The sequence below is a fragment of the Winogradskyella echinorum genome (assembly GCF_014297365.1).
GTDB lineage: Bacteria > Bacteroidota > Bacteroidia > Flavobacteriales > Flavobacteriaceae > Winogradskyella > Winogradskyella echinorum.
Map to the genome: position 1 here is coordinate 1 of NZ_JACOQD010000008.1, position 57,671 is coordinate 57,671.

The window sequence follows — 57,671 nt, forward strand, 5'->3', positions numbered from 1 at the left end:
ACCACTGAAAATATGTTGCATCCACCAGAGTGTACCACATTAAGTAATCCCTTAGCTGGTGCAATTAATGTACCTATTGATACAGATTTTAATTGGAATGCTGTTCCGAATGCAACTGGATATAGAATAAATATAGGGACTAATTCAATATTTTTCGGTGAGTTTGATGTTGGTAATGCTTTAACTTACGATCTGGCTTTTGATTTACCAGAAAACACGGAAATTTATGTTAGAATTATTCCATATAATATTGATGGAGATGCATTAGGAGGCTGTACCTATGAAATTTTTACAACTGGAGATGATTTAGTGCTACCTCCTTGTACCACATTAAGCTCACCCATTTCAGGAGCAACAAATGTATCAGTGAGTACGGATTTAACATGGAATACCATTACAGAAGCAACAGGTTATTTACTAAATGTAGGTACAACTTCTGGCGGTTCAGAAATTTTAAATGCATTTGATGTTGGTAACGTTTTTTCTTTTAATTTAACATCAGATTTACCAGAAAACACATTGATTTATGTATCCATAATTCCATATAATGCCGATGGAAATGCAATAGGCTGTACCGAAGAAATTTTTACGACTGAAGATATTTTGTTTCCACCAGACTGTACAACATTAAATGCTCCGATTTCAGGATCTATAAATGTACTAGTTGGCACAGATTTAACGTGGAATTCAATTGCTGATGCTACAGGTTATATCCTAACAATTGGAACAACATCGGGAGGTTCAGATATCTTAAACACATTTGATGTAGGTAATGTAACAACATATAATTTAGACACTGACTTACCAGACAATACAGTAATTTATGTTTCTGTAATACCTTATAATTTAGATGGAGAGGCAACAAGTTGTACCGAAGAAAGCTTTTCTACTGAAGACCTTTTATTTCCTCCAAATTGTACGTCGCTTTTCTCACCAACCTCTGGATCAACCGATGTTTTGATAGACACAGATTTAATATGGGAATTTGTACCTGAAGCCACAGGTTATGTTTTAACAGTAGGAACAACATCAGGAGGTACTGATATATTAAACGGTTTAGATGTTGGCAGTAATTTATCTTATGATTTAGCTAATAACTTACCAGAAGACACACTTATTTATGTTACTCTAATTCCATATAATGAAGATGGTGAAGCAACAGGTTGTAACGAAGAAAGTTTTGCTACACAATCTTCTTCTGATCGTATACCCAAGTTTTTCACACCAAATAATGACGATGTAAATGATAATTGGGTCGTCCCAAACGAGTTAAATGTCATTTCAGAAATTATTATTTTTAATCGCTACGGTAAAATTCTAAATAAAATTTCAAATTCATCAACAGGATGGAGTTGGGATGGCACATATAACGGAATCGCACTACCAAGTAGTGATTACTGGTATTCTATACTCTATAAGAATGGTAAAATTCTAAAAGGACATTTCAGTTTGAAGCGATAATATTTTTTTTGTCAATAATTAGGCTTTTTAAATTTGATATTAGAAATCAAAAATATCAGTTTAAAGCATTCGTAAATCCGCATTCTAAATTGTATTTTTGTTTACGTTTTATAATCAGACAAAATTAAATTTATGAATTCATACGATGTAGCAGTAATAGGATCAGGTCCTGGCGGATATGTAGCAGCCATTCGTTGCGCACAATTAGGCATGAAAACTGCAATTATTGAAAAATATTCAACACTAGGAGGTACATGTTTAAATGTAGGTTGTATTCCAAGTAAAGCACTTTTAGATTCGTCTCACCATTACGAAGATGCCATTAAGCATTTTGAAGAGCATGGCATTGATATACCTGGAGAAATAAAGGTGAATTTAAAACAAATGATAGCACGTAAGCAATCTGTTGTTGATCAAACCACAGGTGGTATTGATTTCTTAATGAAGAAAAATAAAATAGATGTTTATGTTGGTACTGGTAGCTTTAAAGATGCAACTCATATTACAATTGTAGGAGAAGAAACTACAGAGATTGAAGCAAAAAACACCATTATTGCAACAGGAAGTAAGCCTTCTACTCTACCTTTTATTGAAATTGATAAAGAAAGAATTATAACTTCTACTGAAGCCTTAAAATTAACAGAAATCCCAAAACATTTAATTGTTATTGGTGGTGGTGTTATTGGACTAGAGCTTGGACAAGTATATAAAAGACTTGGTGCAGAAGTTTCTGTTGTAGAATACATGGATAGAATTGTACCTACGATGGATGCTGGTGTTTCTAAAGAACTAAACAAAGTTTTAAAGAAACAGAAATTTAAAATGAATACATCTCACAAGGTAAAATCTGTGGAGCGAAAAGGAGATGAAGTTATTGTTAAAGCTGACAATAAAAAAGGGGAAGAAGTAACCTTTACTGGTGATTACTGTTTAGTATCTGTTGGTCGTCGTCCGTATACAGATGGTTTAAATGCTGAGGCTGCCGGAGTAAAACTTAACGAAAGAGGTCAGGTAGAAGTAAATGAACATTTACAAACAAGCGCGTCTAACATCTATGCTATTGGTGACGTAATTAAAGGAGCAATGTTAGCACACAAAGCTGAAGAAGAAGGTGTTTTTGTTGCCGAAACTATAGCAGGACAAAAACCACATATAGATTACAAACTTATTCCAGGTGTTGTTTATACATGGCCTGAAGTTGCTGCAGTCGGCAAAACTGAAGAACAACTTAAAGAAGCTGGCATAGATTATAAGGTTGGTCAATTTCCAATGCGTGCTTTAGGAAGAAGTCGTGCGAGTATGGATTTAGATGGATTTGTAAAAATTCTTGCAGATAAAACAACTGACGAAATTTTAGGAGTACACATGGTTGGTGCACGTGCTGCAGATATGATTGCAGAAGCTGTAGTCGCTATGGAATATAGAGCATCTGCTGAAGATGTATCTCGTATGTCTCATGCACACCCAACATTTACAGAAGCTATTAAAGAAGCAGCTTTAGCTGCAACAGATGATAGAGCACTACACGTTTAGAAAACAAAAAATATGATAATAGAACCTAAAACTAGAGGATTTATATGTTTAACCGCACACCCAACTGGTTGCGAGCAAAACGTATTAAGTCAAATTGAATATATTAAGTCTAAACCAACAACAGAACAACCCAAAAAGGTATTGGTTATTGGAGCCTCAACAGGTTTTGGCTTAGCATCTAGAATAACTAGTGCATATGGTTCTAATGCATCTACAATTGGAGTGTATTTTGAAAAACCACCATCAGAAGGTCGTCCAGCCTCTCCAGGATGGTACAATACCGCAGCATTCGAAAAACAAGCTCATAAAGACGGTTTGTATGCTAAGAGTATAAATGGAGATGCATTTTCAAACGAAATTAAGGAGCAAACCCTAAAGCTAATTAAAGAAGATTTAGGTGAAATAGATTTACTGATTTACAGTTTGGCTTCACCAGTTAGAACACATCCTAATACTGGAGAACGTTTTAAATCTGTTTTAAAACCTATTGGAGGTACTTTTAAAGACAATACTGTAGATTTTCATACAGGTGAGGTTAAAGAAATATCAATAGAGCCTAGTTCAGGTGACGATATAAAAAATACAGTAACTGTGATGGGTGGCGAAGATTGGCAGATGTGGATTGACTTGCTTAAATCTGCAAATGTTTTAACTAAAGATTTTAAAACGGTTGCCTACTCTTACATTGGTCCTTCTCTTACAGAAGCAGTGTATAGAAAAGGAACTATTGGAAGAGCCAAAGATCATTTAGAAGCAACAGCATTTAAAATAACAGATACGCTAAAAGATATCGATGGAAAAGCATATGTTTCGGTGAACAAGGCTTTAGTAACGCAGGCAAGTTCTGCTATTCCTGTAATTCCATTATACATTTCATTATTGTATAAAGTAATGAAAGAAGAAGGGATTCATGAAGGCTGCATAGAACAAATTGAACGCCTATTTAGTGAACGTTTGTATGCCAATGAAGTTCCTTTAGATACAGAAGGAAGAATACGTATTGACGATTGGGAAATGCGAGACGATGTACAAGCAAAAGTGCTTGAACTTTGGAAAGAAGCAACAACAGAAACCTTACCAAGTATAGGCGATTTAGATGGTTATAAAACTGACTTCTTTAATCTTTTTGGTTTTAATGTTGAAGGAGTTGATTATGATAAAGATGTTAATGAAATGGTAGATATTCCTGGGTTACAGGGATAATTTATTGTTTTAAAGCGAATCAAATGGTTCGCTTTTTTTATGTTTCTAAATGATTAATCAATCTAATTAAGAAATTTTTTGAAAATTATTAAATCAATCTTTCCAATTTATTTTTGGTTTTTTTTAACTATTGGTTTTGTATGCTTATTTGGCATTAATACTAGAGTATTTGGATATATTCTTTTAAATTTAGTTGCAACACTATTTTTTATAAAATTAGGTGTTGTTTTACATGAAATAGGTCATCTATTATTTGGAAAATTAGCAGGTGGGAACCCAAAACGTATTGTTTTAGGAAAAAGTCATGAGATTACAAGGTTTGATTTCTGTAATATAAAAATAATATTAAATAAAGATTTTAATGGAGGTTTTGCCTTTGTTAATTTTCCACAAGGCAAGAATTCAAAATTTAGTCAATTTATACTAACAGCTGGAGGTGTTATTACCAATTTTATTTTTGCTTATATTTTTTATTTAATCTTTGGGTTTAGTATTTCCTTTATGTCTGGAAGAGATGGACTAGATTTAGCGTCTGCGTTTATTTCAGCTAATATTCTTTTAGCTTTAACAAACTTAATACCTTTTAGAGTAGATTATTTAGGTGTAAAAATACCTAATGATGGGCTAACACTTTTAAAAATACCGTTTAGAAAAAAAAATGAAACTAATATCGATTTTAATGATTTTTTTGAAGCACATGAAAAATTTGAAATAAAAGAATTTGATGAAGCGATAGAACTTTATAGTAGATACATTGATATAAAAGAAACAGAATTATTAGCCAGATATAACATTGGTTTAATGCTTACGAAAAAGGGTAAAATAGATGAGGCATTAAATTGGACAAAACCCTGTTTAGATATAGTAGATAAAGAAAAAAACAAAATGATGTATGCTCATATTAATAATGGGTTAGCTTGGTTTAAGTTAGTAAAAGGTGATAAAGATGATATAGATATACTTTCTAAAACAGCATATTCAATAAAATCTGATTTTTCATACTTTATTGGTACTAGAGGATCTGTTTTAATAGAACTTGGAAAGATTGAGGTTGGAATAAAAATGCTTAAGCCATTAGTAGATTTTAATTTTCCAAACAATCAAACTCTAAGCGCAGCCATATATTTATATTATGGAATGAACCTTTTAAAAGAAAATAAAAAGGCACAGAAGTATTCAGATTTTATTATCAAAAATATAGATAAACTTGACGCAGATGATTTGTTACTCTGGAATAGAATTCAAGAAAAAAGTAAATAATTACAATTCTTGTATCAAGTCATTAATACGCAGCCGCTTACTATAGTCATCTTCATTAATATCTCTCACAAAACAATAGGCACTAATTTCTTCTCGCTTTACTTTTTCTGTAAGTTCTTCAGCAGTAAAGGGTCCAAATTCTTCAGACTCTGAAATATAATAGAATTGATGCTCGCATATTAGACTACTAGCCTTTTGTTTATATTTAAACTTTAAATAGGCCTGTACATCGTCTAACGAATTTAATTCATCAGCGTAATTACTTGTATTAATAAAAAGTGCAAACTCATCCTTAGATTGGTCATTGAGGACTAAAATATCATCATCTTTAAGATAAGCTTTTACAGTAGCTCTTCCATCTTCTGTCTGTATAGTAAATATGTTTTGAAAATGTATATTCCAAGAGGTTTCAATAATGTTATCTTTTCTATAAATCTCTAAAACATTATCTTTTTTAAATACATATGTCGATTTCTTTTCCGCAATGCCATTTACTAATACCCACTGCTGATCTAAAAAATTAGAATCGTGATGAATTGAATAATCAAAAGGTTTTAAGTTTGGAATAGTCTTATGTAGGTCCTGTATCATAACGGAAGTTTAATCCACATCTATTGCATTAATAACGCTAAATTTGGGGTTAATATTGAATAAAGCTAATAATTTTCTAATAGTTTCAGCACTTCTTTCCTATAACTTCGACTAAATGGCAAAGTGCGTCGGTTAAGTGTAACACCCTCGCTGTTAAACGATTGAATCTTCGATAAAGCGATAATGTAAGATCTATGAATACGTATAAAATTTTGCTTTGGTAATTTGGCTTCCATAGCACTAATGGTCTCTCTAGTTACTATGGTTTCACCTTCAAGATGAATTTTAATATAATCACTATAACTTTCAATATATAAAATTGAATCAAAATCTATTTTAATCATTCTACGGTCTGAACGTACAAAAATAAAATCGTTAGATTCTGACGGTTCTAAAGCATATTCATTTATAGAAGATGTAACTTCAAAATAACGATTTACAGCTTGTAATAAACGTTCAAAAGAAATTGGCTTTAATAAATAATCTACAGCTTGTAAATCGAATCCTTCTACTGCATAATCTCTGTAAGCAGTTGTGAAAATAATTTTTATGTCCTTGTTTATTGATTTTGCAAAAGCAATCCCTGAAATTTCTGGCATATTAATATCTAGAAACACTAAATCAACTTTATTATTACTAATAAAATTAAAAGCTTCAATGGCATTTTTACATTGCATAGCAATTTCTATATTATCAATTTTTGAAATATGAGACGCAATAATATCTCTAGCTACGGCTTCATCATCAACAATAATACAAGTTACATGCTTAGTCATACTATAATTTAGATTTTGTGCTTAACTTAAGTGAAACCATAAATTCACTTTTACTCTTATTAATTTCAAGATTATAACGATTTGGATACAGCAATTCTAATCGTTTTTTTATATTCTCTAATCCTAGGCCATCATTATAATTTAAATCTTTTGAACATGTATTTTTAATATTGAATAAAATCTCTTCTGAATCAGCTTTTATAGATATTGCAATATCCAAAACACCATCTCTAATTGCACCATGTTTAAAGCTGTTTTCTATAAAAGGAATAAACAACATAGGTGCAATTTCTATGGTTTCAGATGCTATCTCTTTATTAAAAGTAACATTTAAAGTCTCATTAAACCGCATTTTCTCTAGACTTATATAATCTTCGATATGATTCATTTCATCATTTAAACCAACAAAAGGTTTATCAACCTGATATAGTAAATAATCTAATAAATTAGATAGTTTTAATATCATTTCTGGAGTTTCCTCTGCTTTTTTTAAAGCAAAACCATACAAAGTATTTAGCGTATTAAACAAAAAATGAGGATGAATCTGCATCTTTAAATAATTCAATTCTTGCTCTTTAAGTTTTAGTTGCGTTTCTAATATTTTAGCCTCTAATTCTGCACTATATTTAGATTGTTTTAAGTTCAGTTTTAATAATTTAAAAGCGCTTACAATAATTACTACTAGATATACACATGTAATAATAAATAAAGTATTACGAGATAATGATTCTACTCTCGTAAACATAAAATTGGTCAAAAAAGCAATCGCAAAAAAGACCGAAAACATAATACTAAAAATGGAAATTATAATAGTGTATAAACTATAAAGCCCAAATAAAATGTAGCGTTTTGTAATTAGGTAATTTGGAATGAGTTTATAAATGGAAACGTAAGTAGTACCAATGGTTATTGGCATTAAAAATAGAGAAAAATTAAAGATATTACTGTCAATAGTATTATCTGCACTAAATGTGAGCGTAAAAATGAAAAGTATAGCCATCCAAAAGAGGACATGCAAAAGTACTTGTCGTAATATTTTGGGTATTATTTTTATTTTTTTCACAATAGTATATCCTAATCACAATAATAGCTCATTTTTATAAACTGAGATTATTTTGTAGACGAATGACAAGTTTTATGATGGTTTTGACATATTTGTTAAATCCCTAAAGAAAATGGTCATTGGTCGCATTGTCTATTTTTTAGTCTAACTTCCGCTTAAGTTTGCTGTAAGTTTAATCAAAAAACGCAAATTATGTTTTCAAAATTAGTATTAGTAGGTCGATTACAAGATGGTGGACCAGGTATGTATTTTATTTTAGTAGCTTTCTTAATGTCATTAGTATTCGTTGTAATGGCCTTTGTAAAAAAGAAAGAGAACCTTAAAACATCTAATAAGATGATTGGGTTAGCTGCAGAATCTAGTTTATTAGCTCTAGTTATGGGATGCTTGGCTTCCGTTATGGGAATTATTGAATTATTTGATATGCTAGAAGCGATTGGTGAAGCAAGACCAGATTTGTTTGCCGCTGGTATTAAAGTGTCATTGTTAACTATAACTTTTGGTCTGTTTGCATTTGTAATAGCAAGAATTGGAATATTAGCCTATAAATGGTCGCTAAAAACTGAAATAGAAGCTTAATAACTATTAAAATGAAAAAATATAGACTAATAATCGTTTTAATAGTTTCTTGCTTTTCTGCCAAAAGTTATGCGCAATACATACAAAATGATATAAAAGAAATTGTAATTGGTAAAGTTGATAGCCTATATTCTGAAATCTTAAAAGAGTATAGAGAAATTTGGGTACATGTGCCAAATGATATAGATATTACTAATACAAACAAGTATCCTGTAATTTATGTTTTAGATGCCTCTAAAAATTTCTATTCTATCACAGCGATGCTAAAACAACTAACACCTTGGACAATTCCTAATTCTATTATTGTAGGTATTACCAATACAGATAGAACCAGAGATTTTACACCAACCAATGTCCCATTTCAGCGTGGTCATAAATCAGAAACCTCTGGAGGTGCTAATAATTTTGTACAATTTCTTGAACAAGAATTAAAACCTTTTATAAATAATAAATATCCAGCAGAGAACAATAACACAATCATTGGTCACTCAACTGGTGGTTTATTTGTACTCTACACTTTTTTAAACCATGATAATGTTTTTGACAATTATTTAGCAATAGATCCTAGCCTTTGGTGGGATAAAGAACATCTTGTAAAAGAAGCTAAAGAAAAAATTAATAAAAGAAGTCTTAAAGAGAAATCATTATATATAGCAGTAGCAAACAGCATTGGCAAAGCTATGGATACTGTAAAAGTTAGAAAAGATAAAACTGAGCCAACAGAACAGATTAGAGCCAATCTAAAGTTTCATGATTTGTTAGTAAATAACAATGATAAGCTTAATTTCTCTTGGGAATATTTTAAAAATGAAGACCATGGCAGTATTGTAGTGCCAGCCCAATACAATGGATTACGTTCTGTTTTTTCATGGTTTCCATTTCCTGAAATGTGGAGATTTAATACTCCGAAAGCATATTCTGCTAAACAATTAACAGAACCATATCTTTCTCATTACGCTAAACTAAGTCAGAGATTGAAGCGCGAAATAAAACCAGAATGGCAATTACTAAATGATGTCGGTTTCTATATGTTAGATGGTCATAATCTTCCAAATAAAGCTTTGGCGTATTTAGAGTTGAATGTTCATTATTATCCAAATGAATCTAGAACTTATGTGGCTATAGGTAATTATTATGTATCTCAAAAAGACAAGTCAAAAGCTATTGAATATTATAATAAAGCTGTTGAAATAGATGGCAACCAAGAAGCTAAAGAACAACTAAAAAAACTAAAAAGTTAAAAAAGAACAACACAATGAAAACTACAATAGCACGTACAGTCTTATTATTTATATTATCACTAGTTCTTTCATGTGGTGAAAAATCATCATCAAATACATCCGAAAGTGAATTGATAATGAAAATCAATGCGGTTCAAGAACAAATTATGGCACAAGGAAATATGACTGATATAGAGGAACAGGCGATATTAAGTTTGTGTAATATTATTTCGCATAATGACGGTTTAGCAAATTTTAGTCCTGAAAATAGGATGATTCTAAAAGATGTAGACATAGTACCTATCTATGATGGCTGTGAGAACCTAACGATCGAAGAAACTAGGGAATGCTTTAAAAATAAAATTTCTGCATTTATAAAACGCGAATTTAACTTGAGTATATCTAAAAGCTTAAACCTTTCGGAATCAAAACAAGTAGATGCTTTCTTTATTATTGACAAAAAAGGGAACATTACTGGTTTGAAAGTTAGAGATTCTGAAGTAACTATTCAAGCTGAAATCTTAAGAGTGCTTCGTAAAATACCTATTATGAAACCTGCTAATCATCAGGGTAAAAGTGTTTCGGTATTATGTTCAGCTGTTATAAAATATGGTAACGACATCAAAGTCGATGTTATTTATATTCCTGAAAGACCAAATGATTAATTATTGAATCACTGCAGGGAATTAATTTAATGAAAATAGTAATTTTAACTAAGCGAACTTTTACGGTTCGCTTTTTTTTATGAATAACATTTTTATTCTTTATTTTTGTAGAAATACATTATGGAATCACTAACCCTCACTACTCCAGCACTATTATTCTCAGCAATATCCCTAATAATGCTAGCTTATACCAATCGGTTTTTAGCTTATGCAGCTGTAATAAGAAACCTGAGTGATAAATATCTTGAAAAAAAAGAAGATGCTTTAATACGTCAAATAAATAATCTAAAATTTAGATTAAACTTAACACGCTGGATGCAGATCTTTGGAATATCAAGTCTTCTATTATGTGTACTAACAATGTTTTTAATATATATACATCAACATATTTTAGCAGTTTGGATATTTGGAATAGCTTTAATCTTACTAATAATATCATTAGCATTATTAATAAAAGAAATTCAAATTTCAGCACAAGCACTAAAGCATCATTTGGGTGATATAGAAGAATATTTAAAAAAGTAGGAATTTTTTTAAATTAATTGTGACCATTATAAAAGTTTAGTGTCTTAATAACAACTAACAAATTTAAAACGAACTAACAATACAATTGACAACTGACGCTGTTCATACCCTAACCGATGAAGCGCTCGTAGAAGCTATCGTTAAGACCAATGACACTCTTTTATTTGAGGTGTTATATGATAGGTATGCGAGTATGGTATATAACAAATGTTATGGCTTTGCTAATGGTGTTGATGAAGCAAAAGATTTAACTCAAGATGTTTTTTTGAGAGTCTTTGTTAAACTTGCTAGTTTTAAAGGTAAATCAAAATTTTCAACATGGTTATATGCGTTTACTTATAATCATTGTGTAAATTATGTAACTAGAAACACCGCAAAGAAGTTCGAAAAAAAATCTGTAAGTTCTGAAAATGTTGATATTGAAAATATAGGTGAAGAAGTGGATTCTACTCGTGATTTTGATAATATGCGCGTAGAAAAGTTAAAGAAAGTTATGGAACTTATTTCACCAGATGAAAAAATGTTATTACTATTGAAGTATCAAGATAATTTATCAATTAAAGAATTATCTGAAGCTTTAGATCTAGGTGAAAGCGCAGTAAAAATGCGCTTGAAAAGAGCAAAAGAAAAACTTGTACAGAAGTACGATAATTATACGAAAGATGGAAAATCCATTTAAGCAAATAAACCAGCCTTTAAAAGAAGTTCCGGCAGAACTTAAAGGAAAAGTCATGCACGACATTGCAATGGCCAAGCTATTTATGGAGTTAGCTGAACTGTTTTCGTATAATATTGGTCATATTATAGATAGTGTAACCAGTAAAAGAAAATAATAGAATACTTAATAACCCCTAACATAAAAATTAATAAGTATGGAAAAAGTGAGTGAATTTTCTGATGTAGCAATGAAATCCTTAACCAATATTTGGTTAGAGATTACTAAGATATTCCCCAACATAATTGGTGCTCTTATAGTACTAATTATTGGATGGTTAATTACTAAACTAGTTGTTAAAATAATAAAGAAAGTTTTAAAATTAGCTAAAGCAAACAAACTCGATGATAAGATTAATGAAATAGAAATAGTAGAAGGAAAGAAACTTAATTTCGATACGATAAAAGTTGTTTCTAAAGTTGTAAAATATTTGATGTACATCATACTGCTAGTTACAGCTTCAGATATAATGGGATTAGATATTATTACAAAACAGATTAGTGACTTAATATCTTATTTACCAAAGTTATTTGCAGCTTTAGTTGTATTTATAGTTGGCCTTTTATTTGCAAACTTTGTAAAGAATGGCTTAAAATCTCTGTTTGAATCTATGGATTTATCTGGTGGTAAAATGATTAGCCAAGTGGTCTTTTTCTTAATGCTCACTTTTATATCTATTACTGCATTAAATCAGGCTGGTATAGATACCGAGATTATTACCAATAACATAAACATGATTATTGCAGCATTTCTTTTAGCATTTGCTATTGCTTTTGGATTTGGCGCTAGAGAAGTTGTAGGTAAACTGTTAAATACGTTTTACGCTCGCAAGACCTTTGAAGTTGGACAAAGTATAAAATTTAATAATGTTAACTATACCATAGAGGAAGTAAAAAGTATCTCTGTAGTATTAAAAAGCAATGATGGTAAACTAATAGTACCAATAAATGAATTAACAGAAAATCAAGTACAACTGCAGGATTAACTATAAGGTTAGGGTTATAGATTTTATGAAAACATAAAATACGATCCTGCAAGTACTTGACATCTAAAACCTCTTCAAAAGAAGAGGTTTTTTTTATTTAAAAAATGTAAATAACAAAAAAGTGACCTATTACTAGGTCACAATTTTACAAATTTTATTTTTAAGCTTTGGCTTATTTTAAATCAAAACGATCTAAATTCATCACTTTAGTCCAAGCTTTCACAAAATCGTGTACAAAACGTTCTTCTCCATCATTAGCTCCATAAACTTCACATACAGCTCGTAATTCAGTATTAGAACCAAAAATTAAATCTGCTCTAGTAGCCGAAAACTTCATAGCTCCTGTATGACGATCACGACCAATAAACTCTTTGTCTTCAGAGTTTACCGCTTTCCACGTAATAGATAAGTCTAATAGATTAGTAAAGAAATCATTTGATAAACTACCTACTCTATCAGTAAATACTCCGTGTTTAGAACCGTCATAGTTTGCTCCTAACACACGCATTCCGCCTACAAGAACTGTCATTTCTGGAATAGATAAGGCCATTAAATTTGCTTTATCTACTAATAAATCTTCTGCAGCGATATCTAAATTTGGATTCTGATAATTTCTAAACCCATCGCCAACTGGCTTTAAATAGTTGAATTGCTCAATATCGGTTTGCTCTTGAGTTGCATCTCCTCTACCTTGACTAAAAGGTACTTCTATCTTATAACCAGCCTTGTCTGCTGCCTCTTCAATAGCTACTGAACCAGCTAAGACGATTAAATCAGCTATAGAAACAGTGCCACTAAATTCATTTTGAATATCTTCTAAGACTTTCAGCACTTTATTTAATTCTTCTGGATTATTCACTTTCCAGCTTCGTTGTGGTTCTAAACGAATACGAGAACCATTTGCCCCACCTCTTTTATCGGAATCTCTGTATGTAGATGCAGAAGCCCAAGCTGTCCTTACCATTTCAGAAATTGATAGACCAGAAGCTAAAATCATTTTCTTTAATGAAACAATATCTGCATCACTCAATTTATAATCTACTTTCGGAATTGGATCTTGCCAAATTAACTCTTCTTTTGGCACTTCTGGTCCTAAATAGCGATCTATTGGTCCCATATCTCTATGTGTTAACTTATACCAAGCTCTAGCAAATGCATCTTCAAATGCTTTATGGTCTTTATGAAAACGTTTAGAGATTTCTAAATATGCAGGATCAGTTTTTAAAGCAATATCTGCAGTTGTCATCATCAAGGCTTGTTTGCCATTAGCATCTCCTGCTTTAGGAGCCATTCTTGCATTAGAATCTGCAGTTGGCGTCCATTGATGTGCTCCAGCCGGACTTTTTGTTAATTCCCAATCATAATTTAATAAAACATCAAAATAATCTGCATCCCATTGTGTTGGGTTTGGTGTCCAAGCACCTTCAATACCACTAGTAATAACGTCATCTAACACGCCACTTTTGTATGAGTTTTTCCATCCCATACTCATATCTTCAATTGGTGCTCCATGTGGCTCAACTCCTACATATTTATTTGGGTCTGCTGCTCCATGTGCTTTTCCAAAAGTATGTCCACCAGCAACTAATGCTACTGTTTCTTCATCATTCATAGCCATACGACCAAAAGTTTCTCTTACATCTTTTGCTGAACCCATTGGATCTGGATTTCCGTTTGGTCCTTCAGGGTTTACATATATCCAACCCATCATTACCGCAGCTAAAGGATCTTCTAAATCTCTGTTGGCGTCGTATCGTTCTTCATTTGCTCCCCATTCTGTCTCACTTCCCCAATAAACATCTTGCTCTGGTTCCCAAATATCTTCTCGACCTCCAGCAAATCCAAATGTTGGAAATCCCATAGATTCTAAAGCACAATTACCTGCTAAAATCATTAAATCTGCCCAAGACACTTTTCTACCGTATTTCTTTTTAATTGGCCATAGCAATAATCTTGCTTTATCTAAGTTTCCATTATCTGGCCAACTATTAATAGGTGCAAAACGCTGGTTACCTGTACCTGCACCACCACGTCCATCTCCCACTCTATAAGTACCTGCACTGTGCCATGCCATACGAATCATGAAACCACCATAATGACCATAATCAGCAGGCCACCAATCTTGTGATTCTGTCATAAGATTAAGAACGTCTTGTTTTAACTCCGAAAAATTAACGCTCTTAAATGCCTCTGCATAATTAAATTCTTCCCCTAAAGGATCGTTTTTTGCAGCGTGCTGTCTTAAGATATTTAATTTTAGTTCATTTGGCCACCAGTCTCTATTTCTTACACCTCCACCTCCAACAGTTTTTTGCTTACCACTAAGAAATGGGCACTTGCTTGCATCACTATTGTTGATTTCAAAAGAATCTGTGTTCTTATTCTCCATGTTACATTAGTTTTGTTTAGTTATTAATTTTATTCTTTAAAGTTAAAAAATATTGACTTAGTAATAAAAGTTCAACATCTTTTTAACTTATATTTTAATAGCTAAAATTTATACTATATTTTTTTTGAATAGTATTATTTAATAATAGTAAACTTTCGGTATAGTAAATCTTATCAAAATTTTGTATATTAAGGTAATTTAATACTAATAATATGAGCACTTCAGAATATACAAAAGTTTATTACGGCAATTTTATTTTAGTAACTCGTGTTAAAGATGAGTTAGAACGTTTTGGAATCATTCCTATAATAAAAGACGAAGGAGAATCGCAGCGTTTGGCTGGTTACGCATCTATGAATCAAGGCTACCAAGAGGTATTTGTTCATAATGATGAGCTAGATAAGGCTACTGCTATTATTGAGCAAGTTAAGAGTGAGATGGAAGCCACAGAATAATATTATTAAAAAAAAAATGCTGATACTTTAAAATATCAGCATTTTTATTTTAATATAATTTTCTTCTATACCGTAACCGAATACATCTTCTCACGCTGCTCTTTAATTTTCTTATCACTCATATACTCATCAAACGTCATGTAACGATCTATTACACCGTTTGGTGTTAATTCAATAATCCTGTTACCAACGGTTTGTGCAAACTCATGATCGTGGGTCGTTAAAAGTACTGTTCCTTTGAAATTCTTTAAAGAGTTATTAAACGCGGTAATACTTTCTAAATCCAAATGATTCGTTGGCTCATCTAACATTAACACATTGGCTCTCATCATCATCATACGGCTTAACATACAACGAACTTTTTCACCTCCTGATAAAACATTAGAAGTTTTTAATGCTTCTTCTCCACTAAAAATCATCTTACCTAAGAAACCTCTAATATAAACTTCTTCACGTTCTTCTTCGGTTGTTGCCCACTGACGTAACCAATCTACTAAGGTCAATTTATTATTAAAAAACTCACTATTATCTAATGGTAAATAAGATTGCGTAGTTGTTACACCCCAAGCAAATTTACCTGAGTCTGCTTTTTCGTTTCCATTAATAATTTGGTAAAATGCCGTTGTAGCTCTAGAATCTTTTGAGTACACAACCACTTTATCTCCTTTAGCCAAATTAATGTCTACACCTTTAAACAAAATCTCTCCATCTAGACTTGCAGATAAACCTTCTATATTTAAGATTTGATCTCCAGCTTCGCGTTCGCGCTCAAAAATAATTGCAGGATAACGACGACTAGAACGTTTTATATCAGCGATATTTAATTTTTCTATCATCTTTTTTCTACTCGTTGCTTGTTTAGATTTTGCAACGTTTGCAGAGAAACGGCGAATAAACTCTTCTAATTCTTTTTTCTTCTCTTCTGCTTTTTTGTTTTGTTGCGCATGCTGTTTTGCTGCTAATTGAGATGACTCATACCAAAACGTGTAGTTACCAGAGAAGTGATTAATTTTTCCGAAATCAATATCAGAAATATGTGTACAAACCGCATCTAAAAAGTGTCTATCGTGAGATACAACAATAACACAGTTATCATAATTAGCTAAAAAGTTTTCTAACCAAGAAATGGTTTCGTAATCTAAGTCATTGGTTGGCTCATCCATAATTAACAAATCTGGATTACCAAATAAAGCTTGCGCCAATAATACACGTACCTTTTGCTTTCCATCTAAATCTTTCATTAGCATATAATGCAAATCTTCCTTAATACCTAAATTAGATAACATTGCAGCAGCATCACTGTCTGCATTCCATCCATTCATTTCTTCAAACTGAACCTGTAGTTCTCCAATTTTTTCAGCATTTTCATCTGTATAATCTGCATAAAGTGCATCGATTTCGGTCTTTAACTTATACAATGGTTTATTACCCATTATAATAGTCTCTAAAACCGTATACTCATCATATAAATTATGATTTTGCTCCAAAACAGACATACGTTTTCCTGGTTCTAAATGTACGTGTCCAGATGTAGGATCCATTTTTCCGGCAATAATCTTTAAAAATGTCGATTTACCTGCGCCATTAGCACCAATGATTCCGTAGCAATTACCATTATTAAAAGTGGTATTTACTTCGTCAAAGAGTACGCGTTTTCCGAATTGAACTGACAGATTAGAAACTGTTAACATATTATATATTTTTTGAGAGTGCAAAAGTAGAAAATTAAACTCAAACTCTATGATATAACAGTGTTATGAATACTAAAAATTTGAAAAAGTATTATTTATTATGAATTTTGAGAATGATTTATGTTATTTAGACGGAATAATAAGCACTACAACAAGTTTTAACGAGGTATTAACAAGAGTTGAGCATTCCAAGCTATATTTTTGTTTATTAATTATTAGAAATAACCCTTTGTTTTATAAATATTTACTTTGTTGCTCGATGATTGCCTCTATCACCTTAGGTTGCAATTCTAATGGTGAGAATTCTGATTTTGCTTACATTGGAGGCGAGATTATTAATCCAAAAAACAAGAGTATTATCCTATATAATACTGAGGGTAAAGTAGCAGATACTTTTCAATTAGACGCCAATAATAGATTTATACATAAAATAACAAAACTACAACCTGGATTGTATTCTATTAGACATGGTGGTGAATATCAAATGGTATTGTTAGAACCTAATGATAGCATTATGTTTCGATTAAATACATACGATTTTGATGAGTCCTTGGTATTTACAGGTAATGGTGCTAAAAAGAACAATTATCTTATAAAAACCTATTTATCTAACGAAAAGGAAGCAAAAAAGCTCGTTAAGTATTCTAAAATGGAGCCAGAGGCTTTTAATACATTTGTTGAAGAGCGACGCCTACGTAGACTTGGAGAATTTCATGAGTTTTTAACTCATAATGAAGAGTCTGAGTTTTTTAAATCTATTATAGAGGCAAATATTAATTATAACTCGTATGCGGATAAAGAAATTTACCCTTTTGCATATTTTGGTAATAATAAACTAATTCATATAAAAGATTTACCAGATGATTTTTTTAATCACAGAAAAAGCATCGATTATAATGCAAGTCACTTAAGTCACTTTTATTCTTATAATCGTTTTCTTTCTTTTCATATAGATAATTTAGCCACTCACAATTATTATAAACACAACGCACATCATAGTAAGTTTGATAGGCATGATATTGGTTACAACAAATCTAAGCTCGATTTAATAGATAGTATAATCCATGATGAAACTATAAAAAATAAGCTTTTAAAATATACAGCAATTGATTATATAAGCTATAACCATACTGAAGCAGAAGCTAATTCATTACTAGATTATTATCTAACTAAAAGCACAAATGAAGAAGATGAAGCTTACATGAAAGATTTGGTATCTAACTTAAAGTCATTGAGACAAGGTAACCCTTTACCAAATCTGTCTATAGTTAATTATAACGACTCAGAGCATTTTTTAAACTCAATAATTAGTAAACCAACAATAATATATTTTTGGTCTTCTAACTCTAAAATGCAATATAGAAATAGCCATTTTATGGTGAATAAGCTAAAATCTAAATTTCCTCAAATGGATTTTGTTTCTATTAATGTTAATGATAATGATGATAAATTTTGGAAAAAAATTATCAATAATTATGATTTCCCAAACACTAATGAGTTTAAGTTTAAAAATTCACGAAAAGCTAGAAAAACATTAGCGGTAAACTATTTGAACAAGTCTATTATTGTTGATGAGAATGGAATTATTCTTCATCCAAATGCTAACATTTTTAGTTCGGATTTTGAAGAAATTCTTGAAGAGCTTTTAATAAAAAAGCATCTTATTGTAAAACAAGATGCTCTTTAAATTATTTTAGTAAATTATTTTTTAATTCCCTTTTTTGTAATCCGCTAAGAATTTTTCTAAACCAATATCTGTTAAAGGATGTTTAAGTAATCCTGTGATAGAACTTAAAGGTCCTGTCATTACATCTGCACCTAATTTTGCACAATCTATAACGTGCATGGTATGACGAACAGAAGCTGCTAATATTTCAGTTTCAAAAGCGTAATTATCGTAGATATGTCTAATCTCTGCAATAAGGTTTAAGCCATCTGTAGAAATATCATCTAAACGACCAATAAATGGAGATACATAAGTTGCACCTGCTTTTGCCGCTAATAATGCTTGACCTGGAGAAAACACTAAAGTTACGTTAGTTTTAATACCTCTATCCGAAAAATATTTACAAGCTTTTACACCATCTTTAATCATTGGTAACTTTACAACGATTTGCTCGTGTAATTCTGCCAAGGCTTCACCTTCTCTAACCATACCTTCAAAATCAGTTGCAATAACTTCAGCTGAAACGTCACCTTCTACAATATTACAGATGTCTACATAATGCTTTAAGATATTATTAGTACCAGTAATACCTTCTTTGGCCATTAACGATGGGTTTGTAGTAACTCCATCTAAAATACCCATATCTTGAGCTTCTTTAATCTGCTCTAAATTAGCAGTATCGATAAAAAATTTCATGTAATTTAATTTTGATTTGTTGTGTTTTTTGTTGTCGCAAATTTACGACTTTAAGCATCCTGTAAAAGGAATTGTTTTTAAAATATATTAACAATATCTATAATAAAAGCGTTCTACAACTTATAATGATTCATTAACAGTTTCTCATAAACTGTATCTGGTAAAATGCGCTTCAAAACAATTGAAAATTTCTGCATAAATGCACCAACTTTATAATGGATCTTAGGCTTATTCGTCTCAATGATTCTAAAAATGGCATTAGCCATTTGTTGAGGATCATTCCCTTCATCCACATGCTCATCCATAGTTCTTAGTGTGTTGCCATATTTCTCTTGGTATGGCGAGTCATCTAGTATTGGCGCATGGTAGCGACCAGCTGCTATATTAGTTGCAAAATCGCCAGGTGCAACATTTGTCATCTCTATATTAAATTCCTTTAGCTCCATTCTAAAGGCTTCAGTAATTAATTCTAAAGCGCCTTTACTAGCACTATAAATGCCTCTATATGGTAAACCCATATAACCGGCAATTGAGGTTATATTAATTATTAAACCAGAGTTTTGAGAACGCATGGTTGGCAAAACAGCCTTTATAACATTAATTGGTCCAAAGAGATTGGTTTCAAAATTGCGTTTAATTTCTGAATCTGGAATTTCTTCGATAGGACCCGTAATGCCAGCACCAGCATTATTGATGAGTACATCAATCTTAGATTCTTTATTTAACACTGCATTGACACAAGTAGCAATAGTTTCAGGTTTTGTAACATCTAAAGCAACAATAGGAAATTTACTATCTGGATAATTATCTGGATTACGGCTAGTGCCATAAACCTTATAGCCTTTAACTTGAAGATATTCGCCAACAGATTTTCCAATTCCAGAAGATCCACCTGTTATTAAAACTACTTTAGACATAATGCTGAGAAATTATAAGCACAAAATACAAATTTATAGGAGACTTTAGGGTACAAAAAAAGGCAAGCTACCTACATCACACCGCTACGACCATCTACCTTTGCTGCGTTCCCGCCCTGGAGGATTCAACAGGAGCTGGTTGTGTAGGACTTGCCAGGCGCAAAGATACAATCTTTTAATACTTTTACAATCATTTAGTAATGATTTTTAAACTGAATTTTATTTAATAACTTGCTGAAAAATCTTTTAGTACTTATGCGATTATCTAAATATATCATTCTCTTGTGTTTAAGCTTCATTTTAACTAATTGTGGAGATACAAACTCAACAAAACAAAATGGTTTATCTATAAATACTGGTGTAAAATCTGCTATGTTAGGTGACACAATTAACCTATCTATAAATAACCCTAAAAAAATAGATATAGACAATGTTAGCTTTCAACTCGATGGGCAACCCATTTCTGAAAATAAAATATTAAATGATATAACGCTTGGTGAAAAAACGATAACAGCTATTGTAAAATATGGTGATGAAACGCAAACACTTACAAAAACTCTTAAAGTCTTTAATAATGTAATCCCTACCTATTATAAATATGAAGTGGTAAACACGTATCCTCACGATATTACATCTTATACACAAGGCCTAGAATTTTTTAATGGTGAATTATATGAAAGCACTGGACAAAAAGGTGAATCTAAACTTAGAAAAGTAAATTTTGAAACTGGTGAAGTACTAAAAAACATCAATTTAGAAGACAAGTATTTTGGTGAAGGACTCACCATTTTAAACGACAAAATCTATCAATTAACATGGCAAGCTGAAAGAGGTTTTGTTTATAATGTCAATACTTTTGAAAAACTAAGCACTTTCAATTACGGAAAAAGCAAAGAAGGTTGGGGACTTTGTAATGATGGCAAACAACTTTACAAATCTGATGGTACAGATAAAATTTGGACGTTAAATCCTGATAATTTAACTGAAGAAAAATTTATTCAAGTCTATACTGAAAAAGGTAAAATACCAAGCCTTAATGAATTGGAATGGATAGATGGAAAGATTTACGCCAACATTTACCAACGTAATGGTGTGGTTATCATTAATCCTAAAACTGGTGGTGTTGAAGGCGTAATAGATTTTAAACCTTTAAGAAAACTAGTAAAGCAGCATGACGAGTTAGATGTTTTAAATGGTATTGCCTATCACCCAGAACGTCAAACTATTTTTGTAACAGGGAAAAACTGGGACAAACTGTTTGAAGTTAAAATAACTAAATAATAAACTTCACTCACCAAAAAGGTCAGTTCACTCATTCTTCATTTTAATTTAGCATTAGCTTTTGGTCCTTTGATATATAAATCAAACAACCATGAGAAAAGCCATTACTATTAATATTCCAGAACCTTGCCATGAGGATTGGAATAAAATGACTCCAAAAGAACAAGGTCGTCATTGCGATGCCTGCAATAAAACTGTTATTGACTTTACCAAGAAGACCGATGAGCAAATCATTAAGACCTTAGAAGCCAAAGGAAAGCTCTGCGGAAGATTTAAAACCCAACAACTCAATAGAGAACTTGTTTTAGCCAGAAAAGATAAAAACAATTATTTGTCTTGGGCAGCTTCTGGTTTGTTTGCTTTTATGGCGTTAGGCAATCTGGAAGGTCATGCCCAAGGAAAGCCCAAAACTGTAAAAGTAGATTCAAATAAAGTTCCCCAGGTAAAAGGTAAAATTGCTACTTCAGTAATAAATGAGAAAATTATTAGTGGAACAATAACAACAGCATCAGATGGTTTACCATTACCAGGTACTTCTGTTATTATTAAAGGAACTGACAAAGGAGTTCAAACAGATTTTGATGGATTATATAAAATTAAAGTAAATATTGGAGATGTATTGGTCGTGAGTTATGTAGGAATGCAATCTACTGAAATTACTGTTGGCACAAGTAATATTATAGATATCGTATTGGAAGATGATAGTTCTCTTGATGATATTATCATTGTTGGTGGTTGGGTCTCTTATCCGCACTATGAATATTGCAGAGATAGTGAAGATTACGAAACTTCTGTATTTGCAACTAAAACAGAAAGAGATAAAGTAAAAAAGAATAGAGAACATTATGAAAACTGGAAAAAAAGAAACAAAGCCAGAAGAATAAAATGGAAAAAAGAACGAATAAATAAACGAAAAGCCATTAGAAATGGAGAACAAGATCGGACCTCTTTAGGTAAATTCTTTTACGGAATTAAAAGTCTATTCTCAAAGAAGTAATACCTTTATGCATCAAAATACAATAGATGCAAGTATTCGAAAAAACCATAACCGTTTCTAAGGAAGATATTGACGATCTCAACCACGTTAACAATGTAAGATATGTACAATGGGTACAAGATATTGCTAAAGAACATTGGCTTACTTATGCAACAAAAGACCTTCTTAATTCATACTCATGGTTTTTAGTGAATCATTTTATAGAATATAAAAATCAGGCGTTACTTGGTGAGAAATTATTGCTAAAAACTTACGTCCCTAAAGTTGAAGGAGTTAGCACAATTAGACATGTAGATATTATAAATGCCGAAACAAATCAACTCATTGTAACTTCTAAAGCAAAATGGTGCTTAATTGATTCTAAAACACAACGACCAACAAGAATAATACCAGAACTAGCTAAACTTTTCAATTAACATTTTATTAGGTTAAAGTTTATTTAATTAGCTAAATACTTTAAAGAGAAAGTATTTTCTTTATTGCATCAATCAACTCACTATGCGACAATTACTAATCTTTATCGCCTTTATAAGCGTGCCTATGCTTATAAGTGCTCAAACCTTAAGAGGTAAAGTTTACGACTCCACATCAACGGCAAAAAGCGTTAAAGTTTTTAACGATACTCAAAATAGAATTACAGCAACTAATGATAAAGGTGAGTTTACTATAGTAGCAAAGGTTAACGATACTATTCTGTTTGAGTCAGTTTTTTACCATCCAAAAGTGGTAATTCTTAAACCCTATCATTTTGAAGATATTGCCGTTTTCGAATTAAAAAAAGTAGTCAATACCTTGGATGAAGTAGAAATTGTAGCTGAACCAGAGCAGCCAGTTTTTGAAATAGAAACTTATAATAGTGAACTTCAGAATTTAATAAAAGAAGATATAAAAAATAATCCTCAGCTATATGCACCTTCTACTTCAAACTATGGTGTAGATTTTGTTTATCTATTTAGAAAGCTCTTTAGTATAATAAAAAAGAAAAAGAAAAAACCAGAAGAAATAGCAATTACTTACGACCAACTTAAAAAGCTAATAGATAACGATACCTTTTTTAATAGTGATTTATTAACTAAAGACCTTAAAATTCCTAATGATCGTGTGTATTTATTTCTCGAATTTTGCTCTGCTAAGCAAATCAATCCTGTATTACTTCAAAAAGAAAAAAAAATGCAATTATTAGAGGAATTGGTTTTAAGCAGCCAACTCTTTTTAATTCTTTTAGAAGAATATGACGAGGATAGTATTATAAAAGATTAAATTTTTCTGTTACAAAATTATCATTAGTACGAAAGCAATAATAATTGATTCCATATCAAGTAAATTATAACAATCATTTAGGAAAAACATACAACTTCATAATAATTCCTAACTTCAAAAGTTATATTTTTAAACCTTAATTATATTTATCTTATATGAAGCGATTGCTATCATTCTTTATTTGTTTTGGAATCCTATTATTTTGGAGTTCTTGTCGTGATGATTTTGAGTTTTCACCAAGTAAAGGAAACTTAAAGTTTGCAAAAGATACTGTGTATTTAGATACTGTTTTTACAAATATTGGTTCTAGCACGTACAATCTTAAAGTGTATAATCGAAGTAACGATGATATTGTAATACCAACCATTCAGCTAGAAAACGGCGTCAATTCATTTTATAGAATGAATGTAGATGGTGGTACAGGTTTAGTAGGAGCACAAGAAGGTAAATTCTTTGAAGATGTAGAACTTTTAGCAAATGATAGTTTGTTCATTTTTATTGAAACAACTATTGATATTGAAACGCTATCAAATTCTGACACTCAGTTTTTATACACAGATAAAATTCTTTTCGATTCTGGTAGTAACCAACAAGATGTCGATTTAGTGACTCTAGTTAAGGATGCTGTTTTTATATATCCAAACAGAGATGCCACCACTGGAATTGTTGAAACTCTAAGCTTTGATGTAGATGGTGATGGAAATGATGATGAGACTACATTACAAGGTCGTTTTCTCGAAGACAACGAACTCACTTTCACCAACGAAAAACCTTATGTTATCTATGGTTATGCAGGTGTTGATAACGGTAAAACACTAACGATGGAAGCTGGAGCTCGTGTTCATTTTCACGCAGATTCTGGCATCATTGTAACCGATGGTGGTACATTAAATATTAATGGAGAATTAAGCACAGACCTAGATGCTTTAGAAAATGAAGTTATACTGGAAAGTGATAGACTAGAACCATTATTTGAAGATGTCCCAGGTCAATGGGGAACTATTTGGCTCTTTAATGGCAGTGAGAATAACACTATTACATATACCACGATTAAAAATGCAACTATTGGTATTTTGTCAGAAGGTAATCAAGATGCCACAAACGATAAATTAACTATTACTAATTCTCAAATTTACAATTCAAGTAGTTTTGGGTTATTGGGAAGAGCAACCTCAATTTCAGCTGAAAATGTAGTCATTAATAATAGTGGACAATCCTCTTTTGCTGGGACTTTGGGTGGTAAATACAATTTTACACATTGTACTATTGCCAACTACTGGAATAATAGTTTTAGACAATTCCCTGCCCTACTTCTTAATGATTTTGTGCTCGACGAAAACGGAACAGCCATTGTTAATGATTTAGATGAAGCTAACTTCACTAACTGTATTGTATATGGCAATGATAACCCAGAATTTTTATTAGAAAATGAAGGTGATGTTTTCAATTATAAATTTACGAATTGCTTATTGCGTTTTAGCAACAGTAATCTAGAAAATACTGGTAATTATATGTTTGATGACACCAATTTTTATACTGGTAATAGCTTTAATGATGACCCAAATTTTGAAGATCCTTTTGAAAACTTAATGCGTATTGGTGAAGATTCTGGTGCAAATGGAATTGCATTATCGCTCAATCCAACAGGTTCTGATTTATTAAATTCAGCTAGAAATTCTACTGAACCAGACTGTGGCGCTTATGAGAGTGTTGTTTTTGAGGATTAACATAATATGAGCAATAAAAAAAGGCTGAAATTTATAAAGCGTCTTTCAATAGTTATTTTACTTATTGGTCTTTTATTAATACATTTTTTTGTTCCTAGACTTATTACCGAAATTAGAAACCCTGTAGTTGGACTAATTAAGAGAAATCGAAATATAAAACACGATTTAGCAACAAATAAAACCACATCTAGCAAGGAAAAAGAATTCTATTTCAATTCTTTTGATAATACAAAACTGTCTGCTGAGATAACCTATTCTTCTCTCGACTCTACCAAAGGAAATATTATTCTACTTCATGGAATACGATCTAGCAAACTACAATTTACACAACTTACTGATTTTTTATCTGCGCATGGATATAATGCAATAGCCTTAGATTCTCGAGCTCATGGCAAAAGTGAAGGTCAATTTTGTTCTTTTGGAGTTAATGAAAAAAAAGATATCACTGCATTAATTGATTATTTATCTAAAAATGAAAACTTAAATCATTTTGGAGTTTGGGGACAATCTCTTGGTGGAGCCATTGGTTTACAAGCAATGGGTTATGATAAACGAATAAAATTTGGTGTCATTGAAAGTACTTTTTCAGATTTTAAAACCATTGTAAATGATTATTTCGATTTACACGCTGGTTTTAGCTTTTCACCTTTTTCAAATTATTTAGTTAACAGAGCTGGGGAAATCGCCGAATTCGACCCAAATGATGCAATGCCAATAAAATATTGCAAATCTATAAATCAACCGATTTTAGTCGTTCATGGCAATGAGGATAAACGAATTAATATTAAATATGGAAAAGCTAATTTTTCAGCTATTCCCAGTAAACATAAAGAATTCATACAAATTGATTCTGCCAATCATTCTAATGTATGGAAGGTTGGAGGAGAAACTTATTTTAATAGAGTTTTAAAATTTTTAGACGATCAATACATTTCAAAAAAAAGCCTTTCAATATAATATGAAAGGCCTTTTATTAATTTTCGAGCATCATCTCTTGGTTTCCAAATCGTATTGAAACAACACCTATATTTTGAATTAAAATAATTTCAGAATTATTAAAATTGCTATAAATTCTTAATACATCATCGTAGATGACGCCATTATAACTATAATTATTAATGTAGTTGTTTTCTTCTAATCCATAATAAATCCCAAAACTACCTACATTATTATCTACAATGGTCGTTCTAAACCCAGAACTAGTTCCAACATATAACTCATAATTACTACTACTGCTCATAGATACATTAATTTCCTCAAAACTATCATCACAGTTTGAACCAGTATAAAAAGATGAAGTTGGACTACTTTCCTCATAAATATCATGTTCATAAGTAATACTTTCGAAAAGTATAAAGTTTTGATTACTATCTATAAATGTAAGTGAACTTGCATTTTCATATGGGAATAATGCTATCGTATCATCACTCAAATAATAAGTTTCTTCATCACAACGACATGAATAACATAATAACAAAATTAGAATAAATAAAGTCCTTTGCATTTAGTTTAAACTCACATAAAAACCTAAGCATTAAATAAAGGTCTTCCTCCCATTAAAGCATTCACTTTTTCAGCAACACCTTCTAAAACAGTTTCATTTTCATGATTCATAAGCACTTCATCAATTAAATCTACAACATAAGCCATATCATTTTCCTTAAGTCCTCTAGTAGTAATGGCTGGTGTACCAACTCTAATACCAGAAGTTACAAATGGAGACTCAGTATCAAAAGGTACCATGTTTTTATTCACAGTAATATCTGCTTTTACCAATGCATTCTCAGCATCTTTACCTGTAATGTTTTTATTTCTAAGGTCAATCAACATCATGTGATTATCTGTTCCACCAGAAATTAGGTTGTAGTCTTTAGCTACAAAAGCTTTAGCCATAGCATCTGCATTATGCTTTACTTGTAGCATATAATGCATAAACTCATCAGTTAATGCTTCACCAAAAGCAATCGCTTTAGCAGCAATTATATGCTCTAACGGTCCACCTTGATTACCTGGAAAAACACCAGAATCTAACAATCCTGACATTTTACGAAGCTTTCCACTCTTTAATGTAATACCAAATGGGTTATCAATATTTTCACCCATCATAATCATTCCGCCTCTTGGTCCACGTAGAGTCTTATGTGTTGTAGTAGTTACCACATGGCAGTGTGGCATTGGATCATTTAAAATACCTTTTGCTATTAAACCTGCAGGATGCGAAATATCTGCCAATAAAATAGCGCCAACGCTATCTGCTACCTCTCTAAACTTAGCAAAATCAATATCTCTAGAATATGCAGAAGCACCAGCAATTATTAATTTTGGTTGTTCTTTTTTAGCTTGGTCAGCTAACATATCATAATCTATATAACCTGTATCTTTCTTTACACCATAAAAAGTAGGACGATACAATTTTCCTGAAAAATTAACAGGAGAACCATGTGTTAAATGCCCACCATGAGATAAATCGAATCCTAAAATAGTATCACCTGGCTTTAAACATGCATGAAAAACCGCTGTATTAGCCTGACTTCCGGAATGTGGCTGCACGTTAGCATAAGCCGCACCAAATAAGGTCTTAGCACGCTCAATAGCAATATTTTCTACTTCATCGACAACTTCACAACCTCCATAATAACGTTTGCCAGGATAACCTTCAGCATATTTATTGGTTAATACAGAACCTGCAGCTTCCATAACTTGGTCACTTACAAAATTCTCTGAAGCTATTAATTCTATGCCATCTACTTGGCGTTCTCTTTCGGCTTGTATGAGTTCAAAAATTTGTTCGTCGCGTTGCATATTTAAAGTGTTTGTTAAATCGAAACAAAAATAGTGAATACATTAGTTTAAATATCAAAAATTATGTAGGTTTGAGTAGAAATTAATGAACATTTAATCAACAATAACAATATGCCATTATCAGCCAATAATCCTAATAGAACATCTTGGTTATACGTAAATAAATATTCCGATTTTCCAATTCAGAATATTCCTTTTGGTGTTTTCTTAACTCGAGAAGATATTATAACCATTGGAACACGAATTGGAGATACAGCAATTGACCTTGGTGCTCTTCATCAATTAGGCTATTTTGATGGTATTCCTTTAACGGATGATATCTTTATTCAAGATACATTAAACGACTTTATTGCTGATGGTAGAAAAACGTGGCGCGCTGTACGTAATCGTGTTGCTGAAATTTTTGATGCTAATAACGAAACACTTAAAAATAACACTAAACATAAAGAAATCATCTGTTTTAGATTAGATGAAATAGAAATGCAAATGCCTGTACAAGTTGGTGATTATACTGACTTTTATTCAAGTAAAGAGCACGCTACAAACGTAGGTACTATGTTTCGTGGTGAAGACAATGCCCTTATGCCAAACTGGTTACACTTACCTGTAGGTTATCATGGTCGCAGTTCTTCAATAATTACAACGCATATCCCAATTCATAGACCACAAGGACAAACCATGCCAGAAGGCGCTGATAAACCTGTCTTTGGACCAAGTAAATTGGTGGATTTTGAATTAGAAATGGCGTTTATAACAACCGATGCTAATGATTTAGGAGAACCAATTCCTATTGAAGAGGCTGAAGAATATATCTTTGGCTTAGTTGTTTTTAATGATTGGTCTGCTCGCGATATTCAAAAATGGGAATATGTACCATTAGGTCCTTTCTTAGGAAAGAATTTTGCATCCTCAATATCACCTTGGATTGTAACACTTGATGCCTTAGAACCATTTAGAGTAGAAAGTCCTAAGCAAAACCCTAAACCATTAGAGTATTTGCAAACCAAAGGCAAAAAGAGTTTTGATATACATCTGGAAGCAGGCATTATCCCAAAAGGAGGTAAAGAAACTACAGTATGTAAATCTAACTTTAAATATATGTACTGGAATATGGCACAACAATTAGCACATCATACGGTTAATGGCTGTCCTGTAAATTCTGGTGATATGATGGGAAGTGGCACTATTTCCGGCCCTACTGAAGATTCTTTTGGATCTATGTTAGAATTGACATGGAAAGGCAGTAAACCATTAAAATTAAAAGATGGTACAGAACGTAAATTTATCAATGATTACGATACTGTTGTAATGAGAGCTTATTGCGAAAATGATGATGTACGTATTGGTTTTGGTCAAGTAAAAACGCAATTATTACCTGTTTTTAATCCGAAGAAAAAGAAGTAAACCTAACATACTTTATATAACTAATAAAGCTCATGAAAGTATATCATGAGCTTTTTATGTTTTTAGAATGGTACTTTACAACTAAAACTCACCCACTCTCGTTTTACTGGATGCTCAAAACACAAAGTTTCTGCGTGAAGATGCAGTCGATTTGATTGAATGCCATACAAATCGTCACCAAGAATAGGACTATTTAAACCTAAGTGATGTGCAGCATGCACTCTTAATTGGTGTGTTCTTCCAGTTATTGGATAAAAATGGATTCTGGTTTTATTATTTTCAGTATTAATAACTTCATATTTTGTTTTGGCTGATTTGCCATGTTCAGCGCAAACTAATTGTCTTGGTCTATTATTTAAATCTACACGAAGTGGTAAATCAATTGTTCCTTCTTTAGTATTTATAACACCATCAAGCAAAGCGACATAACGTTTTTTAATAGTTCGATTTATAAACTGCTTTTGAAGGTTTTTATGCGTTTTCTCATTCTTAGCAACCAACATTAAACCAGAAGTTGACATATCTAAACGATGCAACAACAATGGTCCTGTAGCATCCGGCAAATAATCTTGCATTCTTGTTAAAACAGAATCTTTAATTGTTTTACCAGGCACAGACAAAAACTCGTGCGGTTTATTAAGCACAAGAAGAAATTCATCTTCATATATAATGTCAATGTTGCCGCTAAATTTACCTGCTGATTCTATAGGATTGGGTTCTACATCTAGACCTTTCATCATATGGCCTAAAATAGGCTCGCAACGTCCGCGACAAGAGGGATAAAATTGTCCATGCTTTCTAACTTCTGCTGTTGGTGAAATTCCCCAATAAAATTCGGCCATAGCAATAGGTTTTAGATTATTTAGATAGGCAAATTGAAATAACTTTGGTGCTGCACATTCACCAGCAGCTACAGGTGGCTGGCCCAATTCTGTGATCTTAAAAATATCAATTAGATTTTTGATTTCACCCACTGCATTTAAAAACTGATACTGCTCGTGGATTCGTTTTTGCAAGCTTGCAGATAATGTTTTTCGTTCTAGTTTTAAAGCTTTAATAGGTTGCATTAGTTTCTCTAAAACCAATTCAGCCTTATTTATCTCTGCTTCACAATTCAGCTTTAAATATTTTAAATCAATATTACTTTGAATACTTTGCTGCTTCAATTCTTCAAATAAAGATGCTTTTTCTAATACTGAAAGTTTAGACTCTGCTTCTTTTCTAAGTTGTTTTCGCTTTTCTTTTTCTACTTTGGCTTTTTGTTTAAAAACTTCAAGCTCATTTATACTTTTCAACTTAACGTTTTCTAGGTTTAATTTTGCAATCTCAATTTCAGGATTTTGTTCTAAAGCCTCAATTATAGCCGTTAAGTTATTAACATGCTCCTCACTTTGCTTGTAAAAACCATCCTTATTTAAAGTGTCAAAAATTGGAGGTACAAAACCTTTTAGGTAATTACTTTCTGCCAATTTTCCTGAAAAAGCAACAATGTAACCCACATCACCATCCATAGATTGCACAATCATAACACCAAACATTTTCCCGATTTTTAAACCTTTCTTGTTTTGGTTTAACCCAAAGTTATGTTCAAAATTGGTTTGAGTGCTTAAATACGTTTTTACCTCTTCGGCAGCTTTAATGCAAAGTGGATGTGGTTGGTAATAAAACGGATAGGTAAATTGCTTTGGCAAATCCAAAACAGAATTAGAGCTAATTGGATGAAAAAGAAAATTATCCGTTTTAAACATTATAGTTTTTTAATACGCAAAGAAACAAAAATATTTAAGGTTGTAGCGACATCATTTTTTTTGAAAATTATTTTTTTGAAAAAACTAAGAATTACTTTAACCTATTGTTTTTACTACTATTACAGTCAATCAATATCCCTCTAAAAAAACTCAATTTTTAATTTGGCATCATAATTGGTTTTACCAAATATATAACCTCTAAAAAACAAGATTATGAAACGATTTTTACTATTATCAGTCCTAGTTTCGGTACTCGTATCTTGTAGTGCCAAAAAACAAATGGAAAGCGCCATTAGCAATGGAAATTATGACCAAGCAATTAATGATGCCTTAAGAAAACTTGAAAACAACAAAGACAAAAAGCGTAAGCAAGATTATATTGTTATGCTTGAGGATGCGTATTACAAAGTTTTAGAGGAAGATTTAAAACATGTAGCACATCTTAAAAAAGATGGTAATCCAGAACAGTACAAAACAATTTATAATATCTATTTAGATTTAGAAGCAAGACAAAATGCTATAAAGCGTGTTATGCCTCTAAAAATAAACGGTAAAACATTGAATTTACAGTTCAATGATTACAGTTCTGAAATTGTAGATTACAGATATAAAACATCTGAATATTTAATAGACCAAGGAATTACACTATTAGATTCTGAAGACAAATATAATGCGAGAAAAGCATATGACATTTTTAGATACATAGAACGTATAAATCCAAATTTTGAAGAAACCAGAAGTCTAATGACGGAAGCACATCAAAAAGGAACTGACTTTGTACATGTATCTATTATGAATAATACAAATCAAGTTATTCCGCAACGTTTAGAAACTGAGTTATTAGATTTTAATACTTATGGTTTAGATCAATTCTGGACAGAATACCATGCTGTTACCAATGAAACAATAGCTTATGATTTTGCAATGCAATTACAATTAATGCGAATTACTATTTCGCCAGAGCGAATTAATGAACGTCAATTACTAAGAGAAAAGCAAATTGTAGATGGTTGGGAGTATCAATTAGATACTAATGGTAATGTAATGAAAGACAGTCTCGGTAATGATATTAAAATAGATAAGATAATTAATGTTAGAGCAAGATTTGTTGAAGTTATACAAACTAAATCTGCTCAAGTTATTGCAGATGTGGTTTATACAGACCTAAAACAAAATCAAGTAATAGATAACTTTACAATAGAAAGTGGTTTTGTATTTGAAAACGTATTTGGACGTGTAAGAGGAGACCGACGCGCTTTAAATAGAGATGACAGAAATCTTTTAAGACAGCAGCAAATTCTGTTTCCATCAGATGAACAAATGGTTTATGATACAAGTGAAGATCTTAAACTAAAATTGAAAGGGATTATAAAATCCTATCGATTAAATAGTTAGTCATTAAAAACCTCTCAAAATTGAGAGGTTTTTTTAGTATTATGAAAATCCTCGGTTGTTCACCAATAATATTAATCAACACACGTAAGGTAATTCCTATTTGTGAATCAAATATTATGCATTTAATCGTATTTATTAGCATTTAGTCTAATTTTTACCTAAGTTTACCGCTTAATTGTTTTGAAACCTAAATCTAACAAAACTATTAACTTATGAAAAATCTACTACTTTCGGCATTAGTCTTAGTACTAATCATTTCTTGCAGCACGAGCAAACAAATTGAAAGATCTGTAAGTGTTGGTAATTATGACCAAGCTATTAATACTGCTTTAAGCAAACTCCGTACTAATAAGAATAAAAAGAGAAAAGCTGAATATATTGTAATGCTTGAAGATGCATATAAAAAGGCTAATCAGCGAGATATTGAAAATATTGAGTATTTAAAGAAGGATAATAATCCGGAAAATCACCTAAAAGTGTATGATCTTTATGTGACTTTAGATAATAGACAAGAACGTGTTAAGCCAATTTTACCCTTGTATGTAGATGGACGAGAAGCGGCAATACCGATTAACGATTATTCTAATGGACTTATCACTTCAAAAGAAAAAGCATCAGCACATCTTTATGCCAATGCTGTAGCAACTCTAAATCAACAAAATAATACTAAACAAAATTATAGATTTGCCTATAATCAGTTTAGAGATATAGAAGATATCAATCCTAACTATAGAGATGTTCGCCAATTACTAGAAGAAGCACACACAAAGGGAACTGATTTTGTATTAGTAGAAATGGTTAATGATACGGAGAAAGTTATTCCAGAGCGATTAGAAAATGATTTATTAAACTTTAGTACTTATGGTATTAATAACTTATGGACAGTTTACCATAATACAAATGATAACAACACAAAATACGATTACAGTATGCGTGTTAACTTAAGGCAAATTAATGTATCACCCGAACAAGTAAAAGAACGTCAACTTATAAAAGAAAAAGAGATTGTTGATGGCAAACAAATATTAAGAGATGAGAATGGCAATCAAGTTAAAGATAGCTTGGGTAATGCTATAGAAGTGGATAAGTTTAAAACTGTACGTTGTGAGTTTTACGAATTCAAACAATATAAAACTGTACAAGTTGTTGGTAATGTAGAATACTACAATTTAAATACTAAACAATTGGCTGATGCTTTCCCTGTAAATAGTCAATTTGTCTTTGAACATATCTATGCTAATGCTACTGGTGATCGTAGAGCCTTAGCAAATGATTTATTGCCTTTTTTAGAAAGACGTGCTGTACCTTTCCCTACTGAAGAACAAATGATTTACGATTCTGGTGAGGATCTAAAAAATCAGTTAAAACAGATTATGAGCTCCTATACTTTGAATTAATTAAAAGTTTTTCGAAATTCCATTGGTGACATCTCGGTTTTACTTTTGAATAGCTTAGTAAATGATGCTGGTCGTTCGAATCCTAAACCATAAGCGATCTCACTTATTGAGAGTGCTGTCATTGACAACTGCGCCTTAGCTTTTTCTATCAATTTATTATGAATATGATGCTGTGTACTTTGTCCTGTTAGGGATTTAAGCAAACTACTCAAATAATTTGTTGACAAATTTAAGCGGTCTGCAATCCATTGTACTTTGGGTAAGCCTTTTTCTATCAAATTATCATCTTTAAAATAGTCCTCTAAAACCTGTTCTAACTGACTTATAATTTGATGATTAGAAATTTGACGTGTAATAAACTGGCGTTCGTAAAAACGTTCGGCATAATTGAACAATAATTCTAACTGTGAAATCACAATTTTCTGACTGAACTTATCAATGTTAGATTGGTATTCACACTGAATCGTCTTTAGAAGATCGACCATCATTTGTTCCTCTTTTTCTGAAAGAAAAAGAGCTTCATTTATGTTATAACCAAAAAGATCATAGTTATTTATTTGCTTTGCTAAAGCCGAATTCCATAAAAAATCTGGATGCACTAAGAGTAACCAACCAGAAGGTTTACGCAACTTAGTATTAGGATTATTTCCCAAACTCATTAGCTGATTTGGGGCTATAAACGTCATAACACCTTCATCAAAATCATACTCCTGCTGGCCGTAAAATAACTTATGTGCTACATTTCGCTTAAGGCCAATAGTGTAATAATCCTGAATCCATTTTATATCTGCGATATTATCAGGATACTGAATAGCACTATAATCTATCAAACTAATCAAAGGATGCTCTGGTGCAGCTATGTTTGCCAATTTATGGTATTCATTTATTTTTTTAAAATGTTGTGGTGCTTTCATCTTTATAAATTTAATGAAAAGAATTGTATTGCAAACTCTAAAATTTAAACAAGCATGCCACCAGAAACTTCTATACGTTGACCATTTATCCAACCTGCTTTTTCTGAACATAAAAAGGCAACGGTACCGCCAATATCCTCAGCTTCACCTACTCTACCTAATGCTGTGATACTTGCAATTAAAGCCGCTTTATCTTTGTCTTTATTACTTCCACCTGCAAAATCAGTTGCTATGGCTCCTGGAGCAATAACATTGGCAGTTATTTTTCGATTTCCAAGTTCTTTAGCCAAATAGCGTGTAAAGACTTCTAAACCACCTTTCATCATTGCATAAGCAGACATGCCTGGTAAACTAAAACGTGCTAAACCACTAGAGATATTAATAATTCGACCTCCATTATTTAGAAATGGCAATGCCGCTTGTGTTAAAAAATAAATACTCTTAAGGTGTACGTTCATCATTTCATTAAACTGCTCTTCTGTAGTGTCAACGATAAGATTATAAACTCCTGTACCTGCATTATTCACTAAAAAATCAAAGTTAGAATTCCCGTGTTCTTGTTGTAAATATACTGTAGCTTTAACAATAAAGTCTTGACCACTTTTGTGGTTGCTGGCATCAAACGGAAAGGCTATTGCCTTTTGCCCAAGGGCTTCAATCTCTGAAATAACGTCTTTTGCTTTGTCTTCGTTTTTGAGGTAAGTAAATATAATATCTACACCATCTTTAGCAAGGTTAAGTGCCATGTCTCTGCCTAAACCTCTACTTGCGCCAGTAATAATTGCTGTTTTTTGTCTCATTTTACTATTGTTTTTTTAATTACAATACAAAGTTGAGTCCATTTACAGAAGTATACTTTTCCAAATCTATGGATAACTTATCCAAATCGTATGATGTTAATATGCAATAAGATTTTAAAAGAAAAGGATATAGTAATTAGTAATTATTTCTTCTTACCCACTTTAAAAGATTGTCTAAAGCGTTTTCGCTTTTTAGTCGGTTTTACCATCATTGCTCTTTCCCTTTGCAAGTCTTTTAAATCTTCAATGAGCTTAGATTTAACCAGACGTTCTAAAACCTCATTACGTTTTATATAACTATAAACACAACCTATTAGCAATGCAATACTGCCAACTATTTCTATAGAGCCATTAGAAATTAAAGGAAATTGGGTGTACAAATTAACACCAATTAAAGGCTTTAGATATATAAATTGGTATAACCCAAGTACCAGACAAAATAAACCCAAAACCAACAAAACAATAATATTAATAGTGATGCTGCGTTTTGTTTTATGTTCTAGTTTAGAAATATTAGCCTTACTTAGTATAGGATTATTAGCTTTCTCTTCTTTCGCAATAAACTCTAGAAAAGTTTCGGCTACACCATTTATAGTGATACCATAATTACGCTTATAAAGATCTTGCTTTGTGATTTTGTATTTCATGGAAGTACAACAAATTTATGAAATAACTTAATAAGATTGAGTTAAGAGTAAAAGTGACTAGGTATTGTTCTAAAAATAATTCTTAACAATGTCATTTTTACACAAGCCGAAGTTAAACTTAATACAATGTTGCGTCGTTTCACTAATTCAACAACGCTCAATACTAGAATTTCTATAACTTCAACAAACGTTGAATTATTTCAAAAACGTCATTTTAAACAAATCTATTAATATCCATCTCATTTATTGCACCATGAGAAGCATGTGCAACCACTACTCCATTTTTTATTACTAAAAGCTGAGGAGATTGATGCATTACCTGAAATTTATAACCCACTTCATTAGATACATCTCGATAACTTATTAAATCTAAATAGTATAAATCTACATTGTTATCTACATCAAAGGCAGACACAAATTGGTTCATTACCATTCTACTAATACCACAACGTGTAGAGTGCTTAAAAATAAGCTGTGTTTTAGTTTTAGATTTTTCAGTTATAACATCTAATTGTTCAATGGTGTTTAGAGGAATCCATGGTAAAACCTTCTCCTCTTTTGGTTCTGAAGAACCGTTAAATAGTTTATTAAAAATTCCCATAATTTATACGATTATATCAAGTAAGTCGTTAAAGCTTTATTATCTTACAAACTGACGAAACGTCACGCAATCAATAACAAAATCGGTCATTTTGTCTTTCAAATTGTATTGGTAAGATTATTGAATAAAGGTAAGAAAACTAAAATGATATTGTCATTCTGAGTAACAATGAAAAATCTAATTTATAGATTAATTCATGTCTGTTCCTCACAAAGACAGAAAAAATAAAAATATGAACTTTAATAATTATACAATTAAATCGCAAGAAGCCATACAGCAAGCACAACAACTTGCACAAGGCTTTGGTCATCAGCAAATAGAAAATGAGCACATTTTTAAAGCGCTCTTTAATGTTGATGAAAATGTTTTACCATTCCTTTTAAAAAAGTTGAATGTTAATGTGTCTATGTTACAACAAATATTAGACAAAGAACTAGAGAGTTTTACAAAAGTTTCTGGAGGAGACATAATGCTTTCTCGTGAAGCAAGCAAAGCTTTAAATGAAGCTTCTATCATCGCTAAAAAGATGAATGACGACTTTGTATCAATTGAACATTTAGTATTAGCCATTTTTAAATCTAAAAGTAAAATAGCTCAAATATTAAAAGATCAAGGTGTTACTGAGAAGGGCTTACAATCTGCAATTGAAGAATTACGTAAAGGTGATAGAGTAACTTCTCAAAGTCAAGAAGAAACCTATAATTCGCTTAATAAATACGCTAAAAACTTAAATCAATTAGCTAGTGATGGTAAGTTAGATCCAGTGATTGGTAGAGATGAAGAGATTCGTAGAATTCTTCAGATTTTATCGCGTAGAACCAAAAACAACCCAATTTTAGTGGGTGAACCTGGTACTGGTAAAACGGCAATTGCAGAAGGTTTAGCACACAGAATTATTGATGGAGATATACCAGAAAACCTTAAAGACAAACAAATTTTTGCTTTAGATATGGGTGCACTTATTGCAGGTGCAAAATTTAAAGGAGAATTTGAAGAACGTTTAAAAGCCGTTATTAAAGAAGTGACGACCAGCAATGGAGATATCGTCTTATTTATTGACGAAATTCATACATTAGTTGGTGCTGGTGGTGGACAAGGTGCTATGGATGCTGCAAACATATTAAAACCTGCTTTAGCTCGTGGTGAGCTAAGAGCTATTGGAGCAACTACCCTAGATGAGTATCAAAAGTACTTTGAACAAGATAAGGCTTTAGAACGTCGTTTTCAGAAAGTTATCGTTGATGAGCCAGATACTGAAAGTGCAATTTCAATACTCCGTGGTATAAAAGAAAAGTACGAAACACATCACAAAGTTAGGATTAAAGATGAAGCTATTATTGGTGCAGTAGAATTATCGGAACGCTACATCACCAACCGTTTTCTGCCAGATAAAGCTATTGACTTAATGGACGAAGCAGCTTCTAAATTGCGAATGGAGATTAACTCTAAACCAGAAGAATTAGATGTACTCGATCGTAAAATTATGCAGTTAGAAATTGAGCACGAAGCCATTAAACGTGAAAAAGATGAAGCTAAATTAAAAAGCTTAAAAGCAGATTTAGCAAATCTTAAAGAAGAACGAAACGAGCTGAATGCAAAATGGAAATCTGAAAAAGAAGTTGTAGAAAATGTACAGAATATAAAACTAGAGATTGAAAACTTTAAACTAGAAGCTGAACGTGCTGAGCGCGAAGGTGATTATGGTAAGGTTGCCGAAATTAGATACGGAAAGATTAAAGAAGCCAATGAAAAACTAGAAACATATCAGAAACAATTATCAGAACAACAAGAAACATCTTTAATAAAAGAGGAAGTAACTTATGAGGATATTGCCGATGTTGTTGCTAAGTGGACAGGCATTCCGGTAACTAAAATGATTCAGAGTGAGCGTGAAAAACTTTTAAAACTCGAGGATGAGCTACATAAACGTGTTGTAGGTCAAGAAGAGGCTATTGAAGCAGTAAGTGATGCTGTGCGTCGCTCAAGAGCTGGTTTACAAAATCCACAAAAACCAATTGGAACTTTCTTGTTTCTTGGTACAACAGGTGTTGGTAAAACAGAGTTAGCAAAAGCTTTAGCAGAATATCTATTTGATGATGAAAATGCCATGACACGCATAGATATGAGCGAATACCAAGAACGACATGCCGTAAGCCGTTTAGTTGGTGCGCCTCCAGGATACGTTGGGTACGATGAAGGAGGACAATTAACAGAAGCCGTAAGACGCAAACCGTATTCTGTGGTTTTATTAGATGAAATTGAAAAAGCACATCCAGATACCTTTAATATTTTATTACAAGTATTAGATGAAGGACGATTAACAGATAATAAAGGAAGAATTGCAGACTTTAAAAACACCATTATAATCATGACCTCCAATATGGGAAGTCATATCATACAAGAACGTTTTGAAGCCACAAAGGATATTCAATCTGCTATGGAAGCTGCCAAAGTTGATGTGTTAGGTTTATTAAAACAAAGTGTAAGACCTGAGTTTTTAAACCGTATTGATGATACTATTATGTTTACACCTTTATCAAAAGAAAACATTATAGATATTGTTGGTTTACAGCTTAAGAGTATAACTAAAATGATAGCGCAACAAGGCATAACCTTCGATGCTACAGAAGAAGCCATTTCTTATTTAGCAGACAAAGGTTACAATCCAGAATATGGTGCAAGACCCGTAAAGCGTGTTATACAAAAAGAAGTGCTAAATCAGTTGAGTAAAGAAATACTGGCCGGAAAGGTCTTTACTGATAGTATTATTTTACTCGATGAGTTCGATGGTCAATTAGTTTTTAGAAACCAAGGTGATTTAGTCGTAGAAGAATTTTAATAAATTTTAATATAGACCGTAACAAAATAGGTTAGGAAGAGTCTTTATAATGATTGGTTGGTTAAAGCAACACTAAGTTTATTTTCAGGTAGCTCCTGAATGAACAAGGTGTTGCTTTCCTTTTTAATAAAACGCAAAGACCACCTAAAAATTAATAAAACCCTGAAAAATATACCAATTGGTATATTTTTTATATTTTTGTACATATGCTTACAAAGTCTGAACATACAAAACAGTTTATCTTAGAAACTGTTGCACCTATATTCAACAAAAATGGCTATGCTGCCACTAGTATGAGTGATATTACTTCTGCAACCGGATTAACCAAAGGTGCTATCTATGGCAATTTTAAGAATAAGGAAGAACTAGCAATTGCAGCATTTAAGTTTAATGTTAAGCACTTAATGGCATTAATTGCCAATCACATAAATCAAAGTGATTCACCACTTCAAAAATTACTCTCAATTTCAGAATTCTATACAGATTACTATAAAATTAGCAAAGCCTTTGGAGGTTGCCCTGTTTTAAATATTGGTGTAGATGCAAATAATCAAAATTCTGAATTATTAGAAAAGGTAAGAGTTGTAATAGAACGCATACAAGACCAAGTTGCTACTATTATTGAAGATGGTATTGAAATTGGTGAAATTTCGACAGAAATAAATGCAATGCAATACGCCAAACGTATAGACACTATGATACAAGGAGCCATATTTATGACCTATACTATGGATGATGATTTTTACATGAAAGACACCATGAATCAAATCAACAATATGATAATCAACGAACTAAAAGCATAATATTTTTTTAACCCACAATATACCGATTGGTATATTTTAAATTTAAAATAGAAATGAAGTTACCTAAAATAGTAGAAAGTAAAGCAAAAATTAGATTTCAGGACTGTGATCCATTTAACCATCTAAATAATGGAAAATATTTAGATTACTTTATGAACCATCGTGAAGATGAATTGATTAAAAATTACAATATCGACATTTATAAAATGGCTAAAACTGAAGGTAAGAGTTGGGTCTCTAGTAGTAACCAAATAGTATATTTAAAACCTGCATTATTAATGGAAATTGTAACTATAGAATCGCAATTAATCCATTATGACAATAGTAACCTAAAGGTCGAAATGCGCATGTACAACGAGGATAAAAGCCAGTTAAAGGCAATCGTATGGTGTGGTTTTGTTCATTATAATTTAATGTCTCAAAAGCGTGAACAACATTCTGAAGATATGATGACACTATTTAGTGCTATTTACAACCCAATAACAATAACTACATTTGAAGAACGCATAAAGAGTATAAAAAGACCTAAATCTTAGGTTTCTATTTCTCTCATATTAAAAAACATTTCAAAGTTATTAACAAATATTCGATGAAATGCATGATAAAATTTAAAAATAAATCCTCCTTTTAACGGATAAATCATTAATTTTGTCGAGCTATTTAACTCCACATAACTTAAAACATAATTAAAACTTGTCTTGCGTTTCCTCTATTTAGAGAGAATTGCTATGACTAATTTTTTGTGTAAACCTACTTATATAATAAAATGGAATTAAATAGATACATAGATCATACTTTACTAAAGGCATCTGCTACAGAGGCCCAAATACTACAACTCTGTGACGAAGCTATTAAATATAATTTTTATTCAGTTTGTGTTAATAGCAGTTATGTCGCTATTGCTAAAGAGGCCCTTGGTCGCTCAAATGTAAAGATATGTACCGTTGTTGGTTTTCCGCTAGGAGCCATGTCAACAGAAGCGAAAATTTTTGAAGCAAAAAAGGCCATAGAACAAGGTGCTTCGGAAATTGATATGGTGATGAATATTGGTCGTTTAAAAAGTAAAAATCATGTTGCAGTACTAAAAGACATTAGTGATGTAAAAAGATCTATCGGCTTAATTCCACTTAAAGTAATCCTAGAAATAAGCGAACTTTCTAAAAACGAAATTGTAAAAGCTTGCGAAATTTGCGTGGATGCCAAGGCCGATTTTATTAAAACCTCGACGGGTTTTTCAAAAAGTGGTGCTACACTAACTGCAGTGAAAATTATGAAAAAAACAGTTAGAGATCATTTAAAAATTAAGGCTTCTGGTGGTATTAGTGATGCCGAAACAGCCTTAAAATACATTGAAGTTGGTGTACACAGAATAGGTTCTTCCTCTGGTGTTGCAATGATGACTAGTCAAACTTCAGATTCTACATATTAGTTTAGTTACATTTTTATTGTTTTATTATAGACTGCTTAAAGTAAGTTATTTAACAATCTTTTAGTGGACTTTCTATACTTCTGTTTTATATTTGAGAATATTAACTAATCCTTCTATTATGAAATCTTTTATTCTTGCCGCTTTTTTATCATTTTCATTTTTTATTGCTGCTCAAAATGATACTGACAAAGCTCAGATTGAAACAACATTAAACAACTATATTGATGCATTTTACAAAGGTGACACCACAAAATTAAAAGCTGCGATAAAACCTCGTCTTAATAAATTTGGGTATTGGAAAAACAAAGAAACTAATATATATGAGTATTATGATCACATGAGTTATGATAAGGCAATGGCCTTTGTACAGAAGATGAAAGACGAAGGTGCACCAAGAGATGAAAATAAAATTAGAAGTGTAAAAGTTTTAGACATTAGCAATCATATTGCTTCTGCAAAAGTAACTGCAAATTGGGGTGTTGACTATGTTTTATTATCTAAAGATGAAGGTAAATGGATGATAGAACAAGTGATTTGGGAAGGGCCTTTTGAAAAAGAAGTAGAACAAAAAACAACCACCTATTATTTAATTAGACATGCAGAAAAAGATCGTTCTGACAAAACAAACAGAGATCCTCACCTTACTGAAGCTGGACAAAAACGAGCACAGAATTGGGCAAAAGTTTTTAAAGATGTAAAGTTTGATGCTGTTTATTCAACAGATTATAATCGTACAAAAGAAACAGCTGCTCCTACTGCTAAGGCTAATAATGTTGACGTCATATTTTACGACCCAAGAAATATCAATCCAAAAGAGTTTATAGCTAAAACCAATGGACAAACAGTGTTAATTGTTGGTCATAGTAATACAACGCCAATGTTTGCAAATGGTTTATTAGGTGAAAAGAAATACGATATGATTGCTGACGATAATAATGCCAACTTATATATCGTAACTGTTACTAAAGACTCAAAAACATCTAAAGTATCAAAGGTCGAGTAATTCTACCTCCACGTTTTGAAGTTCTATTTTAGACAATAATTTTAGCTGCTTATTTTCAAAAGCTTTTCCTAAATCAAAAAGTTTTATTGAAGTGTCTTCAGCTTTGTAATTATTATAATCTACTAACCGTAAACCGTTTATATAACGTTCGTTATAAGCCTCTCTAAAACGCATTCCTATACCATCATCTTCGTTATATGAATACGCTAAATAAGCTACCTTAAAATACTCTTTATCAACCCAATACAAAAACACATCTTCATAATCCTCTCCTCCACCTTCTTTATCAAAAGTGACTTTAATTTTATAATAGTCTTTTTCTTTTATCTTCTCCTCACCTACTATTTCTTTATTAACTGCTTTATCGTTGAGACCATAAGGCAAGGTTGAAAAATAATGAACTGAGTTTACAGAGGAAGAATATTTTTTAACCATTGAATCTTCAAGTTTAATAGGTCTCTCATTTATATAACGTTGAAATTTTTCGCCTTTCAAAATATCTAAAATAGAGTCATTTTCTTTTTTTATGAACCTTGATAAAACTTTAGCATTGGAAGTATGTGTAGATTTGTAATGTATATCTCTAAAATCAAACTTTATAATTACAACATTAGCATCAAAAATAGCACCACCAGAAACTTCAATGGATTTATTGACAATATCATTTGCAGACAATAACTTTGCAGGCGTTTCAGATTTGCAACTAAATACTAAAAAAGCTAATAGAGTGATAGAAATATTTTTCATATGAAAAGATAATTTAAGCTTTAAAGTCGCAAAATTATGAATAACATTACGCAGTTTACTTTAAGTCAATAAACTTTTAACTTTTAACTTTAAAAACTACCTTTGCCCTACATGCAAAAAACAGTTAACATACTCAATAAGAAAGCAAAATTTCAGTACGAGATATTAGATAAATATACGGCTGGAATTGTACTTACCGGAACTGAGATTAAATCTATAAGATCTGGGAAGGCTTCTATTGCCGAAAGTTTCTGCGAGTTTAATGATCGCGAAGAGTTATTTGTAATTAACATGACCGTAGAAGAGTACGCCTTTGGCAATTACTACAACCATAAACCAAAAGCTGAACGCAAATTATTACTCAATAGAAAAGAGCTTAAAAAACTCAAAAAAGAAATGGATGTAAAGGGTAATGCTATTATTCCTCTTAAACTTTTCATTAATGAAAAAGGCTATGCGAAACTTATTATAGGCTTAGGTAAAGGTAAAAAGCTTTACGATAAACGAGAAGTAATAAAAGATCGTGATAACAAGCGTGATTTAGATCGTATTAAGAAAAATTTTCGATAAGTTTAAGATTACTATAACTTCTGCTTGAGCATTTTTAATCTATGTTTGAAACATTGTAGGCAACCAATTTTGTTTTATTTACGTCTATTAAATTAAAGGCATAGAATTTGTAATAATTTGATAAATTCTTGTCTAAGTATAATCATCAATCAAATTTTATGACTAAAAAATTACTCTTCGTTTTATGTATTACATTAGGATATTTCGCTTCGGCACAAATCGTCGGAACAGTAACAAACACTAAAAACGAACCGCTTCCCTTTGTAAATATCCTAATAGAAAACACTTATAAAGGTACCACTAGTAATGACGACGGTTACTATGAGCTTAATATTACAACACCAAAAACTTACACAATAGTTTACACTTATTTAGGCTATAAAACCATAAAAAAGAATGTAACTATAGATAAATTTCCATTTAAAATAGATGTAATCTTAGAAGAAGAATCGGTTTCTCTTGGAGAGGTTGTAGTAAATGCAGAAGATAATCCTGCAAATACCATTATGCGACAAGCCATAGCAAAACGTAAAGAGAATCTTGAAAAAATAAACTCTTACAAAGCAGATTTTTATTCTCGAGGGTTGATAAGAATTAAAGATGCACCTGAAAAGATATTAGGCCAAGAAGTTGGTGATTTAGGTGGTGGACTAGATTCTACACGTACTGGTATTATATACTTATCGGAGACAATTTCTAAAATTCAGTTTTTAAGACCTAGCAAACTCAAAGAAAAAATTACTGCTTCAAAAGTTAGTGGTAACGACAATGGCTTTAGTTTTAACAATGCTATAGATGTTGATTATAATTTTTACAATAATACAGTTGAGTTTGGTAACCAAATCGTCTCGCCTATTGCCAATAATGCATTTGGATATTATAAATATAAACTTGATGGCGTGTTTTATGATGAGAGAGGGAATCTTGTAAATAAAATTAAAGTAATTCCAAAACGCGAAAATGATCCTGTATTTGCAGGTATCATTTATATCGTAGAAGACCAATGGACAATTTATGGTATAGAGCTAGATATTACTGGTGTACAAGCACGCATACCTGCAGTAGATATTATTTCGTTAAAACAAAGTTTTTCATATTCTGAAGCCGATAAAATTTGGGCTATAATTTCTCAAAGTATTGATTTTAAATACAAATTCTTAGGTATTAAAGGAGATGGTCGATTTACAGCTGTTTATAGCAATTATCAATTTAATACTGGTTTAACTCGAAAAGATTTTAATAAAGAACTTGTTGCTTTTGAAGAAAATGCCAACAAAAAAGATTCGTTATACTGGAACAATATTAGACCCGTACCATTAACCTTAGAAGAGCGTACCGATTACGTTAAAAAAGATAGTATACAAATTGTTAGAGAATCTAAACCTTATTTAGACTCTATAGACCGTGTAAATAATAAATTTAAACTAGGAAGTATTTTAGGATATACCTATCAAAACTCTCATAAAGATATTCGCATGGGATATGATATTCCTATTGGTGGTGTACAGTTTAATACGGTTCAAGGATATACAGCAAAAGCGAATTTATTCTTCACAAAAGATTACGATGATTTTAAACGTTACTTTAGTGCTAATGCCAATTTACAATATGGTTTTTCTGATGAGCGATTAAGAGCCACAGGATCTCTAAGTTATAAGTTTAATAACACATCGCGTGCATTTTTAACTCTTTATGGCGGAGTTATTGCTGAACAGTACAATCCTTCACAACCTATATTACCATTCATCAACACCGTAAGTACGTTGTTTTTTGAAGATAATTATATGAAGCTTTACGATAAAAGTTTTCTTCAACTTAATTATTCTGAAGAACTTTTTAATGGCTTTAGATTATATACGCAACTCGCATACGAAAGACGAAAGGCTCTTTTTAATACCACAGACCAAGTATATATTAATGAGGACAATGATATTTACACAAGTAATAATCCTTTAGACGAAACTGCCAACGGAATAGCACCTTTTGAAACGCATAACATCCTAAAAGCAAATGTAACAGCACAATTTAATTTTGGACAAGAATATCTGAGTTATCCTGATAGTAAATTTAATATTGGAAATGATGCCTATCCTACACTTGTATTGAGTTACGAAAAAGGGTTTGGAGCCACAATCGATGATTATAACTTTGACCAAATTAAAGCAAGACTCTATCAATCTTTTAATATTGCAGACAAAGGCCGTTTTAGATACAACATAAGAGCTGGTAAGTTTTTTAATGCAGATGATATTGCCTTTATGGATTACCAACATTTTAATGGTAACCAAACACACGTAAGCACAGAAGGTAATTACACGAATGTATTTAATAATTTACCTTATTACGCTGCAAGTACAAATGATTCTTATTTAGAAGCACATGTTGAGCACGATTTTAATGGCTTTCTTTTAGGTAAAGTGCCATTACTTAATAAACTCAACTTTAACTTGGTAATTGGCGCGCATTTGTTGGCTACACCAGATTTTAAGCCTTACCAAGAGTATTCTGTAGGTATTGACAATATTGGTTGGGGAAAATGGAGATTCTTAAGAGTGGATTATGTAAGATCTTACCAAAGCGGATTTCAGAGTGATGCCATTTTGTTTGGGTTGAAATTCTTTTAACTTTATAGAAAAATAAGATCAATGAAAGTATCTCTAGTATTAATTACTTTTATGTGCTTAATCATTAGCTGTAATAAGAATATTGAAACTAACAATTCTAGTTTTAATAAAACCATTGATAGTCTTAGAAGAGAACTTACAATTTCAAATGATGAGCTCAAATCTCTAAAAGCAAATAATGACAGTAAAATTGAATTAAGATATAATAATGAAAATTTTGATGCGTTTTTCTGGAGTTTTATGACTGATTCTACTTTTCAACTTGAAAGAATTAAGTTTCCATTAAAATATATCACATGGGAAGATGAATTGGGTGGAGAAATAGACACTATTAAATTAATTAAACCTGAATGGAAATATAATTCATTCTACCTTAATACTGCTAGCGAAAGGACTCAAATTTATGATAATTTCGAATTAAATTTACGAACTACTAACGAACGTCTATTACACTGGTATGGAGTTGAAACTGGAGGTGACTCAAAATATTATTTCACTGGTAAAAATGGAAAATGGTATTTAACAAAATGGGAGCAATTAGGCGATTAAAAAATATAATATGAAAAAGACAATACTATTATTTGTATGCTTTTTAGCATTAAACCTCTCAGCCCAAGAAGATAAAAAAGACTACTCAAAAAACGTAGCCACTATAGATAGTACAATTACAACACTCTATTCTGTAATTTCTGGTGATAAAGGCGTTAAGCGCGATTGGGATTTGTTTAAACATTTATTCTATAAAGACGCTAAACTCATCCCAACAGGTAAAACCAAAGAAGGCAAAACAGTAGCGCGCTATATGTCACCAGATGATTATATAAACTCATCTGGAAAGTGGTTACTTGAAAACGGTTTTCATGAAGTAGAAATAAGCAGACAAACACAAACGTTTGGTAATATCACCCAAGTATTTAGTACTTATGAATCTTTTAAAACTAAAGACGATACTGAACCTTTTATGAGAGGCATCAATAGTATTCAATTAATGCATGATGGAGAACGTTGGTGGATTATTAATATCTATTGGATGCAAGAATCTGAGGAAAACCCAATTCCTGAGGAATATTTATCTAAAAATTAACTTGGGTATTGTCATTCCGCACTTGTTGCAGAATGCAATTATTTAAGATAGATTCCTGTCTACACAATAATAGCAAGAGATTAGATAATATTGTTTTAGTCAGTTCGAGTGAAATTCCTTTTTCAGGAATTTTGTATCGAGAACCTTATTATACTTTAATAGTTGCTCGATACAATTTCGACACGTCGAAATCACTCGAACTGACAGAGCAAATACTAAAACACATTCAAACTTATCACAAAGAATTTGAGTTCTAACTTTAACTCCTTACTTTTATCAAACATTTTTCTAAACCATTCTGATATGACTTTCTCATTAAAATCAAAATCAATACTAACTGTTGCGCTAGTGTTTTCAATACTAAGTTGCGCTCAAACTGAAAAAGTTAAACCCATTTTTAAAGATGGTGAAGCACAAATTGTTGAAGGGTTTAAAGACCAAAGCAAATGGATTCGTCACGACCTTTGGGTAGAAACCGAATTTGATACAGATGGAGATGGAGAACCAGATCGTATGCACGTGTCTGTTACACGACCAGAACAAACAGAAAGCGAAGGCTTAAAATTACCAGTAATATACGTTACAAGTCCATATTTTGCTGGTGTTGCAGGTGATGCTCCAGGAACCATGTGGAATGTAAAGCACGAATTAGGAGATATTGGAGAAGAACGATTTCATCCAGAAGTGAAACGTCGTGGTGAACGACCAATCATCTCAAACTCACATCTTAGAAAATGGGTACCAAGAGGTTATATCGTAGTACATTCTTCGTCACCTGGAACTGGTTTATCTGATGGAGCACCAACTATTGGTGGACCAAACGAATCATTAGCTCCCAAAGCCGTTATTGATTGGTTATGCGGACGAGCTAAAGGATATACAGAACGAAATGGAAATGAAGAAGTAAAAGCCTATTGGTCAACAGGCAAAGTAGGTATGACTGGTACTTCTTATAATGGAACTTTACCTTTAGCTGCGGCAACAACTGGAGTTAAAGGTTTAGAAGCTATAATTCCTATTGCACCAAACACCTCTTATTATCATTATTACCGTTCTAACGGATTAGTACGTTCTCCAGGTGGTTATTTAGGTGAAGATATCGACGTTCTTTACGATTTTGTACATAGTGGTGATGAAGATAAACGCGCCTACAATAACAAAACAGTGCGTGATACAGAAATGAAGAATGGTATGGATAGACAAACTGGCGATTATAATGAGTTTTGGGCTGGTAGAGATTATCTTAATCAAATGGATAACATGAAAGCTGCTTTGTTAATGTCGCATGGTTTTAACGACTGGAACGTAATGCCAGAACATAGCTATCGTATTTACAAAGCTGCAAAAGAGAAAGGGCTACCAACAATGATTTATTATCATCAAAATGGGCATGGAGGTCCACCACCAACATCTATGATGAACAAATGGTTTACCAAATATTTACATGGTATAGATAATGGTGTGGAAAAAGAAGAAAACAAAGCCTACATCGTGAGAGAATACGATGATAGACAATTACCAACAGCTTATAAAGATTACCCTAATCCTGATGCTAAAGATGTAACTTTATATCCTTTTACTTCTGGTACATTAGGGGTTAATCCTAACAAACGTTTAGCATCAGAAACATTTGTCGATAATGTAGAATTTACTGGTGCCGATTTAGCAAAATCTAAAGACTCTAATAATCGTTTACTTTATGTGTCTCCTATCTTAACTGAAGATCTTCATATATCTGGTGTAGCAAAAGTGAGTATTACTTTATCTAGTAGTGCAAAAGCTGCTAATTTGTCTGTTTGGTTGGTATCATTACCTTGGGAAGTTGGCGCTAAAAAAATTACCGATAATATTATAACTCGCGGTTGGGCAGATCCTAAAAATTATAAATCATTAACTGATGAAGAAGATTTAGTGCCAGGTAAATTCTATACGGTTAATTTCGATTTACAACCAGACGATCAAATTATTAAGAAAGGGCAACAAATTGGGTTTATGATTTTTTCTAGCGACCAAGAATTTACACTACATCCAAAAGCAGGCACTGAATTAACGGTGAAATTAGATAAAACTACACTTACTTTACCAGTTGTTGGAGGAAAGGATGCATTTAAGAAAGCGACAGATTAGTTTTATTTTGAATGTCCTTTAGAACTTACAAACTCTTCAAATAGCATTTGTTCCTTTTGTTCTTCAGATGGAAATTGAGATAGTAAAGAATCACTCATTCCAATCGGAGAGTAAAAGTATGATTTCCAAATTGCTCGATGTTTAATAAAAAAGTGCTTGCTACCAAATTCGTCATGTTCATAAATTCCAATCCAAAATTTTGCAATTATTGCAAAAATTAAAACAATAACAATTAATTGAAACTTCTTCACAATTATAAAAATAATACTAATTCTTATCCTCTAGTAAAGGCACAAAACGAAATTCACCAAACTCATGTTTTTCAAATTCTTTTGGTCCTTTTCTAATAAAAAGAGTCATAATTTGTACTTCATCACCAACAGGTATTACCAACCGTCCTCCTATAGCCAATTGACTTAATAATGGGTTAGGTACAAATGGTGCGCCAGCAGTAACAATAATACTATTAAAAGGAGCTTCATCTGGCAGGCCTTTATAACCATCACCGAAAATGAGCTTTTTAGCTCTATACCCTATTTTTGGTAAAAACTTAGATGTTTTTTTAAACAATTCTTGTTGACGTTCTATACTGTAAACTTTAGCACCAAGTTCTAATAAAACGGCAGTTTGATAACCGCTACCTGTTCCGATTTCTAAAACTTTATCACCAGATTTTATTTGCATTAATTCAGATTGAAAAGCTACAGTATAAGGTTGAGAAATGGTTTGATCTGCACCAATCGGAAATGCTTTGTCTTGATACGCATGATCTATAAAACCAGAATCCATAAATAAATGCCTCGGAATTTTCCCTATGGCTTTTAAAACATCAGTATTTTTTATTCCTTTATTAATAAGTGTTTCAACAAGTTGCTGACGCATCCCTTGATGCTTAAATGTATCTTTCAAAGCGTAGTTTAGTTTATGCTAAATTAATTTAAAGAGAAGTAAAATCCAATAACTAAACACCAATTTTCAACTTCAAAAATCAGATGTTCTTATTTCTCGATTTTTAGATTTCTGAATTCTCAGTATTTTATATTTTCTTTTTCAAATTTCTAAATCAAAACGACTATTTTTGTTAAAAACAGAAAAATATGCTTAAAGCTGGTGTTCTAGGTGCTGGTCACCTTGGTAAAATTCATCTAAGACTTCTTAATCAATCTAATAAATATGAGCTCGTAGGTTTCTATGATGCTGATTCTGAAAACGCAAAACGTGTTGTTGAAGAATTTGGCTATACGTATTTTGACACCATTGAAGCATTAATAGATGCTGTAGATGTTGTAGATATTGTAACACCTACCCTTTCTCATTACGATTGTGCCAAACAAGCTATAAAAAAAGGAAAACATATTTTTATAGAAAAACCAATTACAAATACTGTTGAAGAAGCTGAAACTATTAGAACTTTAGTTGCAGAACATGGAGTAAAAGGTCAGGTTGGGCATGTAGAGCGTTTTAATCCTGCTTTTATTGGTGTTAAAGATCAGATTGTAAACCCAATGTTTATTGAAACGCATCGTTTAGCAGAGTTTAATCCACGTGGTACAGATGTGCCTGTGGTTTTAGATTTAATGATTCATGATATAGACATTATTCTTAGTGTTGTAAATTCTCCTGTAAAACATGTGTCTGCAAGTGGCGTTTCTGTAGTTAGCGATACACCAGACATTGCAAACGCACGAATAGAATTTAAAAACGGATGCGTTGCTAACTTAACTGCAAGTCGTATTTCTTTAAAAAATATGCGTAAAACACGTTTCTTTCAAAAAGATGCATACATCTCTGTAGATTTCTTAGAAAAGAAATGTGAAGTTGTTAAAATGAAAGATGCACCAGAAAATCCTGGCGATTTTGATATGATATTGCAAAATGCTGAAGGCGTTAAAAAGCAAATCTATTTTGATAATCCTGAAATAGAAAACAACAATGCTATTTTAGACGAGCTTGAAACCTTTGCAGATGCTATTAACAATAATACAAAGCCAATTGTTACTTTACATGATGGCACTGAAGCATTACGCGTAGCTACTATGATTATTAATCAGTTTTAGGTGTTAGTCAATGACAGGTACTTTTGAGTTAAAAAAACAATTAAATAGTATAGGTCTTTTTTGCATTATTGAATTAGAAATTCTAAAATCTAAAAATAAAGGTATTTCCGTAAATTATAACATTAATGATATTGAGGATTTTAAAATTGCTATTGAATATGGTATTCATTTAGCTTTTGAAAACCTTCTTTTAAAAGGAATTAAAAAAAATTATCATATCTCTGTTACTAAATTTAAATGGATAACTATTGATACAACTCTATCTTGTGTAAGTTATTCTTCATGTAGAGCTGTTTTTAATGCTTTTGGTTTTGATTCAAAAATTTCCAATCCAAAAATAAATGATATTGGGGAGTTTATATTTTAAATTATATAATAACAAGATTCCTGTTTGCACAGGAATAAAAATAAAATTTCAATGAAAAATATAGCAGTAATTGGTGCAGGTACCATGGGTAACGGAATTGCACACACGTTTGCACAATCTGGATTTAACGTTCAACTTATAGATATTAATGAAGCTTCTCTAAAACGAGGCATGGATACTATTGCTAAGAATTTAGACAGAATGGTAGCTAAAGAAAAAATTAGCGAAGCAGATAAGGCTGAAACTTTAGGTAATATTAAAACATATACAAATACTGAAGAAGGAGTAAAAAACGTTGACTTGGTAGTAGAAGCGGCTACTGAAAATATAGATTTAAAACTAAAAATCTTTAAGCAACTAGACGATGTTTGTAATAACGATACCATTTTAGCTACTAATACGTCTTCAATTTCTATCACACAGATTGCAGCTGTTACCTCTCGACCAGAAAAAGTAATTGGTATGCACTTTATGAACCCTGTGCCAATCATGAAATTGGTAGAAATTATTCGCGGATATAATACCAGTGATGAAGTAACTAAAACGATTATGGATTTATCTAAAACTTTAGGTAAAGTGCCTACGGAAGTTAATGATTATCCTGGTTTTGTAGCCAACCGAATTTTAATGCCAATGCTTAACGAATCTATTGAAACTTTATATAATGGAGTTGCTGGTGTAGAAGAAATAGATACCGTAATGAAATTAGGAATGGCACATCCTATGGGACCTTTACAATTAGCTGATTTTATTGGTTTAGATGTATGTTTATCCATTCTCAATGTAATGTATGATGGCTTTAAAAATCCTAAATATGCACCTTGCCCTTTGTTAGTAAATATGGTTAGAGCTGGTAAACTAGGAGTAAAATCTGGTGAAGGTTTTTATGATTATTCTGAAAGTCGCAAAGCAGAGTATGTTTCGAAACAGTTTATGAAGTGATATAGTGTCTAGTGTTTAGTGTCTAGTATCTAGTATCTAGTATCTAGTGAAAAGTATTATATTTCAAATATGAAAGTTCAAGATTTATTAGCATATAAAAAGGGATTCAAATTAGCAATGGATATTTATAATATCTCTAAATCTTTTCCAAAAGAAGAAACCTATTCATTAACAGATCAAGTAAGAAGGTCTTCTCGAAGTGTATGTGCCAATTTATCTGAAGCTTATCGCAAAAGACGCTATCCTAAGCACTTTATTAGCAAATTAACTGATTGTGATGCTGAAAATGGTGAAACCCAAACTTGGTTAGAATTTGCATTGGCATGTGAGTATATTTCAACCGAACATTTTAAAGAACTAAGAGAAGCGTCTGAAGAAGTTGCCAAACTTTTAAATTACATGATATTAAACCCTAAAAAATTCGGTTCGAGCTAATATGAATCAATACATTGTACTTTACACTTTATACTCCGGACTTTACACTAAATTATGGCCAAAATAATACCCTTTAAAGCCGTTAAACCCACAAGAGCTATTGTAGGCTTGGTTGCAGCACGCCCTTATCAAAGTTATACTGTAGATGAGCGCGAATCTCGCATGGATTATAATCCTTATAGTTTTTTACATATTGTAAATCCTGGATATAAATATGCACAAGAGGTTACTGGAGAAGAACGCTTTAGACTCGTAAAAAACCGCTATTTAGAATTTAAAGAAGATGGAGTTTTTGTTCAGGATGAAAAACCGTCTTTTTATGTTTACAAAATAGTGAATCGCTATGGACAAGAATTTAGTGGTATTATCGCTGCAACAAGTGCAGAAGATTATGAACGCGATGTTATAAAAAAGCATGAGGATACTATTGCAAAACGTGAGCAAACGTTTAAAAGTTATTTACAAACAGTAGGCTTTAATGCAGAGCCAGTACTCCTCACCTATCCTGATAATCCCATTATTTCAAAAATAATAAAAGAAACTCAAAAAGAACATGCCGAGTTTGAGTTTACCATGACTTATAGAGACACGCATTATTTATGGAAAATAGATAATGAAGAGACAATAACAGCAATTCAAGATGAGTTTAAACAAATGAAAACCATTTATATAGCTGATGGTCATCATAGATCGGCTTCATCGTATTTGTTATATAAAGATGCAAAAGAGAATAACCCAAACCATAATGGTAGTGAATCTTACAATTTCTTCATGTCTTATTTAATACCAGAATCGGATTTAGTAATACACGAGTTTAATAGACTCATAAAAGATTTAAACGGTTTAACGAAAGAAGAATTTTTAATTAAACTCGATGAATCTTATAGGATTGAAAACAGAGGTGCAATACCATATAACCCATCTAAACCTCACCATTTTAGTATGTATTTAGATGGTGAGTTTTATTCTTTATACTTGCGTAAAACTAACTATGAGTTTAAGACTGCATTAGATAAATTAGATGCACAATTATTATACAAAACCATATTACAACCTATTTTGGGAATAGAGGATTTACGAAATGATAATAGAATTGAATATGTTAATGGAAGACACGAAATGATTACTATTAAAAGTAGCGTAGATTGTGGTAAATTTAAAGTTGGATTTGGCATGTGCCCTTCTAATGTAGAGCAAATGAAACAAATTGCAGACGAAGGTTTAAAAATGCCACCAAAGAGCACTTATATTTTACCAAAATTAAGAAGCGGCATTACTATTTATGAGTATTAATAGTTGGTGTCATTCTAATCTGTCACACTGAGCGATGGTCACTAAGCGAAGTCGAAGTGAGTTCAAATGTTGATTCAGAATTTCATCGAATAAAAAGAAATTAATTAATGAGTATTAAAGATAATCTTAAACAAATAAAGTTAACCTTACCAGAAAACGTCACGTTAGTAGCAGTTTCTAAAACAAAACCTGTAAGTGATTTAATGGAGGCCTACAATGCTGGTCAGCGCATTTTTGGAGAAAACAAAATCCAAGAAATGACTGAAAAGTATGAGCAGATGCCAAAAGATATAGAATGGCACATGATTGGGCATGTACAAAGCAACAAAGTGAAATATATGGCTGAGTTTGTGAGTTTAATACATGGAGTAGATAGTTTTAAATTATTAAAAGAAATTAATAAACAAGCTCAAAAACACGATAGAGTGATTGATTGTTTACTTCAAATTAAAATAGCTGATGAAGATAGTAAATTTGGTATGTCTGCAGAGGATGCTTCTACTCTACTACAATCCGATGAATTTTCAGAATTACAACATATAAAAATTGTTGGTGTTATGGGAATGGCTACGTTTACTGATGATTTAAAACAAGTTGAAAACGAATTTAAACTGTTAAAATCAACTTTTAACGCATTAAAACCAGTACAGACAACAAATTGTAGACTTCAAACTATTTCTATGGGAATGAGTGGTGACTACCAGTTAGCTATAGAATGTGGCAGTACTATGGTGAGAGTTGGAAGCAGTATTTTTGGCGCTCGAAATTATCAATAGATTTCTTACATTAAAGCTTATACTTTTTTAACTTAGTACATTGAAATTAAACTTCAAATTATAGAATTATATACGCGATATTAGACATAGAAACTACAGGTGGAAAATACAATGAAGAAGGTATAACCGAAATTGCTATTCATAAATTTGACGGTCATAAAGTTACAGATAAGTTCATTTCTTTAGTAAACCCAGAGCGCGAAATTCAACCATTTGTTGTTAATCTTACAGGCATAAACTCTAATATGCTTAAAAATGCACCTAAGTTTTATGAGGTTGCAAAGCGTATTGTAGAAATTACAGAAGATTGTATCATAGTAGCCCATAATTCATCTTTTGATTATAGAATTCTTAAAACTGAGTTTAAACGGTTAGGCTTTCCTTACAAACGCAAAACGCTTTGCACAGTAGAACTTTCTAAACAATTAATTCCTAATATGGAATCTTATAGTTTAGGCAAGCTTACACGTGCATTAGGAATCCCTGTAAGTGATAGACATAGAGCTAATGGAGATGCTGTAGCTACTGTAAAGCTGTTTAAAATGCTTTTGAATAAGGATTTAGATAAGGTCATTATTAAAAATGCCGTTAAAATTGAACAAAAATCTAAAATAGCTCCAAACCTTAGGGAGATTATAGATAAGTTGCCAAGTGAAACTGGTGTTTATTATATTCATAATGATAAAGGAGATATTATTTATATAGGTAAAAGCAATAATATTAAAAAACGAATTACTCAACACTTTACAAATAGTGGATCTAAGTCTAAAAAAATTCAAAAATTAGTTAGTGCCGTTACTTATGAAAAGACCGGTAGCGAGTTAGCTGCATTATTAAAAGAAAGTGCAGAAATTAAAAAAAACAAACCTATTTTTAATAGAGCATTACGAAGAACAATATTTACCCACGCTCTTTATAGTTTTATTGACGAAAATGGCTATATAAATTTAAAAATTGACAAAGCTGATGGTAGTCAATCACCAATAACAACATTTAGTACCAGAGCTAGTGGAAAACATTTTATGTTTAAAAATGTGGATGATTATAATCTTTGCCAAAAACTAACAGGTTTATACGATACTAAATCTAGTTGTTTTAAATACGATGTTAAAGAGTGTAATGGTGCTTGCATTAATGAAGAACCTGCGGACAGTTATAATAAACGTGTTAATCTTTTAATTGAAAAATATAGCTACTCTAATAAAAATATGC

Annotated in this window: 55 protein-coding genes and 1 other RNA gene (1 of these 56 running past the window's edge); 39 read left to right on the forward strand and 17 right to left on the reverse strand. The window is 31.7% G+C overall.

Translation table 11 applies throughout. The features are described 5' to 3' along the window. The 4 genes from H8K90_RS16305 to H8K90_RS16320 form a co-directional block, all read left to right on the forward strand. Nucleotides 1-1,461: T9SS type B sorting domain-containing protein (locus H8K90_RS16305; RefSeq protein WP_186847062.1), on the forward strand; the 1,461-nt coding region annotated here is incomplete at its 5' end. Between the two features lie 132 nt (nucleotides 1,462-1,593). After that, nucleotides 1,594-2,994 carry a dihydrolipoyl dehydrogenase gene (gene lpdA, locus H8K90_RS16310; RefSeq protein ID WP_186847063.1) on the forward strand — a complete coding sequence of 467 codons (1,401 nt, stop codon included), beginning with the start codon at nucleotides 1,594-1,596 and terminating at the stop codon, nucleotides 2,992-2,994. A gap of 12 nt (nucleotides 2,995-3,006) precedes the next feature. Continuing rightward, entirely contained in the window at nucleotides 3,007-4,197 is a 1,191-nt protein-coding gene (gene fabV / locus H8K90_RS16315; RefSeq protein ID WP_186847064.1) for an enoyl-ACP reductase FabV, read from the forward strand. Nucleotides 4,198-4,275: 78 nt separating this feature from the next. Further along, nucleotides 4,276-5,457, forward strand: a complete 1,182-nt coding sequence (locus tag H8K90_RS16320; RefSeq protein ID WP_186847065.1) for a site-2 protease family protein — start codon at nucleotides 4,276-4,278, stop codon at nucleotides 5,455-5,457. Here the strand turns inward: H8K90_RS16320 and H8K90_RS16325 are convergent, their stop codons facing one another. From H8K90_RS16325 to H8K90_RS16335, 3 genes are all read right to left on the reverse strand, one after another. After that, nucleotides 5,458-6,048: a hypothetical protein gene (locus tag H8K90_RS16325; RefSeq protein ID WP_186847066.1), complete on the reverse strand. Its 591-nt coding sequence runs from the start codon at nucleotides 6,046-6,048 to the stop codon at nucleotides 5,458-5,460. It lies immediately after the preceding gene. 65 nt (nucleotides 6,049-6,113) lie between these two features. After that, the gene (locus H8K90_RS16330; protein WP_186847067.1) at nucleotides 6,114-6,824 is read right to left on the reverse strand and encodes a LytR/AlgR family response regulator transcription factor; all 711 of its coding nucleotides are present in this window, start codon (nucleotides 6,822-6,824) and stop codon (nucleotides 6,114-6,116) included. A gap of 1 nt (nucleotide 6,825) precedes the next feature. Beyond that, complete coding sequence (locus tag H8K90_RS16335) at nucleotides 6,826-7,824, reverse strand: sensor histidine kinase (RefSeq protein WP_186847068.1); 999 nt, start codon at nucleotides 7,822-7,824, stop codon at nucleotides 6,826-6,828. Nucleotides 7,825-8,079: 255 nt separating this feature from the next. Between H8K90_RS16335 and H8K90_RS16340 the strand changes: the two genes are divergently transcribed. From H8K90_RS16340 to H8K90_RS16370, 7 genes are all read left to right on the forward strand, one after another. Further along, nucleotides 8,080-8,466, forward strand: coding sequence for a MotA/TolQ/ExbB proton channel family protein (locus H8K90_RS16340; protein WP_186847069.1), 387 nt, complete (start codon nucleotides 8,080-8,082; stop codon nucleotides 8,464-8,466). Nucleotides 8,467-8,477: 11 nt separating this feature from the next. Next, nucleotides 8,478-9,707 (forward strand): alpha/beta hydrolase-fold protein, encoded by a 1,230-nt coding sequence (locus tag H8K90_RS16345; protein ID WP_186847070.1) that lies wholly within the window; start codon nucleotides 8,478-8,480, stop codon nucleotides 9,705-9,707. Nucleotides 9,708-9,721: 14 nt separating this feature from the next. Further along, on the forward strand, nucleotides 9,722-10,351 hold the full coding sequence (locus tag H8K90_RS16350) for a hypothetical protein (protein ID WP_186847071.1): 630 nt from the start codon (nucleotides 9,722-9,724) through the stop codon (nucleotides 10,349-10,351). Between the two features lie 120 nt (nucleotides 10,352-10,471). Further along, nucleotides 10,472-10,876, forward strand: a complete 405-nt coding sequence (locus H8K90_RS16355) for a DUF2721 domain-containing protein (RefSeq protein WP_186847072.1) — start codon at nucleotides 10,472-10,474, stop codon at nucleotides 10,874-10,876. Between the two features lie 85 nt (nucleotides 10,877-10,961). Further along, nucleotides 10,962-11,555, forward strand: a complete 594-nt coding sequence (locus H8K90_RS16360) for an RNA polymerase sigma factor (RefSeq protein ID WP_186847073.1) — start codon at nucleotides 10,962-10,964, stop codon at nucleotides 11,553-11,555. After that, entirely contained in the window at nucleotides 11,539-11,709 is a 171-nt protein-coding gene (locus tag H8K90_RS16365; protein WP_186847074.1) for a hypothetical protein, read from the forward strand. Before H8K90_RS16360 ends, H8K90_RS16365 begins: the two co-directional genes overlap by 17 nt. Before the next feature lie 39 nt (nucleotides 11,710-11,748). After that, complete coding sequence (locus tag H8K90_RS16370; protein ID WP_186847075.1) at nucleotides 11,749-12,576, forward strand: mechanosensitive ion channel family protein; 828 nt, start codon at nucleotides 11,749-11,751, stop codon at nucleotides 12,574-12,576. A gap of 172 nt (nucleotides 12,577-12,748) precedes the next feature. Here H8K90_RS16370 and katG read toward each other — a convergent pair whose 3' ends face one another. Continuing rightward, complete coding sequence (gene katG, locus H8K90_RS16375) at nucleotides 12,749-14,965, reverse strand: catalase/peroxidase HPI (protein WP_186847076.1); 2,217 nt, start codon at nucleotides 14,963-14,965, stop codon at nucleotides 12,749-12,751. Between the two features lie 212 nt (nucleotides 14,966-15,177). On the opposite strand from katG, the gene H8K90_RS16380 reads away from it, so the two are divergent. Continuing rightward, nucleotides 15,178-15,420 carry a putative signal transducing protein gene (locus tag H8K90_RS16380; RefSeq protein WP_186847077.1) on the forward strand — a complete coding sequence of 81 codons (243 nt, stop codon included), beginning with the start codon at nucleotides 15,178-15,180 and terminating at the stop codon, nucleotides 15,418-15,420. Nucleotides 15,421-15,485: 65 nt separating this feature from the next. Here H8K90_RS16380 and H8K90_RS16385 read toward each other — a convergent pair whose 3' ends face one another. Then, the gene (locus H8K90_RS16385; RefSeq protein WP_186847078.1) at nucleotides 15,486-17,111 is read right to left on the reverse strand and encodes an ABC-F family ATP-binding cassette domain-containing protein; all 1,626 of its coding nucleotides are present in this window, start codon (nucleotides 17,109-17,111) and stop codon (nucleotides 15,486-15,488) included. 259 nt (nucleotides 17,112-17,370) lie between these two features. Between H8K90_RS16385 and H8K90_RS16390 the strand changes: the two genes are divergently transcribed. Next, the gene (locus H8K90_RS16390) at nucleotides 17,371-18,798 is read left to right on the forward strand and encodes a TlpA family protein disulfide reductase (protein WP_186847079.1); all 1,428 of its coding nucleotides are present in this window, start codon (nucleotides 17,371-17,373) and stop codon (nucleotides 18,796-18,798) included. 21 nt (nucleotides 18,799-18,819) lie between these two features. Here the strand turns inward: H8K90_RS16390 and fsa are convergent, their stop codons facing one another. From fsa to ffs, 3 genes are all read right to left on the reverse strand, one after another. Beyond that, nucleotides 18,820-19,473, reverse strand: a complete 654-nt coding sequence (fsa, locus tag H8K90_RS16395; protein WP_186847080.1) for a fructose-6-phosphate aldolase — start codon at nucleotides 19,471-19,473, stop codon at nucleotides 18,820-18,822. Between the two features lie 113 nt (nucleotides 19,474-19,586). Further along, entirely contained in the window at nucleotides 19,587-20,390 is an 804-nt protein-coding gene (locus H8K90_RS16400) for an SDR family oxidoreductase (RefSeq protein WP_186847081.1), read from the reverse strand. Nucleotides 20,391-20,447: 57 nt separating this feature from the next. After that, nucleotides 20,448-20,546: signal recognition particle sRNA small type (gene ffs / locus H8K90_RS16405), an RNA gene on the reverse strand. A gap of 99 nt (nucleotides 20,547-20,645) precedes the next feature. Here ffs and H8K90_RS16410 point away from each other — a divergent pair. The 6 genes from H8K90_RS16410 (at nucleotide 20,646) to H8K90_RS16435 (ending at nucleotide 26,612) form a co-directional block, all read left to right on the forward strand. Continuing rightward, complete coding sequence (locus H8K90_RS16410) at nucleotides 20,646-21,671, forward strand: glutaminyl-peptide cyclotransferase (protein WP_186847082.1); 1,026 nt, start codon at nucleotides 20,646-20,648, stop codon at nucleotides 21,669-21,671. A gap of 91 nt (nucleotides 21,672-21,762) precedes the next feature. Further along, a complete protein-coding gene (locus tag H8K90_RS16415) occupies nucleotides 21,763-22,668 on the forward strand; it encodes a carboxypeptidase-like regulatory domain-containing protein (RefSeq protein WP_246457866.1) in 906 nt (301 codons plus the stop codon). A 26-nt stretch (nucleotides 22,669-22,694) separates the two neighbouring features. Further along, nucleotides 22,695-23,084: an acyl-CoA thioesterase gene (locus H8K90_RS16420; RefSeq protein ID WP_186847083.1), complete on the forward strand. Its 390-nt coding sequence runs from the start codon at nucleotides 22,695-22,697 to the stop codon at nucleotides 23,082-23,084. 82 nt (nucleotides 23,085-23,166) lie between these two features. Next, nucleotides 23,167-23,928 carry a hypothetical protein gene (locus H8K90_RS16425; RefSeq protein WP_186847084.1) on the forward strand — a complete coding sequence of 254 codons (762 nt, stop codon included), beginning with the start codon at nucleotides 23,167-23,169 and terminating at the stop codon, nucleotides 23,926-23,928. A gap of 155 nt (nucleotides 23,929-24,083) precedes the next feature. After that, nucleotides 24,084-25,655 (forward strand): hypothetical protein, encoded by a 1,572-nt coding sequence (locus H8K90_RS16430; RefSeq protein ID WP_186847085.1) that lies wholly within the window; start codon nucleotides 24,084-24,086, stop codon nucleotides 25,653-25,655. Nucleotides 25,656-25,661: 6 nt separating this feature from the next. Next, on the forward strand, nucleotides 25,662-26,612 hold the full coding sequence (locus tag H8K90_RS16435; RefSeq protein ID WP_186847086.1) for an alpha/beta hydrolase: 951 nt from the start codon (nucleotides 25,662-25,664) through the stop codon (nucleotides 26,610-26,612). 16 nt (nucleotides 26,613-26,628) lie between these two features. Here H8K90_RS16435 and H8K90_RS16440 read toward each other — a convergent pair whose 3' ends face one another. Next, nucleotides 26,629-27,159 carry a hypothetical protein gene (locus H8K90_RS16440; protein WP_186847087.1) on the reverse strand — a complete coding sequence of 177 codons (531 nt, stop codon included), beginning with the start codon at nucleotides 27,157-27,159 and terminating at the stop codon, nucleotides 26,629-26,631. Between the two features lie 23 nt (nucleotides 27,160-27,182). Continuing rightward, complete coding sequence (locus H8K90_RS16445; protein ID WP_186847088.1) at nucleotides 27,183-28,457, reverse strand: serine hydroxymethyltransferase; 1,275 nt, start codon at nucleotides 28,455-28,457, stop codon at nucleotides 27,183-27,185. A 111-nt stretch (nucleotides 28,458-28,568) separates the two neighbouring features. On the opposite strand from H8K90_RS16445, the gene fahA reads away from it, so the two are divergent. Next, on the forward strand, nucleotides 28,569-29,861 hold the full coding sequence (gene fahA / locus H8K90_RS16450; RefSeq protein ID WP_186847089.1) for a fumarylacetoacetase: 1,293 nt from the start codon (nucleotides 28,569-28,571) through the stop codon (nucleotides 29,859-29,861). Between the two features lie 62 nt (nucleotides 29,862-29,923). Here the strand turns inward: fahA and H8K90_RS16455 are convergent, their stop codons facing one another. Next, nucleotides 29,924-31,609, reverse strand: a complete 1,686-nt coding sequence (locus H8K90_RS16455; RefSeq protein WP_186847090.1) for an RluA family pseudouridine synthase — start codon at nucleotides 31,607-31,609, stop codon at nucleotides 29,924-29,926. Nucleotides 31,610-31,822: 213 nt separating this feature from the next. Between H8K90_RS16455 and H8K90_RS16460 the strand changes: the two genes are divergently transcribed. Both H8K90_RS16460 and H8K90_RS16465 read left to right on the forward strand, forming a co-directional pair. Continuing rightward, complete coding sequence (locus H8K90_RS16460) at nucleotides 31,823-33,004, forward strand: hypothetical protein (RefSeq protein WP_246457869.1); 1,182 nt, start codon at nucleotides 31,823-31,825, stop codon at nucleotides 33,002-33,004. A gap of 212 nt (nucleotides 33,005-33,216) precedes the next feature. Further along, nucleotides 33,217-34,401, forward strand: coding sequence for a hypothetical protein (locus H8K90_RS16465; RefSeq protein ID WP_186847091.1), 1,185 nt, complete (start codon nucleotides 33,217-33,219; stop codon nucleotides 34,399-34,401). On the opposite strand, the gene H8K90_RS16470 is transcribed toward H8K90_RS16465, so the two are convergent. From H8K90_RS16470 to ytxJ, 4 genes are all read right to left on the reverse strand, one after another. Then, a complete protein-coding gene (locus H8K90_RS16470) occupies nucleotides 34,398-35,315 on the reverse strand; it encodes a helix-turn-helix domain-containing protein (RefSeq protein WP_186847092.1) in 918 nt (305 codons plus the stop codon). The two genes, H8K90_RS16465 and H8K90_RS16470, sit on opposite strands and share 4 nt — an antisense overlap. 44 nt (nucleotides 35,316-35,359) lie before the next feature. After that, on the reverse strand, nucleotides 35,360-36,115 hold the full coding sequence (locus H8K90_RS16475) for an SDR family NAD(P)-dependent oxidoreductase (protein ID WP_186847093.1): 756 nt from the start codon (nucleotides 36,113-36,115) through the stop codon (nucleotides 35,360-35,362). Nucleotides 36,116-36,258: 143 nt separating this feature from the next. Further along, complete coding sequence (locus H8K90_RS16480; protein WP_186847094.1) at nucleotides 36,259-36,762, reverse strand: hypothetical protein; 504 nt, start codon at nucleotides 36,760-36,762, stop codon at nucleotides 36,259-36,261. Between the two features lie 214 nt (nucleotides 36,763-36,976). After that, complete coding sequence (gene ytxJ / locus H8K90_RS16485; protein ID WP_186847095.1) at nucleotides 36,977-37,363, reverse strand: bacillithiol system redox-active protein YtxJ; 387 nt, start codon at nucleotides 37,361-37,363, stop codon at nucleotides 36,977-36,979. A 232-nt stretch (nucleotides 37,364-37,595) separates the two neighbouring features. Here ytxJ and clpB point away from each other — a divergent pair, with 232 nt between their 5' ends. The 5 genes from clpB (at nucleotide 37,596) to H8K90_RS16510 (ending at nucleotide 43,437) form a co-directional block, all read left to right on the forward strand. Then, complete coding sequence (gene clpB, locus H8K90_RS16490; protein WP_186847096.1) at nucleotides 37,596-40,202, forward strand: ATP-dependent chaperone ClpB; 2,607 nt, start codon at nucleotides 37,596-37,598, stop codon at nucleotides 40,200-40,202. A 206-nt stretch (nucleotides 40,203-40,408) separates the two neighbouring features. Continuing rightward, a complete protein-coding gene (locus H8K90_RS16495) occupies nucleotides 40,409-41,005 on the forward strand; it encodes a TetR/AcrR family transcriptional regulator (RefSeq protein WP_186847097.1) in 597 nt (198 codons plus the stop codon). A 53-nt stretch (nucleotides 41,006-41,058) separates the two neighbouring features. Next, the gene (locus H8K90_RS16500) at nucleotides 41,059-41,541 is read left to right on the forward strand and encodes an acyl-CoA thioesterase (RefSeq protein WP_186847098.1); all 483 of its coding nucleotides are present in this window, start codon (nucleotides 41,059-41,061) and stop codon (nucleotides 41,539-41,541) included. Between the two features lie 230 nt (nucleotides 41,542-41,771). Further along, nucleotides 41,772-42,434 (forward strand): deoxyribose-phosphate aldolase, encoded by a 663-nt coding sequence (gene deoC / locus H8K90_RS16505; RefSeq protein WP_186847099.1) that lies wholly within the window; start codon nucleotides 41,772-41,774, stop codon nucleotides 42,432-42,434. A gap of 118 nt (nucleotides 42,435-42,552) precedes the next feature. After that, nucleotides 42,553-43,437 carry a histidine phosphatase family protein gene (locus H8K90_RS16510; protein ID WP_186847100.1) on the forward strand — a complete coding sequence of 295 codons (885 nt, stop codon included), beginning with the start codon at nucleotides 42,553-42,555 and terminating at the stop codon, nucleotides 43,435-43,437. On the opposite strand, the gene H8K90_RS16515 is transcribed toward H8K90_RS16510, so the two are convergent. Next, nucleotides 43,423-44,184: a DUF6503 family protein gene (locus tag H8K90_RS16515; protein ID WP_186847101.1), complete on the reverse strand. Its 762-nt coding sequence runs from the start codon at nucleotides 44,182-44,184 to the stop codon at nucleotides 43,423-43,425. The two genes, H8K90_RS16510 and H8K90_RS16515, sit on opposite strands and share 15 nt — an antisense overlap. A gap of 111 nt (nucleotides 44,185-44,295) precedes the next feature. Between H8K90_RS16515 and smpB the strand changes: the two genes are divergently transcribed. The 5 genes from smpB to H8K90_RS16540 all read left to right on the forward strand — a co-directional run bounded on the left by smpB (nucleotide 44,296) and on the right by H8K90_RS16540 (nucleotide 50,589). Then, nucleotides 44,296-44,754 carry an SsrA-binding protein SmpB gene (gene smpB, locus H8K90_RS16520; RefSeq protein WP_186847102.1) on the forward strand — a complete coding sequence of 153 codons (459 nt, stop codon included), beginning with the start codon at nucleotides 44,296-44,298 and terminating at the stop codon, nucleotides 44,752-44,754. 158 nt (nucleotides 44,755-44,912) lie between these two features. Next, the gene (locus H8K90_RS16525) at nucleotides 44,913-47,378 is read left to right on the forward strand and encodes a DUF5686 and carboxypeptidase regulatory-like domain-containing protein (RefSeq protein WP_186847103.1); all 2,466 of its coding nucleotides are present in this window, start codon (nucleotides 44,913-44,915) and stop codon (nucleotides 47,376-47,378) included. Nucleotides 47,379-47,399: 21 nt separating this feature from the next. Beyond that, nucleotides 47,400-47,927 carry a DUF4348 domain-containing protein gene (locus H8K90_RS16530; protein WP_186847104.1) on the forward strand — a complete coding sequence of 176 codons (528 nt, stop codon included), beginning with the start codon at nucleotides 47,400-47,402 and terminating at the stop codon, nucleotides 47,925-47,927. A 10-nt stretch (nucleotides 47,928-47,937) separates the two neighbouring features. Continuing rightward, nucleotides 47,938-48,462: a hypothetical protein gene (locus H8K90_RS16535; RefSeq protein WP_186847105.1), complete on the forward strand. Its 525-nt coding sequence runs from the start codon at nucleotides 47,938-47,940 to the stop codon at nucleotides 48,460-48,462. A 303-nt stretch (nucleotides 48,463-48,765) separates the two neighbouring features. Then, nucleotides 48,766-50,589 (forward strand): Xaa-Pro dipeptidyl-peptidase, encoded by a 1,824-nt coding sequence (locus H8K90_RS16540; protein ID WP_186847106.1) that lies wholly within the window; start codon nucleotides 48,766-48,768, stop codon nucleotides 50,587-50,589. A gap of 267 nt (nucleotides 50,590-50,856) precedes the next feature. On the opposite strand, the gene H8K90_RS16550 is transcribed toward H8K90_RS16540, so the two are convergent. Continuing rightward, nucleotides 50,857-51,498, reverse strand: coding sequence for a protein-L-isoaspartate(D-aspartate) O-methyltransferase (locus tag H8K90_RS16550; protein ID WP_186847108.1), 642 nt, complete (start codon nucleotides 51,496-51,498; stop codon nucleotides 50,857-50,859). A 188-nt stretch (nucleotides 51,499-51,686) separates the two neighbouring features. Between H8K90_RS16550 and H8K90_RS16555 the strand changes: the two genes are divergently transcribed. The 7 genes from H8K90_RS16555 to H8K90_RS16585 form a co-directional block, all read left to right on the forward strand. Beyond that, on the forward strand, nucleotides 51,687-52,646 hold the full coding sequence (locus H8K90_RS16555; RefSeq protein ID WP_186847109.1) for a Gfo/Idh/MocA family protein: 960 nt from the start codon (nucleotides 51,687-51,689) through the stop codon (nucleotides 52,644-52,646). 10 nt (nucleotides 52,647-52,656) lie between these two features. Further along, on the forward strand, nucleotides 52,657-53,013 hold the full coding sequence (locus H8K90_RS16560; protein WP_186847110.1) for a hypothetical protein: 357 nt from the start codon (nucleotides 52,657-52,659) through the stop codon (nucleotides 53,011-53,013). 51 nt (nucleotides 53,014-53,064) lie between these two features. Beyond that, entirely contained in the window at nucleotides 53,065-53,955 is an 891-nt protein-coding gene (locus H8K90_RS16565; protein WP_186847111.1) for a 3-hydroxyacyl-CoA dehydrogenase family protein, read from the forward strand. 69 nt (nucleotides 53,956-54,024) lie between these two features. Beyond that, nucleotides 54,025-54,390 carry a four helix bundle protein gene (locus tag H8K90_RS16570; RefSeq protein ID WP_186847112.1) on the forward strand — a complete coding sequence of 122 codons (366 nt, stop codon included), beginning with the start codon at nucleotides 54,025-54,027 and terminating at the stop codon, nucleotides 54,388-54,390. A 54-nt stretch (nucleotides 54,391-54,444) separates the two neighbouring features. Further along, entirely contained in the window at nucleotides 54,445-55,683 is a 1,239-nt protein-coding gene (locus tag H8K90_RS16575; RefSeq protein ID WP_186847113.1) for a DUF1015 domain-containing protein, read from the forward strand. 107 nt (nucleotides 55,684-55,790) lie between these two features. Continuing rightward, nucleotides 55,791-56,459, forward strand: a complete 669-nt coding sequence (locus tag H8K90_RS16580) for a YggS family pyridoxal phosphate-dependent enzyme (RefSeq protein WP_186847114.1) — start codon at nucleotides 55,791-55,793, stop codon at nucleotides 56,457-56,459. A 68-nt stretch (nucleotides 56,460-56,527) separates the two neighbouring features. Continuing rightward, nucleotides 56,528-57,671, forward strand: partial view of an exonuclease domain-containing protein gene (locus H8K90_RS16585; RefSeq protein ID WP_186847168.1) — the 5' portion only. It continues 230 nt past the right edge of the window; the window shows 1,144 of its 1,374 coding nt (coding positions 1-1,144); the start codon lies at nucleotides 56,528-56,530; its stop codon lies beyond the right edge, outside the window.

Excerpts from the sequence above, each read along its gene's own strand:
- lpdA (WP_186847063.1), top strand. The coding sequence starts at position 1,594 with ATGAATTCATACGATGTAGCAGTAATAGGATCAGGTCCTGGCGGATAT.
- fabV (WP_186847064.1), top strand. The coding sequence starts at position 3,007 with ATGATAATAGAACCTAAAACTAGAGGATTTATATGTTTAACCGCACAC.
- H8K90_RS16325 (WP_186847066.1), bottom strand. The coding sequence starts at position 6,048 with ATGATACAGGACCTACATAAGACTATTCCAAACTTAAAACCTTTTGAT.
- H8K90_RS16330 (WP_186847067.1), bottom strand. The coding sequence starts at position 6,824 with ATGACTAAGCATGTAACTTGTATTATTGTTGATGATGAAGCCGTAGCT.
- H8K90_RS16335 (WP_186847068.1), bottom strand. The coding sequence starts at position 7,824 with ATGGCTATACTTTTCATTTTTACGCTCACATTTAGTGCAGATAATACT.
- H8K90_RS16340 (WP_186847069.1), top strand. The coding sequence starts at position 8,080 with ATGTTTTCAAAATTAGTATTAGTAGGTCGATTACAAGATGGTGGACCA.
- H8K90_RS16345 (WP_186847070.1), top strand. The coding sequence starts at position 8,478 with ATGAAAAAATATAGACTAATAATCGTTTTAATAGTTTCTTGCTTTTCT.
- H8K90_RS16350 (WP_186847071.1), top strand. The coding sequence starts at position 9,722 with ATGAAAACTACAATAGCACGTACAGTCTTATTATTTATATTATCACTA.
- H8K90_RS16355 (WP_186847072.1), top strand. The coding sequence starts at position 10,472 with ATGGAATCACTAACCCTCACTACTCCAGCACTATTATTCTCAGCAATA.
- H8K90_RS16365 (WP_186847074.1), top strand. The coding sequence starts at position 11,539 with ATGGAAAATCCATTTAAGCAAATAAACCAGCCTTTAAAAGAAGTTCCG.
- H8K90_RS16370 (WP_186847075.1), top strand. The coding sequence starts at position 11,749 with ATGGAAAAAGTGAGTGAATTTTCTGATGTAGCAATGAAATCCTTAACC.
- katG (WP_186847076.1), bottom strand. The coding sequence starts at position 14,965 with ATGGAGAATAAGAACACAGATTCTTTTGAAATCAACAATAGTGATGCA.
- H8K90_RS16380 (WP_186847077.1), top strand. The coding sequence starts at position 15,178 with ATGAGCACTTCAGAATATACAAAAGTTTATTACGGCAATTTTATTTTA.
- H8K90_RS16385 (WP_186847078.1), bottom strand. The coding sequence starts at position 17,111 with ATGTTAACAGTTTCTAATCTGTCAGTTCAATTCGGAAAACGCGTACTC.
- H8K90_RS16390 (WP_186847079.1), top strand. The coding sequence starts at position 17,371 with ATGATTGCCTCTATCACCTTAGGTTGCAATTCTAATGGTGAGAATTCT.
- fsa (WP_186847080.1), bottom strand. The coding sequence starts at position 19,473 with ATGAAATTTTTTATCGATACTGCTAATTTAGAGCAGATTAAAGAAGCT.
- H8K90_RS16400 (WP_186847081.1), bottom strand. The coding sequence starts at position 20,390 with ATGTCTAAAGTAGTTTTAATAACAGGTGGATCTTCTGGAATTGGAAAA.
- H8K90_RS16410 (WP_186847082.1), top strand. The coding sequence starts at position 20,646 with ATGCGATTATCTAAATATATCATTCTCTTGTGTTTAAGCTTCATTTTA.
- H8K90_RS16415 (WP_246457866.1), top strand. The coding sequence starts at position 21,763 with ATGAGAAAAGCCATTACTATTAATATTCCAGAACCTTGCCATGAGGAT.
- H8K90_RS16420 (WP_186847083.1), top strand. The coding sequence starts at position 22,695 with ATGCAAGTATTCGAAAAAACCATAACCGTTTCTAAGGAAGATATTGAC.
- H8K90_RS16425 (WP_186847084.1), top strand. The coding sequence starts at position 23,167 with ATGCGACAATTACTAATCTTTATCGCCTTTATAAGCGTGCCTATGCTT.
- H8K90_RS16430 (WP_186847085.1), top strand. The coding sequence starts at position 24,084 with ATGAAGCGATTGCTATCATTCTTTATTTGTTTTGGAATCCTATTATTT.
- H8K90_RS16435 (WP_186847086.1), top strand. The coding sequence starts at position 25,662 with ATGAGCAATAAAAAAAGGCTGAAATTTATAAAGCGTCTTTCAATAGTT.
- H8K90_RS16440 (WP_186847087.1), bottom strand. The coding sequence starts at position 27,159 with ATGCAAAGGACTTTATTTATTCTAATTTTGTTATTATGTTATTCATGT.
- H8K90_RS16445 (WP_186847088.1), bottom strand. The coding sequence starts at position 28,457 with ATGCAACGCGACGAACAAATTTTTGAACTCATACAAGCCGAAAGAGAA.
- fahA (WP_186847089.1), top strand. The coding sequence starts at position 28,569 with ATGCCATTATCAGCCAATAATCCTAATAGAACATCTTGGTTATACGTA.
- H8K90_RS16455 (WP_186847090.1), bottom strand. The coding sequence starts at position 31,609 with ATGTTTAAAACGGATAATTTTCTTTTTCATCCAATTAGCTCTAATTCT.
- H8K90_RS16460 (WP_246457869.1), top strand. The coding sequence starts at position 31,823 with ATGAAACGATTTTTACTATTATCAGTCCTAGTTTCGGTACTCGTATCT.
- H8K90_RS16465 (WP_186847091.1), top strand. The coding sequence starts at position 33,217 with ATGAAAAATCTACTACTTTCGGCATTAGTCTTAGTACTAATCATTTCT.
- H8K90_RS16470 (WP_186847092.1), bottom strand. The coding sequence starts at position 35,315 with ATGAAAGCACCACAACATTTTAAAAAAATAAATGAATACCATAAATTG.
- H8K90_RS16475 (WP_186847093.1), bottom strand. The coding sequence starts at position 36,115 with ATGAGACAAAAAACAGCAATTATTACTGGCGCAAGTAGAGGTTTAGGC.
- H8K90_RS16480 (WP_186847094.1), bottom strand. The coding sequence starts at position 36,762 with ATGAAATACAAAATCACAAAGCAAGATCTTTATAAGCGTAATTATGGT.
- ytxJ (WP_186847095.1), bottom strand. The coding sequence starts at position 37,363 with ATGGGAATTTTTAATAAACTATTTAACGGTTCTTCAGAACCAAAAGAG.
- clpB (WP_186847096.1), top strand. The coding sequence starts at position 37,596 with ATGAACTTTAATAATTATACAATTAAATCGCAAGAAGCCATACAGCAA.
- H8K90_RS16495 (WP_186847097.1), top strand. The coding sequence starts at position 40,409 with ATGCTTACAAAGTCTGAACATACAAAACAGTTTATCTTAGAAACTGTT.
- H8K90_RS16500 (WP_186847098.1), top strand. The coding sequence starts at position 41,059 with ATGAAGTTACCTAAAATAGTAGAAAGTAAAGCAAAAATTAGATTTCAG.
- deoC (WP_186847099.1), top strand. The coding sequence starts at position 41,772 with ATGGAATTAAATAGATACATAGATCATACTTTACTAAAGGCATCTGCT.
- H8K90_RS16510 (WP_186847100.1), top strand. The coding sequence starts at position 42,553 with ATGAAATCTTTTATTCTTGCCGCTTTTTTATCATTTTCATTTTTTATT.
- H8K90_RS16515 (WP_186847101.1), bottom strand. The coding sequence starts at position 44,184 with ATGAAAAATATTTCTATCACTCTATTAGCTTTTTTAGTATTTAGTTGC.
- smpB (WP_186847102.1), top strand. The coding sequence starts at position 44,296 with ATGCAAAAAACAGTTAACATACTCAATAAGAAAGCAAAATTTCAGTAC.
- H8K90_RS16525 (WP_186847103.1), top strand. The coding sequence starts at position 44,913 with ATGACTAAAAAATTACTCTTCGTTTTATGTATTACATTAGGATATTTC.
- H8K90_RS16530 (WP_186847104.1), top strand. The coding sequence starts at position 47,400 with ATGAAAGTATCTCTAGTATTAATTACTTTTATGTGCTTAATCATTAGC.
- H8K90_RS16535 (WP_186847105.1), top strand. The coding sequence starts at position 47,938 with ATGAAAAAGACAATACTATTATTTGTATGCTTTTTAGCATTAAACCTC.
- H8K90_RS16540 (WP_186847106.1), top strand. The coding sequence starts at position 48,766 with ATGACTTTCTCATTAAAATCAAAATCAATACTAACTGTTGCGCTAGTG.
- H8K90_RS16555 (WP_186847109.1), top strand. The coding sequence starts at position 51,687 with ATGCTTAAAGCTGGTGTTCTAGGTGCTGGTCACCTTGGTAAAATTCAT.
- H8K90_RS16560 (WP_186847110.1), top strand. The coding sequence starts at position 52,657 with ATGACAGGTACTTTTGAGTTAAAAAAACAATTAAATAGTATAGGTCTT.
- H8K90_RS16565 (WP_186847111.1), top strand. The coding sequence starts at position 53,065 with ATGAAAAATATAGCAGTAATTGGTGCAGGTACCATGGGTAACGGAATT.
- H8K90_RS16570 (WP_186847112.1), top strand. The coding sequence starts at position 54,025 with ATGAAAGTTCAAGATTTATTAGCATATAAAAAGGGATTCAAATTAGCA.
- H8K90_RS16575 (WP_186847113.1), top strand. The coding sequence starts at position 54,445 with ATGGCCAAAATAATACCCTTTAAAGCCGTTAAACCCACAAGAGCTATT.
- H8K90_RS16580 (WP_186847114.1), top strand. The coding sequence starts at position 55,791 with ATGAGTATTAAAGATAATCTTAAACAAATAAAGTTAACCTTACCAGAA.